The organism is Nocardiopsis sp. NPDC055879 (assembly GCF_053615935.1).
Window position 1 is genome coordinate 171781 of record NZ_JBSHCT010000009.1, and the last position, 56535, is coordinate 228315.

53 protein-coding genes, 6 tRNA genes and 1 pseudogene (1 of these 60 only partly in view) are annotated in these 56535 nt (G+C 69.8%); 35 read left to right on the top strand and 25 right to left on the bottom strand.

Annotated features, from left to right (window positions below):
- Positions 1 to 102: 102 nt before the first annotated feature.
- From ACWGKS_RS12900 to deoC, 4 genes are all read right to left on the bottom strand, one after another.
- Positions 103 to 738: a GNAT family N-acetyltransferase gene (locus ACWGKS_RS12900; RefSeq protein ID WP_452522659.1), complete on the bottom strand. Its 636-nt coding sequence runs from the start codon at positions 736 to 738 to the stop codon at positions 103 to 105.
- Positions 739 to 803: 65 nt separating this feature from the next.
- Positions 804 to 1742, bottom strand: coding sequence for an aldehyde dehydrogenase family protein (locus ACWGKS_RS12905; RefSeq protein WP_358515739.1), 939 nt, complete (start codon positions 1740 to 1742; stop codon positions 804 to 806).
- Positions 1735 to 3165, bottom strand: a complete 1431-nt coding sequence (locus ACWGKS_RS12910) for an aldehyde dehydrogenase family protein (RefSeq protein ID WP_358515736.1) — start codon at positions 3163 to 3165, stop codon at positions 1735 to 1737. The genes ACWGKS_RS12905 and ACWGKS_RS12910 overlap by 8 nt, the downstream gene beginning before the upstream one ends.
- A gap of 2 nt (positions 3166 to 3167) precedes the next feature.
- A complete protein-coding gene (gene deoC, locus ACWGKS_RS12915; RefSeq protein ID WP_358515733.1) occupies positions 3168 to 4115 on the bottom strand; it encodes a deoxyribose-phosphate aldolase in 948 nt (315 codons plus the stop codon).
- Positions 4116 to 4473: 358 nt separating this feature from the next.
- Between deoC and ACWGKS_RS12920 the strand changes: the two genes are divergently transcribed.
- A complete protein-coding gene (locus ACWGKS_RS12920; RefSeq protein ID WP_358515730.1) occupies positions 4474 to 5160 on the top strand; it encodes a hypothetical protein in 687 nt (228 codons plus the stop codon).
- 22 nt (positions 5161 to 5182) lie between these two features.
- Here ACWGKS_RS12920 and ACWGKS_RS12925 read toward each other — a convergent pair whose 3' ends face one another.
- The 5 genes from ACWGKS_RS12925 to ACWGKS_RS12945 all read right to left on the bottom strand — a co-directional run bounded on the left by ACWGKS_RS12925 (position 5183) and on the right by ACWGKS_RS12945 (position 10555).
- Positions 5183 to 6442, bottom strand: coding sequence for a heparan-alpha-glucosaminide N-acetyltransferase domain-containing protein (locus ACWGKS_RS12925; protein ID WP_358515727.1), 1260 nt, complete (start codon positions 6440 to 6442; stop codon positions 5183 to 5185).
- 174 nt (positions 6443 to 6616) lie between these two features.
- Positions 6617 to 8614, bottom strand: coding sequence for an acetoacetate--CoA ligase (locus ACWGKS_RS12930; RefSeq protein ID WP_358515725.1), 1998 nt, complete (start codon positions 8612 to 8614; stop codon positions 6617 to 6619).
- 199 nt (positions 8615 to 8813) lie between these two features.
- A complete protein-coding gene (locus ACWGKS_RS12935) occupies positions 8814 to 9491 on the bottom strand; it encodes an HAD family hydrolase (RefSeq protein WP_358515722.1) in 678 nt (225 codons plus the stop codon).
- A 53-nt stretch (positions 9492 to 9544) separates the two neighbouring features.
- Positions 9545 to 10189 (bottom strand): DUF4126 domain-containing protein, encoded by a 645-nt coding sequence (locus ACWGKS_RS12940; RefSeq protein ID WP_358515719.1) that lies wholly within the window; start codon positions 10187 to 10189, stop codon positions 9545 to 9547.
- Between the two features lie 120 nt (positions 10190 to 10309).
- Positions 10310 to 10555, bottom strand: a complete 246-nt coding sequence (locus ACWGKS_RS12945) for a DUF2630 family protein (RefSeq protein ID WP_358515716.1) — start codon at positions 10553 to 10555, stop codon at positions 10310 to 10312.
- Positions 10556 to 10836: 281 nt separating this feature from the next.
- On the opposite strand from ACWGKS_RS12945, the gene ACWGKS_RS12950 reads away from it, so the two are divergent.
- Together ACWGKS_RS12950 and ACWGKS_RS12955 are read left to right on the top strand one after the other, a co-directional pair.
- On the top strand, positions 10837 to 11127 hold the full coding sequence (locus ACWGKS_RS12950; RefSeq protein ID WP_358515713.1) for a metal-sensitive transcriptional regulator: 291 nt from the start codon (positions 10837 to 10839) through the stop codon (positions 11125 to 11127).
- A 77-nt stretch (positions 11128 to 11204) separates the two neighbouring features.
- Positions 11205 to 11882 (top strand): metal-sensitive transcriptional repressor family protein, encoded by a 678-nt coding sequence (locus ACWGKS_RS12955; RefSeq protein WP_358515710.1) that lies wholly within the window; start codon positions 11205 to 11207, stop codon positions 11880 to 11882.
- On the opposite strand, the pseudogene ACWGKS_RS12960 reads toward ACWGKS_RS12955, so the two are convergent.
- Positions 11870 to 13171: pseudogene (locus ACWGKS_RS12960) on the bottom strand (NAD(P)/FAD-dependent oxidoreductase); the annotation flags it as partial. The gene ACWGKS_RS12955 and the pseudogene ACWGKS_RS12960 overlap by 13 nt on opposite strands.
- Between ACWGKS_RS12960 and ACWGKS_RS12965 the strand changes: the two are divergent.
- Together ACWGKS_RS12965 and ACWGKS_RS12970 are read left to right on the top strand one after the other, a co-directional pair.
- A tRNA-OTHER gene (locus tag ACWGKS_RS12965) sits at positions 13127 to 13224 on the top strand. The pseudogene ACWGKS_RS12960 and the gene ACWGKS_RS12965 overlap by 45 nt on opposite strands.
- Before the next feature lie 333 nt (positions 13225 to 13557).
- On the top strand, positions 13558 to 14043 hold the full coding sequence (locus ACWGKS_RS12970; protein WP_358515708.1) for a hypothetical protein: 486 nt from the start codon (positions 13558 to 13560) through the stop codon (positions 14041 to 14043).
- Positions 14044 to 14108: 65 nt separating this feature from the next.
- Here the strand turns inward: ACWGKS_RS12970 and ACWGKS_RS12975 are convergent, their stop codons facing one another.
- A complete protein-coding gene (locus tag ACWGKS_RS12975; RefSeq protein WP_452522664.1) occupies positions 14109 to 14681 on the bottom strand; it encodes an SACE_7040 family transcriptional regulator in 573 nt (190 codons plus the stop codon).
- 131 nt (positions 14682 to 14812) lie between these two features.
- On the opposite strand from ACWGKS_RS12975, the gene ACWGKS_RS12980 reads away from it, so the two are divergent.
- The 8 genes from ACWGKS_RS12980 (at position 14813) to ACWGKS_RS13015 (ending at position 22625) form a co-directional block, all read left to right on the top strand.
- On the top strand, positions 14813 to 16423 hold the full coding sequence (locus ACWGKS_RS12980) for a carboxyl transferase domain-containing protein (RefSeq protein ID WP_452455700.1): 1611 nt from the start codon (positions 14813 to 14815) through the stop codon (positions 16421 to 16423).
- A 7-nt stretch (positions 16424 to 16430) separates the two neighbouring features.
- Positions 16431 to 18512 carry an acetyl/propionyl/methylcrotonyl-CoA carboxylase subunit alpha gene (locus tag ACWGKS_RS12985; protein WP_452522667.1) on the top strand — a complete coding sequence of 694 codons (2082 nt, stop codon included), beginning with the start codon at positions 16431 to 16433 and terminating at the stop codon, positions 18510 to 18512.
- On the top strand, positions 18509 to 19666 hold the full coding sequence (locus ACWGKS_RS12990; protein ID WP_358514590.1) for an acyl-CoA dehydrogenase family protein: 1158 nt from the start codon (positions 18509 to 18511) through the stop codon (positions 19664 to 19666). The genes ACWGKS_RS12985 and ACWGKS_RS12990 overlap by 4 nt, the downstream gene beginning before the upstream one ends.
- 105 nt (positions 19667 to 19771) lie before the next feature.
- The gene (locus ACWGKS_RS12995; RefSeq protein ID WP_358514592.1) at positions 19772 to 20035 is read left to right on the top strand and encodes a type II toxin-antitoxin system Phd/YefM family antitoxin; all 264 of its coding nucleotides are present in this window, start codon (positions 19772 to 19774) and stop codon (positions 20033 to 20035) included.
- Positions 20028 to 20435, top strand: coding sequence for a type II toxin-antitoxin system VapC family toxin (locus ACWGKS_RS13000; RefSeq protein ID WP_358514594.1), 408 nt, complete (start codon positions 20028 to 20030; stop codon positions 20433 to 20435). Before ACWGKS_RS12995 ends, ACWGKS_RS13000 begins: the two co-directional genes overlap by 8 nt.
- 74 nt (positions 20436 to 20509) lie before the next feature.
- Positions 20510 to 21403, top strand: a complete 894-nt coding sequence (locus ACWGKS_RS13005; protein ID WP_358514596.1) for a serine/threonine-protein kinase — start codon at positions 20510 to 20512, stop codon at positions 21401 to 21403.
- A gap of 294 nt (positions 21404 to 21697) precedes the next feature.
- Positions 21698 to 22372 carry a hypothetical protein gene (locus ACWGKS_RS13010; RefSeq protein WP_358514598.1) on the top strand — a complete coding sequence of 225 codons (675 nt, stop codon included), beginning with the start codon at positions 21698 to 21700 and terminating at the stop codon, positions 22370 to 22372.
- Positions 22373 to 22469: 97 nt separating this feature from the next.
- The gene (locus ACWGKS_RS13015) at positions 22470 to 22625 is read left to right on the top strand and encodes a hypothetical protein (RefSeq protein ID WP_358514600.1); all 156 of its coding nucleotides are present in this window, start codon (positions 22470 to 22472) and stop codon (positions 22623 to 22625) included.
- Positions 22626 to 22700: 75 nt separating this feature from the next.
- On the opposite strand, the gene thrS is transcribed toward ACWGKS_RS13015, so the two are convergent.
- Positions 22701 to 24674, bottom strand: a complete 1974-nt coding sequence (gene thrS / locus ACWGKS_RS13020; protein ID WP_358514602.1) for a threonine--tRNA ligase — start codon at positions 24672 to 24674, stop codon at positions 22701 to 22703.
- Between the two features lie 555 nt (positions 24675 to 25229).
- On the opposite strand from thrS, the gene ACWGKS_RS13025 reads away from it, so the two are divergent.
- The gene (locus ACWGKS_RS13025) at positions 25230 to 25523 is read left to right on the top strand and encodes a PGPGW domain-containing protein (RefSeq protein WP_358514604.1); all 294 of its coding nucleotides are present in this window, start codon (positions 25230 to 25232) and stop codon (positions 25521 to 25523) included.
- A gap of 175 nt (positions 25524 to 25698) precedes the next feature.
- On the opposite strand, the gene ACWGKS_RS13030 is transcribed toward ACWGKS_RS13025, so the two are convergent.
- Positions 25699 to 25772, bottom strand: a tRNA-Val gene (locus ACWGKS_RS13030).
- Between the two features lie 485 nt (positions 25773 to 26257).
- On the opposite strand from ACWGKS_RS13030, the gene ACWGKS_RS13035 reads away from it, so the two are divergent.
- Complete coding sequence (locus ACWGKS_RS13035; RefSeq protein WP_067605082.1) at positions 26258 to 26680, top strand: SsgA family sporulation/cell division regulator; 423 nt, start codon at positions 26258 to 26260, stop codon at positions 26678 to 26680.
- A 140-nt stretch (positions 26681 to 26820) separates the two neighbouring features.
- Here the strand turns inward: ACWGKS_RS13035 and ACWGKS_RS13040 are convergent, their stop codons facing one another.
- A complete protein-coding gene (locus tag ACWGKS_RS13040; protein ID WP_358514606.1) occupies positions 26821 to 27663 on the bottom strand; it encodes an aminotransferase class IV in 843 nt (280 codons plus the stop codon).
- Between the two features lie 365 nt (positions 27664 to 28028).
- On the opposite strand from ACWGKS_RS13040, the gene ACWGKS_RS13045 reads away from it, so the two are divergent.
- From ACWGKS_RS13045 to ACWGKS_RS13100, 12 genes are all read left to right on the top strand, one after another.
- Positions 28029 to 28460 (top strand): roadblock/LC7 domain-containing protein, encoded by a 432-nt coding sequence (locus ACWGKS_RS13045; RefSeq protein ID WP_358514608.1) that lies wholly within the window; start codon positions 28029 to 28031, stop codon positions 28458 to 28460.
- Between the two features lie 146 nt (positions 28461 to 28606).
- A tRNA-Gly gene (locus ACWGKS_RS13050) sits at positions 28607 to 28679 on the top strand.
- A gap of 73 nt (positions 28680 to 28752) precedes the next feature.
- Positions 28753 to 28825: transfer RNA gene (locus ACWGKS_RS13055), tRNA-Gly, on the top strand.
- Between the two features lie 50 nt (positions 28826 to 28875).
- Positions 28876 to 28950: transfer RNA gene (locus tag ACWGKS_RS13060), tRNA-Cys, on the top strand.
- 21 nt (positions 28951 to 28971) lie between these two features.
- Positions 28972 to 29045, top strand: a tRNA-Val gene (locus ACWGKS_RS13065).
- Positions 29046 to 29741: 696 nt separating this feature from the next.
- Positions 29742 to 30608, top strand: a complete 867-nt coding sequence (locus tag ACWGKS_RS13070; protein WP_358514632.1) for a metallophosphoesterase family protein — start codon at positions 29742 to 29744, stop codon at positions 30606 to 30608.
- Positions 30609 to 30627: 19 nt separating this feature from the next.
- Complete coding sequence (locus ACWGKS_RS13075) at positions 30628 to 30948, top strand: hypothetical protein (protein ID WP_452522672.1); 321 nt, start codon at positions 30628 to 30630, stop codon at positions 30946 to 30948.
- 441 nt (positions 30949 to 31389) lie between these two features.
- Positions 31390 to 32352, top strand: a complete 963-nt coding sequence (locus tag ACWGKS_RS13080; protein ID WP_452522674.1) for an MsnO8 family LLM class oxidoreductase — start codon at positions 31390 to 31392, stop codon at positions 32350 to 32352.
- A gap of 243 nt (positions 32353 to 32595) precedes the next feature.
- Positions 32596 to 33612, top strand: coding sequence for a LacI family DNA-binding transcriptional regulator (locus ACWGKS_RS13085; protein WP_358514616.1), 1017 nt, complete (start codon positions 32596 to 32598; stop codon positions 33610 to 33612).
- Positions 33605 to 35143, top strand: a complete 1539-nt coding sequence (locus tag ACWGKS_RS13090) for a sugar ABC transporter ATP-binding protein (protein WP_452522676.1) — start codon at positions 33605 to 33607, stop codon at positions 35141 to 35143. The genes ACWGKS_RS13085 and ACWGKS_RS13090 overlap by 8 nt, the downstream gene beginning before the upstream one ends.
- Positions 35133 to 37073: an ABC transporter permease/substrate-binding protein gene (locus ACWGKS_RS13095; protein WP_452522678.1), complete on the top strand. Its 1941-nt coding sequence runs from the start codon at positions 35133 to 35135 to the stop codon at positions 37071 to 37073. Before ACWGKS_RS13090 ends, ACWGKS_RS13095 begins: the two co-directional genes overlap by 11 nt.
- 119 nt (positions 37074 to 37192) lie before the next feature.
- Complete coding sequence (locus tag ACWGKS_RS13100) at positions 37193 to 38617, top strand: acyl-CoA synthetase (RefSeq protein ID WP_452522680.1); 1425 nt, start codon at positions 37193 to 37195, stop codon at positions 38615 to 38617.
- A gap of 9 nt (positions 38618 to 38626) precedes the next feature.
- Here the strand turns inward: ACWGKS_RS13100 and ACWGKS_RS13105 are convergent, their stop codons facing one another.
- A complete protein-coding gene (locus ACWGKS_RS13105) occupies positions 38627 to 39391 on the bottom strand; it encodes an enoyl-CoA hydratase/isomerase family protein (protein WP_452455608.1) in 765 nt (254 codons plus the stop codon).
- A 132-nt stretch (positions 39392 to 39523) separates the two neighbouring features.
- Here ACWGKS_RS13105 and ACWGKS_RS13110 point away from each other — a divergent pair, with 132 nt between their 5' ends.
- Positions 39524 to 39931 (top strand): nuclear transport factor 2 family protein, encoded by a 408-nt coding sequence (locus ACWGKS_RS13110; protein WP_358514626.1) that lies wholly within the window; start codon positions 39524 to 39526, stop codon positions 39929 to 39931.
- A gap of 171 nt (positions 39932 to 40102) precedes the next feature.
- Positions 40103 to 41344, top strand: coding sequence for a cytochrome P450 (locus ACWGKS_RS13115; RefSeq protein WP_452522683.1), 1242 nt, complete (start codon positions 40103 to 40105; stop codon positions 41342 to 41344).
- A 46-nt stretch (positions 41345 to 41390) separates the two neighbouring features.
- Here ACWGKS_RS13115 and ACWGKS_RS13120 read toward each other — a convergent pair whose 3' ends face one another.
- The 6 genes from ACWGKS_RS13120 to ACWGKS_RS13145 all read right to left on the bottom strand — a co-directional run bounded on the left by ACWGKS_RS13120 (position 41391) and on the right by ACWGKS_RS13145 (position 47280).
- Complete coding sequence (locus ACWGKS_RS13120; protein WP_358516246.1) at positions 41391 to 42587, bottom strand: cytochrome P450; 1197 nt, start codon at positions 42585 to 42587, stop codon at positions 41391 to 41393.
- Positions 42588 to 42664: 77 nt separating this feature from the next.
- Positions 42665 to 43291 carry a GTP-binding protein gene (locus tag ACWGKS_RS13125; protein WP_452455606.1) on the bottom strand — a complete coding sequence of 209 codons (627 nt, stop codon included), beginning with the start codon at positions 43289 to 43291 and terminating at the stop codon, positions 42665 to 42667.
- A complete protein-coding gene (locus ACWGKS_RS13130; RefSeq protein WP_358516237.1) occupies positions 43272 to 43634 on the bottom strand; it encodes a DUF742 domain-containing protein in 363 nt (120 codons plus the stop codon). The genes ACWGKS_RS13125 and ACWGKS_RS13130 overlap by 20 nt, the downstream gene beginning before the upstream one ends.
- Positions 43631 to 44050: a roadblock/LC7 domain-containing protein gene (locus tag ACWGKS_RS13135; protein ID WP_358516240.1), complete on the bottom strand. Its 420-nt coding sequence runs from the start codon at positions 44048 to 44050 to the stop codon at positions 43631 to 43633. The genes ACWGKS_RS13130 and ACWGKS_RS13135 overlap by 4 nt, the downstream gene beginning before the upstream one ends.
- A 101-nt stretch (positions 44051 to 44151) precedes the next feature.
- Positions 44152 to 45924: a sensor histidine kinase gene (locus tag ACWGKS_RS13140; protein WP_358516243.1), complete on the bottom strand. Its 1773-nt coding sequence runs from the start codon at positions 45922 to 45924 to the stop codon at positions 44152 to 44154.
- Between the two features lie 309 nt (positions 45925 to 46233).
- Entirely contained in the window at positions 46234 to 47280 is a 1047-nt protein-coding gene (locus tag ACWGKS_RS13145) for a LacI family DNA-binding transcriptional regulator (RefSeq protein WP_358511389.1), read from the bottom strand.
- 174 nt (positions 47281 to 47454) lie between these two features.
- On the opposite strand from ACWGKS_RS13145, the gene ACWGKS_RS13150 reads away from it, so the two are divergent.
- The 4 genes from ACWGKS_RS13150 (at position 47455) to ACWGKS_RS13165 (ending at position 52557) form a co-directional block, all read left to right on the top strand.
- A complete protein-coding gene (locus ACWGKS_RS13150) occupies positions 47455 to 49296 on the top strand; it encodes a glycoside hydrolase family 2 protein (protein WP_358511392.1) in 1842 nt (613 codons plus the stop codon).
- Between the two features lie 63 nt (positions 49297 to 49359).
- Complete coding sequence (locus tag ACWGKS_RS13155) at positions 49360 to 50703, top strand: extracellular solute-binding protein (RefSeq protein ID WP_452522687.1); 1344 nt, start codon at positions 49360 to 49362, stop codon at positions 50701 to 50703.
- Positions 50703 to 51650 carry a carbohydrate ABC transporter permease gene (locus ACWGKS_RS13160; protein WP_358511398.1) on the top strand — a complete coding sequence of 316 codons (948 nt, stop codon included), beginning with the start codon at positions 50703 to 50705 and terminating at the stop codon, positions 51648 to 51650. Before ACWGKS_RS13155 ends, ACWGKS_RS13160 begins: the two co-directional genes overlap by 1 nt.
- A gap of 1 nt (position 51651) precedes the next feature.
- On the top strand, positions 51652 to 52557 hold the full coding sequence (locus ACWGKS_RS13165; RefSeq protein ID WP_358511401.1) for a carbohydrate ABC transporter permease: 906 nt from the start codon (positions 51652 to 51654) through the stop codon (positions 52555 to 52557).
- A gap of 47 nt (positions 52558 to 52604) precedes the next feature.
- Here the strand turns inward: ACWGKS_RS13165 and ACWGKS_RS13170 are convergent, their stop codons facing one another.
- Positions 52605 to 53120, bottom strand: a complete 516-nt coding sequence (locus ACWGKS_RS13170) for an ArsR/SmtB family transcription factor (protein ID WP_358511404.1) — start codon at positions 53118 to 53120, stop codon at positions 52605 to 52607.
- Positions 53121 to 53343: 223 nt separating this feature from the next.
- On the opposite strand from ACWGKS_RS13170, the gene ACWGKS_RS13175 reads away from it, so the two are divergent.
- Together ACWGKS_RS13175 and ACWGKS_RS13180 are read left to right on the top strand one after the other, a co-directional pair.
- A complete protein-coding gene (locus ACWGKS_RS13175; protein ID WP_358511406.1) occupies positions 53344 to 53841 on the top strand; it encodes a DUF7144 family membrane protein in 498 nt (165 codons plus the stop codon).
- A 117-nt stretch (positions 53842 to 53958) separates the two neighbouring features.
- Positions 53959 to 55074, top strand: a complete 1116-nt coding sequence (locus ACWGKS_RS13180; protein ID WP_358511408.1) for a hypothetical protein — start codon at positions 53959 to 53961, stop codon at positions 55072 to 55074.
- Positions 55075 to 55107: 33 nt separating this feature from the next.
- Here ACWGKS_RS13180 and ACWGKS_RS13185 read toward each other — a convergent pair whose 3' ends face one another.
- The 3 genes from ACWGKS_RS13185 to ACWGKS_RS13195 all read right to left on the bottom strand — a co-directional run.
- On the bottom strand, positions 55108 to 55554 hold the full coding sequence (locus tag ACWGKS_RS13185; RefSeq protein ID WP_358511410.1) for a carboxymuconolactone decarboxylase family protein: 447 nt from the start codon (positions 55552 to 55554) through the stop codon (positions 55108 to 55110).
- A 123-nt stretch (positions 55555 to 55677) separates the two neighbouring features.
- Positions 55678 to 56367: a response regulator transcription factor gene (locus ACWGKS_RS13190; protein ID WP_358511412.1), complete on the bottom strand. Its 690-nt coding sequence runs from the start codon at positions 56365 to 56367 to the stop codon at positions 55678 to 55680.
- On the bottom strand, positions 56367 to 56535 hold the final stretch of the coding sequence (locus ACWGKS_RS13195; protein ID WP_358511414.1) for a sensor histidine kinase. Its footprint extends 1139 nt past the window's final position; only the last 169 of its 1308 coding nucleotides appear in the window; its start codon lies off the right edge, out of view; it ends in the stop codon at positions 56367 to 56369. Before ACWGKS_RS13195 ends, ACWGKS_RS13190 begins: the two co-directional genes overlap by 1 nt.

Genomic DNA, 56535 nt, shown 5'->3' on the forward strand with positions numbered 1-56535 from the left:
GGGGTTGCGGTTCGGGGGGGTGTGTGGTGTTGTGGGTGGGGGGGGGGGGCCGGCGGGGGCGGCGGCGCCGGGCCCCACGCCGGGCCGTTCATGGGGCCACGGTCAACGCGGCTCCGGGAGTCGTGGCACCGGGTGCGATCCGGTCTGTAGTGGCCGGGCGAACACGCGCTGGGGCCCGTGTTCGCCGGCGTCGTAGTGGCGACCGGTCGGTGCGAACCCGGCGGCGAGGTAGGTGCGTTCGCCGTCCTCGTTGCCCTCGTTGAGGCACAGGACGATCTGTTCGGCGCGGGGGGCGACCTGGACGACGAGCAGGTCGAGCAGCGGGGCCGAGCACGCGGTGCGGCCGATCCCCTTGCCCTGGTGTTCGGGTGCGACGTAGAAGGCGCGCAACAGCACCGCCTCGTCGGGTTCGTCGACGATCTCGCGCAGGACCCCGCGGCGGTCGATGATGCCGAACCCGACGCAGGCCCTCAAGGCGCCGGCGTGGTCGGACAGGTCGCCCTCGGTGAGGACGATGGCGTACGGGAAGCGTTCGGGGTCGTCGTCGGCACGGGGCAGGGTGTGCACCGCCTCGTCGACGAACCTGCGCTGCCCGGGGGCGACCCGTTGACGGGCCACCACCTCACGCAGCAGTTCGACCTCGGGGTTGTTGCGGTCCAGACGGACCAGGCGCAGTCCGGGGACCGTGCGGTGTTCGGGGACGGGGGGCTGAACCTCTTCGGGGGTGTTCACCGGCACCTTCATCCTCCACTCGCTGTCGGAGCGGACCCGCCTCGTTCGCGAAGCGGGCCCGACCGTCAGTCTTACACTCCGACCGGATGCCAAACCGTCTTGGTCTCCAGGAACGGCGTCAGGCGAGAGGTGCCGGGGTCGGTGTCGAGCCAGGCCTCCTCGCCACCGTCGGCCTCCGGTCCGGGGCGCAGTACCCGGGTGAGGGTGGTGGCGGCGGCCTTCTCGAACTCCACGGCCCGGTCGCCCGCACCCGCCAGGTCCAGGGCGTCGACGTCGGCGTGCGCGGTCAGGTGCGGGCCGAGCTCACCCACGTTCCCGGTGAGGATGTTGACGACCCCGCCGGGAACGTCGGAGGTGGCGAGCACCTCGGCGAGCTCGATCGACGGCAGCGGAGCGGTCTGGGAGGAGACCACCACCGCGGTGTTGCCGGTGGCGATGACCGGGGCCAGCACCGAGGTCAGGCCCAGCAGCGGCGCGCCCTGGGGCGCGAACACCACGACCACACCGGTCGGTTCGGGCGCCGAGTGGTTGTAGTACGGCCCGGCGACGGGGTTGGCGCCCCCGATGACCTGGGCGAACTTGTCGGTCCAGCCGGCGTAGTACACCCAGCGGTCCACGGCGGCCCGCACGTAACGGTCGGCCTTGGCCCGGGTGATCCCCTGGGCGGCGACCAGTTGCTCGGCGAACTGGGCGTGCCGTCCCTCCATGACCTCGGCGATCCGGTAGAGGATCTGGCCGCGGTTGTAGGCGGTGCGTCCGGACCAGCCGCCGAAGGCCTTGCGGGCCGTGGCGACGGAGTCACGGGCGTCCTTGCGGGAGGCCAGTGAGGCGTTGGCCAGATGGGTACCGTCCGCTGAGGTCACGGGGTAGCTCCTGCCCGACTCCGAACGGGGGAAGGCCCCGCCCAGGTAGAGCTTGTAGGTCTTCTTCACCGCCAGGCGGGCCGGGACCTCGGCGTCGACCTCGGCCGGGGCCCCGCCCTTCTTCTTGTTCTCGCGCCGCTCAGCCAAGGTAGGCCTCCAAACCGTGTCGCCCGCCCTCGCGGCCGTATCCCGACTCCTTGTAGCCACCGAAGGGGCTGGTCGGGTCGAACTTGTTGAACGTGTTGGACCAGATGACGCCGGCGCGCAGACGCTCGGCGGTCCAGAGCATGCGCGAGCCCTTCTCGGTCCACACCCCGGCGGAAAGCCCGTAGGGGGTGTTGTTCGCCTTGGTCACGGCCTCTTCGGGCGTGCGGAAGGTCAGCACCGAGAGCACGGGGCCGAAGATCTCCTCGCGGGCCACCCGGTGGGCCTGGCTGACGCCGGTCAGCACGGTGGGCGCGAACCAGTAGCCGGACTCGGGCAGGTCGCAGGCCGGCGACCAGCGCTCCACGCCCTCCTCGTCGGCGGTGGCGGTGAGCTCGCGGATCCGCTCCAACTGGGCGGCGGAGTTGATCGCGCCGATGTCGGTGTTCTTGTCCAGCGGGTCGCCCAGGCGCAGCTTGGCGATGCGCGCCTTGAGCCGGGGCAGGAACTCCTCGGCGATGGACTCCTGGATCAGCAGACGCGAACCGGCGCAGCACACGTGGCCCTGGTTGAAGAAGATCCCGGTGACCACGCCCTCCACCGCCTGGTCGATGGCCGCGTCGTCGTAGACGATGTTGGCGCCCTTGCCGCCCAGTTCCAGGGTGAGGCGCTTGTCGGTGCCGGCCACGGATCGCGCGATCTGTCGGCCCACCTCGGTGGAGCCGGTGAAGGCGACCTTGTCGGTGCCCGGGTGCTCGACCAGGGCCCGGCCGGTCTCACCCGCACCGGTGAGGATGTTGACCACGCCCGGGGGCAGGTCGGCCTCCTGGCAGATCTGGGCGAAGACCAGCGCGGTGAGCGGGGTGGTCTCGGCCGGTTTGAGCACCACGGTGTTGCCGGTGGCCAGCGCCGGGGCGATCTTCCACGCCAGCATCAGGAGCGGGAAGTTCCACGGGATGACCTGGGCGGCCACGCCCAGCGGTCTCGGGTTCGGGCCGAATCCGGCGTGGGCGAGCTTGTCGGCCCAACCTGCGTAGTAGAAGAAGTGCGCGGCGACCAGCGGAACGTCGACGTCGCGGGTCTCCTTGATGGGCTTGCCGTTGTCCAGCGTCTCCAGGACGGCCAGCTCGCGCGAACGCTCCTGGATGATCCGGGCGATGCGGAACAGGTACTTGCCGCGTTCGGCGCCGCTCATGCGGCCCCACACGGTCTCCTGGGCGCGGCGGGCGGCGGCGACGGCGCGGTCGACGTCGGCCGCCCCGGCCACCGCCACATGGGCGAGTTCCTCCTCGTCGGCCGGGTTGAGGTCGGTGACGTACTCACCGCCCTGGGCCGGGGTGAACTCGCCGTCGACGAACAGGTCGTAGGTCTCGCGCAGGCTGACGACGGAGCGGGACTCCGGTGCGGGCGCGTACTCGAAGATCACGGCTAGTCCTGCGTGTAGTAGTCGGGGCCCGGGTAGGTGCCGGTGGACAGCCTGGTGCGCTGCATGAGCAGGTCGTTGAGCAGGCTGGAGGCACCGATCCGGAACAGGTCCGGGGTGAGCCACTCGGGCCCGGCGGTCTCGTTGACCAGCACCAGGTTGCGGATGGCGTCCTTGGTGTTGCGAATGCCGCCGGCGGGCTTGACGCCGACGCGACGACCGGTCGCGGCGTGGTGGTCGCGCACGGCCTCCAGCATGATGAGCGTGACCGGGAGCGTGGCGGCCGGGGCCACCTTGCCGGTGGAGGTCTTGATGAAGTCGCCACCGGCGCGCATGGCCAGGTGGGAGGCGCGGCGCACGTTGTCGTAGGTGTTCAGCTCACCGGTCTCCAGGATGACCTTCAGGTGGGCGTCCCCGCAGGCCTCCTTGACCGCGACGATCTCCTCGTGCACCTTCAGGTAGTCGCCGGACAGGAACGCGCCGCGGTCGATGACCATGTCGATCTCGCTCGCGCCGTCGGCCACGGCCCGTCGGGTGTCGGCGAGCTTGACGTCCAGGGGCGCGCGCCCGGCGGGGAAGGCGGTGGCGACCGAGGCCACCCCGATGCCGGTGCCGCGCAGCGCCTCCACGGCGGTGGCGACCATGTCCGGGTAGACGCACACGGCGCCCACCTTGGGCACGGTGCGGTCGGCCGGGTCGGGCAGGGCCGCCTTGGCGCACAGGGATCGGACCTTGCCCGGGGTGTCGGCGCCTTCGAGGGTGGTCAGGTCCACCATGGAGATCGCCAGGTCGATGGCGACCGCCTTGGCGGTGGTCTTGATGGACCGGGTGGACAGGTCCTGGGCCCGGGCCCGGGCGCCGACCTCGTCGACACCGGGCAGGCCGTACAGATAGGCCCGAAGCGCGTGGTTCGTGGTCGCCTCGGGCGCGGTCGCGGTGTGTGACACGGGCACCTACAGCTTCGTCGGTTCACTGTGACCGTCCGCCACCGGTTGGGCGGGGACGGCGGGTCCCGGGTCGTCCGCGGGGGCTCCGCGTCCCGGCCGGGGCCGTCAGGCAGTCACCATAACCCCGGGCCCCGTCGGTGGCATCGCCTCGTGTGTTCGGGGTCATCAAGGTTGGAGAAATCTCTAAGGCTCATGCCATGTGATCGTTGTCCCTTCCTCCCAACAGGCGCTCGAAAAGCCCCAGAACGGCCCTTTCACCGGCCTGGTCCCCCGCCCTCGCCCCAGGCGCGGTCTAGACCGGACCACTCCCCTGAGCGACTCGGAGCGAGCGCGAACGTCGCGCCTCGCGGCTACGCTGGGCGCCATGGCGGAATTCCGGATCAGCAGCGACGACACCCAGGTCGACCTGCGCAAGATGGCGCTCGCCCTGGCCGAGTCCCAGGGGTGGGCGCGCGACGACGTGAGCGTCTGGGACAACCGGCGGGGTGAGGTGATCGTGACCGTCGACGACGCCCTGCTGCGCAAACCCGTCGCGGACCCCGAGCACCGACCACGGCACACCCCGCACGCCGTGCACGAGGCCTGTGAGCTGATCCGCCGGGAGGACCCGTCACTGCGGGGGGTGGACTTCGCCTTCCTCAAGGCCGAGTCGGCCCGCTTCTTCTCCGCCGGGTGGACCCTGGCCGACCTGCGGCACGCCCTCCTCGAACGCCCCGACGGGTCGGTCTGGGACCGGGGCGAGGAGTTCCGAGGCGGGCGTTGGTTCGTCCATCGTCTGGCCGCCTGGAAGACCCCCGACGGCGACATCCGCCCCTCCCTTTCCCAGGAGGCCTCCCAGCTGAGGGTGATCGGCAGGGCCGGGCTGCCCATGGACATCGGGCTGCCCGAGGACGCCGAACTCGCGCAGCGGCCGGTGGCCCGCCCGGAGGTGGCGCGCTCGGCCGCCGACGACGCCCGCCGACTGATCCGGCAGAACACCCGGACCACCACCGACTCGCTCGCCCACCGGGACCGCACCTCGGCCAACATCCGACGGCCCGAGGGCCGCTGAGCGCCTCGCTCGGTCGTCTCCCTCAGCCGCGCCGGTCCCGGCCGCCGGCCTCGTCCATCAGCACCACCGCGCCCTCGGCGACCTTGCCCAGACCGAGTTCGAGCGGTCCGCGCCCCAGCAACGGGCGCCACAAGGTCGCGAACACGAACGAGCCGAGGATGAACCACTCCAGGTAGAACGGTCCGCCCGCGGCGTTCTCCGGGTGGAGGGCGACGATGACCGCCAGGACGAGGATGTGCCCGGTGTAGACGGTCAGCGGCATCCGGCCCACCGAGGTGAGCGGGTACATCACGCGCGGCAGCCGCTCGGCCAGCAGCACGCAGATCACCAACACCAGCAACGCCTGGCCGACGGCCTCGAAGATCTCGAAGGTGGTCCCGGTGTGGGGGGTGCCCACCGCCAGCCACCACCAACTGTCCGTGTGCACCTGCCCGCTGATGCTGTGCATGGCGTCGATGGTGTTCCAGCGCAGTTCCTCGGCGGTCCCGGCGTCCACCGAGCTCAGCGGCGAACCGTTGAGGAAGGTGCTGTGGGCCTCGGTGAGCCGGTCCAGGCCGCCCATCGGGTAGAGCAGCACCCACGGCCCCAGGTAGCCGATGGCGGTCATGATCGCGCCGCCCACGGCCATGCGCACGCGCACCACCGTCGCGGTCAGGTCCGTGCGGCCCACCGCCATACCCGCGAACATGAACGCCATGAAGGTGATGGCCGGGTAGTAGCCGGTGAGGAAGAACTCCGAGAAGGAGGTGACGGCGCCGGTACGCGGCTGCGCGGGGAACAGGTCCTGGCGCAACAGGAAGGACACGATCGGACCGAACACGGCCAGGGTCGCGGCGGCGACCCACAACACGACCGCCCGAGCGCGGATCAACGGCAGCGCCAGGACGAAGAACCCGGCGTAGTAGGTGAGGATGATGGCCACCGGAACCGCGAGCGAGTCCAGGAACAGACCGAGCAGACCGATGGCCAGCGACCGGGCCACGATCTTGACCATCACCCGATGCAGTGGCCGGCCCGAGACCGGTTCGGCGCGTCCGCTCATCAGGGCCAGGGACACTCCCGCGAGGAAGGCGAAGAGCGCCGAGGAGTTACCCCGGACCAGTCCGTGCAGCTCCCAGCCCTGTTCCTCGGGCAGCAGCCCGAAGGAGACCACCCCGAGGTGGACCGCGAACATGCCGAAAACCGCGAGCGCCCGAGCGGCGTCGATGCCGTCGACACGATTCTTGGCGGGGGGACGGTCGTCGGGAAGGGTGCCGGTGTCGTCAGACTGGTTCTGTGCCACGTTTGTCAGGCTATGCCGACCGCGCGTGGGTCTCCAACGCCCTGACGTTCTCCTAACGGCCACACTCGGCCGGCCGAAAGGCCCGCCCACCGGGCGAACCTCGGGGCGTGGACCGCGTCCCCCGCCGAGCACCGGGTCCGGTGTTGGGCGGGGGACGACCGTTCGTGGGCCGGATCAGCCTCCGTCGACGATCTCGCTGAAGTGGTCCAACGCCTCGGGGTTGGCCAACGAGTCGCGACTGGCCACCTTCTCCGGGCTCTCACCCATGAGGATCCGCTTGACCGGAACCTCCAGCACCTTGCCGGACAGGGTCCGTGGCACGGCGGCGATGGCGCGGACCCGGTCCGGGACGTGTCGGGGCGAACAGTCGGTGCGGATTCTGCGGGCGATCTCCTTGGGCACGTCGCCCTCCAGGTCGGCGCCCTCGCGCAGCACCACGAACAGTTCGATCCGCGAGGAGCCGTCCTGCTGCGGGACGTCCACCACCAGGGCGTCCAGGACGTCGTCCAGGGCCAGGACCGCCCGGTAGATCTCACTGGTGCCCATGCGCACGCCACCGCGATTGATGGTGGAGTCCGAGCGGCCGTAGATGATCGCGGTGCCGCGGTCGGTGATCTCGATCCAGTCGCCGTGCCGCCAGATCCCCGGGTAGACGGCGAAGTAGCTGTCGCGCAGGCGTGAACCGTCGGCGTCGCCCCACAGGAACACCGGCATGGACGGCGCGGGTTCGGTGACCACGAGCTCGCCGACCTCCCCGACGAGCTCCTTGCCGTCGGGATCCCAGGAGGCCACCGCCATGCCCAACCCGCGAGACTGGATCTCGCCCTCGTACACGGGGAGGGTGGGGGTGCCGCCGACCAGGCAGCTGCAGATGTCGGTGCCACCACTGGTGGAGAAGAGCCACAGGTCGGGGCCGAGTTCCTCGTACACCCAGGAGAACGCCTCGGGGCTGAGCGGGGAACCGGTGGAACCGATCGCCTTGAGCGCGGACAGGTCGCGCCCCTCGCGCGGGACCACGCCCTCCTTCATGCAGGAGGACAGGTACCCGGCGCTGGTGCCGAACACGGTCACCCCGGCCTCGGCCGCCAGGTCCCACAACGCGTCCATGTTCGGGGCGGCGGGGCTGCCGTCGTACAGGACGATGGAGGCCTTGGTCAGCAACACGCTGACCAGGAAGTTCCACATCATCCACCCGGTGGTGGTGAACCAGAGGACGCGGTCGTGCTCCTGGGCGTCCAGGTGCAGGTTCAGGTTCTTGAGTTGTTCGAGGAGGATGCCGCCGTGGCCCTGGACGATGGCCTTGGGCAGACCGGTGGTGCCCGAGGAGTAGAGCACCCACAGGGGGTGGTCGAAGGGAACGGGGGTGAAGGTCAGTTCGGCGCCCGCGCCGGAGGCCACCAGGTCGGCCCAGGGAAGGACTCCCGCCGACTCGGCCTTGGGGGTCAGGTGGTCGAGCAGGACCGTGCGTTCCACGGTGGGCAGGGCTCCGCGCAGTTCCTCCACCACGGAACGACGGTCGAAGTCCTTGCCGCCGTACCGGTAGCCGTCCACGGCCAACAGCACCTTCGGTTCGATCTGGGCGAACCTGTCGATGACGCTGCGCACGCCGAAGTCGGGTGAGCAGGAGGACCAGATGGCGCCGAGGGAGGCCACGGCGTAGAACGCGGCGGCCGTCTCGGGCAGGTTCGGCAGGTAGGCGGCGACCCGGTCGCCCTCGCCCACGCCGAGTTCGCGCAGCCCGGCCGCGATGGCGGCGGTGCGCTCGCGCAGCTCGCCCCAGGTCCACTCGCCGAGTCCGCGCAGTTCGGTGGCGTGCCGGATCGCGACGGCGTCGTCGTCACGGCCCTCGAAGATGTGCCGGGCGTAGTTGAGGGTCGCGCCGGGGAACCACCGCGCCCCGGGCATGCTCCGGTCGGCCAGGACCGTCTCGTAGGGGGTGTCGGCCCGGACCCCGTAGTAGTCCCAGATGGAGGCCCAGAACCCGTCGACGTCGGTGACCGACCAGCGCCACAGGGCGTCGTAGTCGAAGTCCCGTGCCTCGGTGGAGTCGCCGCCGAAGGCATCGACGCCCTTCTCCCGTGCGGCCCATCGTGCGAACGCCACGATGTTGGCGGAGTCGATCCGCCGCTCGTCGGGTTCCCAGAGCACACGGGGCACGCTGCTCTCCGTCATTGGCCCGCCTTCCGATCGCGTGGCTTTGCGTTGCTTCGAGACCCATCTAACAGCACGCCGTGCTCGCGATCACGGGCCGGCCCGACCTAGTGGATTCCATGGAGTTCGCAGGTCACCACGGTCGTGGAAGTACGTGGGAACCCCACTTCCGAAGTCCTGGAAAGAGTGGGGTTCCTACGTTGACCCATGGCCGATCGACTCAGTTCAGGGACTTCACCATGGCGACGGCTTCGGCGGGCGAGTCGACGACCACGGCGCCGGTGGCCTCCAGACGCTCGCGGGACATCAGTCCGCCGGCGACCAGGATCGGCTGCGCGCCGGCCTCGCGGGCGGCGCGGGCGTCGTCGTCGATGTCGCCGATGAGGACGACCCGGGTCGGGTCCAGTTCCTGGTGGCGCAGGTGGTGGATCAGGTGCTCGGCCTTGGAGTCCTGCTCGGTCTCGAACCTGCGTCCGTCCACCCGGGTGAAGTACGAGGTGAGCCCGCGTTCACCGATCAGCGGGACCAGGTGGTCGTGGGAGGCCATGGACAGCAGCGACTGGGTGCCGCCCGTGCCGGTCCAGTCGTGCAGGACGTCGGGGACACCGGGTGCGAGGTCGCATGTGGGCAGGTACTTCACGTAGTTGGTGTCGTACAGTTCCTCGGCCCGGTCCCACTCCCCTTCGGCGAAGGAACGTCCGAGGAGTTCCTCGTAGCAGGAGACGAGCGGGCGGCGGAAGATCGAACGCCAGTACTCCAACTCCACGGGTTCGCGGCCGAACCCCGCGCAGACGGCGTTGACCGCGGCGAGGTTGGCGTGGTTGTCGTCCAGGAGGGTTCCGTTCCAGTCCCAGACGATGTGGCGGGGGTCGCTGTTCTCGAAAGTCATCTCAGGCATCGGATGCACTTTACGGCCACGGGCCGATTTCCGGTATGCGGTTTCGGCCACCCTCAGGCGGGGTCTCCCAGGTCACGGCCTTCCCGATCGACCGACCGACGTTCCGCGCGGATCCGTCGGCGTCGGCGCACGACCCACACCGCGAACAGCACCATCAGCGGGAACACGATGAGGATGAGCACCGGTAGCAGGATCGCCATCACCGAGGTCAGGAAGCTGACGACGTCCTCCAGGAAGGAGACCACCGGGGCGGCCACGCCGAAGCTCATCGCGTTCATCACCGGCCGGGCCAGCGCCTTGACCACGTGGAAGGCCAGCGCGATGAGGGCGCCGGCGATGACCGCGCCCCACGCCACCCCGCCGGAGCCGGCCGCCGCCCCGGAGGCCTCACCCGTGATCTCGGCCAGTTCCACCGTCGAGGCGCCCGCCCCGAACGTGATGCCACCGGCGGACGGCCGGACCACGGTCTGAACGGCGTCGTTGAGGCTGTCCAACGCGGGGATCTTGTCCGCCGCGAACTCCACCACCAACAGAACGGTGAGGCTGATCAGGGTGATCGGGTGTTCCAACCAGGTCCAGGAGGGGCCGAGCGGGACCAGCTCGGTGAATCGGGCGATCAACCCCACCAGAAGCAGGGGGACGTAGGCGTTGAGCCCGGACGCGGAGGCCAGGCCCAACCCGGTGAGGGTGGCGAACATGCGGTTCCTTCGTGCACGACGGACAGGAATCGGCGCCGGCTCCTCGAAGCCGGCGGTCATCCATGTTGACGCTCCGGAAGGGCCTCTGGTTGTGGATTGCGCGTAACGGCCGGCGCCGAGTCACTGTCGGTAGTTCTCGACCTCGGAGACCGGCCGGACCTCGGCGTCGTCGGGGTCCCGCCCGAACTCGTCCTTGGCCCGTCGCTGACGCAGCAGGTCCCAGCACTGGTCGAGCGCCTCCTCGACCTCCTTCATCCGACCGCGTTCGGCCGGTTCCAGTCCACCGGGTGTGGAGCGGAGCGCGTGCTCCTCGTCCATCAACCCGCGGATGGTCGTCATGATGTCCTGTTCGGCGCTGTCGCTCATAACGCCATGGTCCGCGCGCTCCGGAGACCGGGGCAAGGGCCGGGCACCCCGGGTTGTCCGGTTCGGACCGAACATTTACGCGAGGCCGGGAACGGCGTCGGACCCGTGACCCGGGGCCGAAGGTCCCGGCGGTCTGGGAAACTCCTACTACGGCCGCGTTGGTGGTGTTTCGTTCCGGGTCGGCGGCCGGCCGGGCGGAATAGACCACGAGGCCCCGCCCTTGAATACCTTTAGGGGGTATTGTTATGGCAGTTGAGCAGGCACAAGAGGGAAACGGCGGCATGACGGCGAACCACGGTTACAGCCACGACAAGCAGAGCCACGTCAACCGGCTCCGCCGCATCGAGGGCCAGATCCGTGGCCTGCAGCGCATGGTCGAGGACGACCAGTACTGCATCGACATCCTCACCCAGACCTCCGCGGTCAACAAGGCGTTGCGTTCCTTCGCCCTGTCCATGCTCGACGAACACCTCAAGCACTGCGTCGCGCACGCTGTGGCCAGCGGCGGCGAGGAGGCCGAGGAGAAGGTCCGCGAGGCCTCCGAGGCCATCGCCCGCCTGGTCCGTTCCTGACGACCGTCCCGCCTCCCACTCGGCCGGTCCCGGCCACGGGTCGCCGGCACCATCCCTGATCAGGCTACGTTCTCGCCATGGCCCCCGAACAGAACACCCTCTCCACCACGCTCGAACGCCACCTGGCGATCCCCGTCCTGCTGAGCGCCGCCCTCTCCGTTCCGGCGGTCTTCCTCTCCCTGTGGGGCGAGGGGATCTGGTCCGAGATCGGGGCGCGGGTCAACTGGTTGGCGGGGCTGGTCCTGTGGGCGGAGTGGATCCTGCTCATCGCGCTGGCCGAGAACAAGCTCGACTGGCTGCGCACCCACCGGTGGAGCACCTTCGTCGCGGTGTTGACGGTGCCGGCGATCGTCTTCACGCTCGGCCCCGCCCAGCTCCTACGGTTGGTCAGGATCGCCGCAACGCTGCGGTTGGCCCGGGTGACCCGCATCATCGAGGCGGGCGGGGTACTGCGGCGACGTATGGGGTTGCGGGGGCTCTGGGGGAAAGTGGCCCTGGTCGTCACCATCGCGCTGTCCGCGGTGTTCGTCGCGACGATCCTCGCCGATCCCGACTCCCCGGCCCGTCGTTTCCTGGCCGACCCGCCCGGCCTCTTCGACCCGTGGAAACTCCTCTTGGCGCCGACCCTGATCGCGGTCGCGGTCATCCTCATCATCGTCATCCGTCGGCGCGGCGCCCGGAACGCGAAGGGCCCCGGAACCACGTCCTCCGACGTTCCCGGAGCCCTCGACAAGGGTTCGGCTCAGTCTCCGTAGCGATCCTGTTCGTTCTCCCGCAGGCGGGCGCCCGTCTTGCGAGCGCTCTCCGCGTCCAGGTAGTCCACCTTCTCGTTGGCCACGAACGACGACGGGCGCCCCTCGTCGGCGAACCCCATCCGGGCGACCTCTCCCCCGGTGACGGCGCGGATCCCCCAGTTGGCGATGATCCGCGCCCGTGCCGTGGCCGAGGGCACCGCCATCACGTGGTAGCCGCGGGTGACGCCCAGCGCCGGCAGACCGCTCAGGTCGAACCTCATGATGCGGGCGAGCGCGTCACTGCCGCTCAGGTCCACCACCAGCCCCATGTCCTTGTGCCGGAACTCGCTCAGCGGCCGTCCCAGGATCGAGTTGACCACGTTCTGCGCCACGGTGGCCGCCTGCCTGCTGGCGTACTGGGCCGTGGGCGGGCAATAGGCGCTCTCGGCGCTCGACAGGTCGGGCACGGCGGCCGCGTCACCGATCGCGAACACGTCCGGCTCTCCGGGAACGGACAGGTCCGCGCCGACCTCCAGTCGACCGCGCATCGTCGGCTTGCCGAGTGTCTCCATGAGCGGGCTGGGAGAGACCCCCGCGGTCCAGATCAGGGTTCGGCACGGCAGGGCGCGCCCGTCGGTCAGCACGACCTTGTCGGCGGTGACCTCACGGACGGTCACCTTGAGCTTGACCTCGACGCCCAGGTTCCGCAGCAGGTTCAGGGCCTTGCGGCCGAGTCGGTCACCGAGTTCGGGCAGGACCTTGGGCGCGATGTCGATCAGGTGCCAGCGGATCACCGAGCGCAGTTCCGGGTAGAGGCGGGCGGCCTCCTCGCACAGGCGCTTGAGCGAGGCCGCGGTCTCCACGCCGGTGTAGCCGCCACCGACCACCACGAAGCGGCAGCGTTCCTCCCGTTCGAGCGGATCCTTGGAGTCGTTGGCCAGTTCCAGCTGGCCCAGCACGTGGTCACGGAGCAGGACCGCTTCGGCGAGGGTCTTGGCTCCGTAGGCGTACTCGGTCAGGCCGGGGATGTCGAACTCCCGGGTCAGGCCACCGGGCGCCAGGACGAGCCGGTCGTAGGGCACGGGCGCGAGTTCGCCGGTGGGGCGTCGCACCACCACGGTGTGGTCCTGGGTGTCCACACCCACCGCGTGCCCAGGCACGAACCGGGTCTTCTTCATGAGCCGGTGTACCGACATGGCCACCGACTGCGGGGTGAGGAGCCCCGAGGCCACCTGGGGCAGCAACGGGCTGTAGAGCATGTAGTCGTTCGGTGCGACCAGGGCGATGTCGGCCGCACCGTTGGGAATGCGGCGTTCGAGGTGGCGCACGGTGTGAAGTCCACCGAATCCCGCACCGACCACCACGATCCGAGGCCGAGACATGTGTTCACCGCTCCTTCTTCGTATCGGGGGCGGGACGTCCTTCGCGTCTGCGGGCCGTCGGACGCAGGAGTACCCACTTCACCGCCGTCGAATGTACGAGCACGCGTCCCGTTTTCCCCAGAACCCACACGGAACGTTCCCGGGACTTTGTGCCGCATTGGACCTTCCGCGTGACGGCATACGGGAACTTCGCTGGGACGAAACCTCCCCTTTGTTGCCGGAGCGGCCATCCGACATACATGGTTGGTCACTGTGTGTAGTCATGCACGTATGGAACGTGTTGACCCGTGACAGGAGAGGGGCAAGGAACTCGTATGCGATCGTTCACCAGGATCGCCGCCACCACCGTGCTGGCCGGAGGGCTGACCGTGTTCGGAGTCGGGGCGGCCTTCGCCGACCCGCCGGACGAGGTGACCGAGCCGAGCGAGGAGGTCACCGACACCACCGACGAGGTCGCCGAACCGGGCCAGGAGCTGTCGCCCGAGGCCGCGGCGCTCCTAGAGGACCCGCAGGTCCAGGAGCTCCTCGCGGATGAGGACGCCGTCGAGCTGCTCAGCGACCCCGAGGCGCTGGAGATGTTCGGGGCCCTCCTGGAAGCGAAGGGCCCGGCGGAAGCCCTGGAGGAGCTCGACCTTCCGGCGTTCGGCGACGACGCTCCGGAGAACGAGGCCCCGGACGAGACCGAAGAGGCTCCGGAGGCCGAAGAAGCCGGGGAAGCCGACGAGGTGACCGGCGACGCTCCGAACGAGAACGTCACCCAGCCGGTGGAGAACGTCACCGAGGACACGGAAACCTCCTAGGTTCCCGACCCGCGTGAAGGGGGAGGGCGGCACTCGGGCCGCCCTCCCCCTTCACGCGGGTCCGGTCAGGTGTCGTCGGCGAGCAGGGCCGCCGCACCCATCCGCAGGAGCAGGTCGGCCATGGCCTCGCGGGAGAGCGACCCGCGGCTGTGGGGGGTGGAGTTGAGCAGGCCGAACGCGGCGTGCACCGAGGCGCGCAGGGTGGACGCCGGGGTGTCGGGACGCAACCTGGCCAGGACGCCGACCCATTCCTCCACGTAGCCGCGCTGGAGCCGACGGACCCTGCGCCGGTCTTCGGCGGTGAGGTTGCCCAGTTCACGGTCGTGCACCGTGATGAGGTCGGGTTCGTCGAGCGCGAAGGCGATGTGCCCGCGCAGCAGTGCCGTGAGGGCCTCGCCTGGATCATCGGACCCGGATACGAGGTCGCGACCGCGTTCGGCGAGACGTTCGCTGATGTCCACCAGGACGGCGCCCAGCAGGGCCTCCTTCCCTGGGAAGTGTCGGTAGAGCGCGGGACCGGTGGTGCCCACCGCCCGCCCGAGGTCGTCGATGGTCACCCTCCTGTAGCCGTGAGCGGCGAAGAGCCGGGCCGCCGCGCCCAGGATCGCCACCCGTCGCCCAGCCGTTCTGGGTCCCACAGCCCTCGCCGCCATCCGCCCGCCTTCCGAGTCGCGCCAACCCTGGACAGCCATGTTAGTAGTTACTAACATCACCGTTGTTAGTGAGCATTAACATCCCTCCACGAGAGGACAACATGAGCAGGGCACCTGTGCTCGGTTCGGCGGTGGACACCGCCGGACCCGCGTTCGCCGCCAACGAGGCCGCGAACCGCGCCCTCGCGTCGGAGCTGCGGGAGCGGATCGCCACCGCGGCCCTCGGCGGCCCGAAGAAGACCCGCGCGCGTCACGTCGAACGCGGCAAGCTCCTCCCCCGCGAGCGCGTCGACCTACTCCTGGACCCCGGATCCCCGTTCCTGGAGATCGCCCCGCTGGCCGCCTACGGTCTCTACGGCGAGGACGGTCAGGACGCGCCCGGCGCCGGAATGATCGCCGGGATCGGACGCGTGGCCGGCCGCCCCGTGGTGGTGGTCGCCAACGACGCCACCGTCAAGGGTGGCAGCTACTACCCGATGACGGTCAAGAAGCACCTGCGCGCTCAAGAGGTCGCGCTGCACAACCGGCTTCCGTGCGTCTACCTGGCCGACTCCGGCGGCGCCTTCCTGCCCATGCAGGACGACGTCTTCCCCGACCGGGAGCACTTCGGCCGCATCTTCTACAACCAGGCCACCATGTCCAGGCAGGGCATCCCGCAGATCGCCGCGGTCCTGGGCTCGTGCACCGCCGGCGGCGCGTACGTGCCCGCCATGAGCGACGAGGCCGTCATCGTCCGCGAACAGGGCACCATCTTCCTCGGCGGCCCTCCCCTGGTGAAGGCCGCCACCGGCGAGGTCGTCACCGCCGAGGAACTGGGCGGCGGCGACCTGCACTCGCGGGTCTCCGGCGTGACCGACCACCTCGCCGACGACGACGCCGACGCCCTGGGCAAGGTGCGTCGGATCGCCGACACCCTCGGCCCGCTCGACCCACCCGCCTGGGAGACCCGCGCCCCGCGTCCACCGAAGCTGGCCCCCGAGGAGCTGTACGGGGTGGTGCCCGCCGACACCCGCACCCCCTACGACGTGCGCGAGGTCATCGGCCGTGTCGTCGACGGCAGCGAGTTCACCGAGTTCAAGTCCGAGTACGGCACCACCCTGGTCACCGGATTCGCGCACATCAACGGACACCCGGTGGGCATCGTCGCCAACAACGGCATCCTGTTCGCCGAGTCCGCGCTCAAGGGCGCCCACTTCATCGAACTGTGCGACCGCCGCTCCATCCCGCTGGTGTTCCTGCAGAACATCTCCGGGTTCATGGTCGGCCGCGACTACGAGGCCGGCGGCATCGCCAAGCACGGCGCGAAGATGGTCACCGCCGTGGCCTGCGCCCGCGTGCCCAAGTTCACCGTGGTGATCGGCGGCTCGTTCGGCGCCGGCAACTACTCGATGTGCGGCCGCGCCTACTCCCCCAGGTTCCTGTGGATGTGGCCCAACGCCCGCATCTCCGTCATGGGCGGCGAACAGGCCGCCTCCGTGCTGTCCACGGTGCGCCGCGACCAGAAGGAGGGGCGTGGCGAGGAGTGGTCGGCCGAGGACGAGGAGGCCTTCAAGGCCCCCATCCGCGACCAGTACGAGGAGCAGGGCAGCCCCTACTACTCCACCGCACGGTTGTGGGACGACGGCGTGATCGATCCCGCCGACACCCGCGACGTGCTCGCCATGGCCCTGTCCGCCGCCCGCCACACGCCCCTGGAACCGGTGGGCTACGGCGTCTTCCGGATGTGAGGAACCCTTGAGCACGACACCACGAACCAGCCCGGGGACCCGCGTGCCCTCGCGCGTGCTGGTCGCCAACCGGGGCGAGATCGCACTGCGCGTCATGCGCACCCTGCGCCGAATGGGCGTCGGCACCGCCGCCGTGTACACCGACGCCGACGCGAACGCCCCGCACACCCTCGCCGCCGACGTGGCGCTGCGGGTGGAGCACTACCTGGACGCCGACGGGATCGTCGCCCTGGCCCTGGACTGCGGGGCCACCGGCGTGCACCCCGGCTACGGTTTCCTGTCGGAGAACGCCGACTTCGCCCGCGCCTGTACCGACGCGGGGCTGGTCTTCATCGGCCCGCCGGCCTCCGCCATCGAGGCCATGGGCGACAAGATCCGCGCCAAGGACACCGTGGCCGCCGCCAGCGTGCCCGTACTGGGCGGGTTCACCGAAAAACCCGGACGACCCTTGAGCGACGAGGAGCTGTTGCGCGCCGCCGAGGAGACCGGCTACCCACTGCTGATCAAGCCTTCGGCCGGGGGCGGGGGTAAAGGCATGCGGGCCGTGCGAGCGGCCGACACGCTGATCGCCGACGCCGCGTCCGCCCGCCGCGAGGCCCTGGCCTCCTTCGGCGACGCGACCCTGCTGGTGGAGCAGCTGGTCCAGCGCCCCCGCCACATCGAGGTCCAGGTTCTGGCCGACACCCACGGCAACGTCCTGCACCTGGGCGAACGTGAGTGCAGCCTGCAACGCCGACACCAGAAGGTGGTGGAGGAGGCTCCCTCTCCCCTGCTCACCGACGCCCAACGCCAGGTCATGGGCGAGGCCGCCGTGGCCGCCGCCCGCTCCTGCGGGTACGTGGGCGCCGGCACCGTGGAGTTCATCGCCGAGACCGGTCCGGACGGGGAGCTGTCGTTCTCCTTCCTGGAGATGAACACCCGGCTTCAGGTGGAACACCCCGTCACCGAAGAGGTCGTCGCGGTACGGGACGAGCGCGGCGTGGACCTGGTGGAACTCCAGGTGGACGTGGCCTACGGGGAGGCACTGCCCTTCACCCAGAAGGAGGTGTCCTGGATCGGACACGCGGTGGAGTCCAGGATCTACGCCGAGGACGCCGATCGAGGATTCCTCCCCTCGGGCGGACCGATCCTGCTCCTGGACGAACCCGACGGCCCGCACGTGCGCGTGGATTCGGGTATCGCCGAGGGCGGGGCGGTCACCTCCGACTTCGACCCCATGCTGGCCAAGGTCATCACCTGGGGCGCGGACCGGTCCGAGGCGCTGAACCGGATGGACGCGGCGCTGGCCTCCTACACCCTGCTGGGCTGCGTGACCAACACCGCATACCTACGCCGGTTGCTGCGCCATCCGCGCGTGTTCGAGGGCGATCTGAGCACCGACCTCATCGCCTCCGACCCGCCCGAGCCGGCGCCCGACCGTCTGCCCGAGGTGTACGTCGCCGCGGCCCTGGACCACCAGCTCGACCTGGAGAACGGCCCGACCGCCGACCGGTTCGCGGTTCCGGACGGCTGGCGGATGGGCGGACCCGCATGGACCCCGTGGCGGCTGCGGGTTCCCGGACATGACGCCGTCATCGTCCGGGTTCGGCGCGACGGCGGCCCGGGCCTCTATCAGGTGAGCACGCAAGACCGGGAGCCCGTCTCCCTGCGTGCCCGCCGTTCCACGGACGGCACCCGGCTCACCGTCACGACCCCCGAACACACCCGCACCTACCTGCGCGCCGACGACCCCGATACCGATCACCGGTGGCTGGGCTCGGCCGGCGCCGCCTGGAGCGTGCACGAGGAACCCGTCACCGCGGCCTCGCGTGAGGACGACGCGACCGCCGACGGCACCGTGCGCAGCCCCATGCCCGGCACCGTCCTGGACGTTCCCGTCCAAGTGGGCCAACGGGTCACCGCCGGCACCACCCTGGCGGTGGTCGAGGCGATGAAGATGGAGCACTCCGTGCCCGCACCGATCGACGGCACCGTCGCCACCGTGGCGGTCCGTCCCGGTTCCTCCGTGCCCATGGACGCCGTCCTGGTCACCGTCGAGGCCGATGCCCCGGCCGACACCCCTTCCACCTCCATCGAGGAGCAGCGATGAAGCGCCACGAACTGTCCACCGAGCACGACGACCTGCGGTCCGCCGTGGAGACCTTCGCCCAGACCGAGGTCAAGCCGGTGATCGGCGACTTCTACGAGCGGAACGCCTTCCCCTACGATCTCGTCGCCAAGATGGGGACGATGGGGCTGTTCGGGCTGCCGTTCCCCGAGGAGCACGGCGGGATGGGCGGCGACTACTTCGCCCTGTGTCTGGCCCTGGAGGAGCTGGCCCGAGTCGACTCCTCCGTGGCGATCACCCTGGAGGCCGGGGTTTCGCTGGGCGCGATGCCGATCTTCCGGTTCGGCACCGAGGAGCAGAAGAAGGCCTACCTGCCCAAACTGACCTCCGGTGAGGCGCTCGGCGCGTTCGGTCTGACCGAACCCGACGGTGGTTCGGACGCCGGGGCGACCAAGACCACCGCGCGGTTGGAGAACGGTGAGTGGGTGATCAACGGGACCAAGTCGTTCATCACCAACTCCGGGACCGACATCACCGCGCTGGTCACCGTGACCGCCGTGACCGGGCGCCGCGAGGACGGGCGTCCGGAGATCTCCGCCATCCTCGTACCCAAGGGCACCCCGGGCTTCTCGGTGGGACAGAAGTACTCCAAGGTCGGGTGGAACGCCTCGGACACCAATGAGCTGGTGTTCGAGGACTGCCGGGTCCCCGAGGCCAACCTCGTGGGCGAGCGCGGTCGCGGGTACGCCCAGTTCCTGCGGATCCTCGACGAGGGACGCATCGCCATCGCGGCGCTCTCCGTGGGGCTGGCCCAGGGCTGCGTGGACGAGAGCGTGCGCTACGCCCACGAGCGCCAGGCCTTCGGCAACAGCATCGCGGCCTACCAGGCGATCCAGTTCAAGATCGCCGAGATGGAGGCCCGCGCGTACACGGCACGCCTGGCCTACTACGACGCGGCTTCCCGGATGCTGGCCGGCGAGCCCTTCAAGAAGGAGGCGGCGATCGCCAAGCTCATCGCCTCCAACGCCGCGATGGACAACGCCCGCGACGCCACCCAGGTGTTCGGTGGATACGGGTTCATGAACGACTACGCGGTGGGCCGGTTCTACCGTGACGCCAAGATCCTGGAGATCGGGGAAGGGACGAGCGAGGTGCAGAAGATGCTCATCGCCCGCGAACTCGGATTGCCCGCCTAGCCACAAGGCCACGCGGCGCCGGGGCGCCATCGAAACCCGACGGCGCCCCGGCGCCGCTTCTTGCACCCTGTAGCACGATGAGACACACGGGGCTACACTTGGAGTATGAAGACCATCACCCAGAGGGAGTTCCGGAACAAGGCCGCCTCTGTCATGGACGCGGTGGAGGCCGGAGAAACCTTTCATGTCACCCGAAACGGAGTCGAAGTAGCCGAGGTTCGACCGGTCCCCCGTCGGCGTAGGCTCAGCGCGCGAGAGCTCGTCGAACGTCACCGGCATCTACCCAGGATCGACCACTCCGCGATGAGAGCCGAAGCCGACGAGCTGTTCGGGGACGAGGACCGGGTCGACGAAGGCGAAGATGACTGAGCCACAGCACACGTCAGGGGTACTCGACACCTGCGCTTTCATCGACCTTCCAGATCTCGACCCCGCAGCCTTGCCCGATTATCCCGAGATCACTTCCATCACCATGGCCGAACTTCATCAAGGAGTGGCCATGGCGAAGGATCCGGTGACCAGAGCCGCACGTACCGAACGGCTCCAGATCGCAGCCGTGGATTTCGTCCCCCTCCCATTCAGCGGAGAAGCCGCCGCTCGATACGGCACCCTCGTAGCGCTGACCATGGCCGCGAACCGAAGCCCGAAGCCACGCAGGATGGACCTGATGATCGCCGCTATCGCCGCCGTCCACGGGCTTGCCCTGTACACAAGGAACGTGGACGACTTCAAGGGGCTCGAAAGCGCGCTGGACATCGTCGAGGTCTGAACCCGAGGAAGGCCGTATGGGTGAGGAAGGGGCCCCTCACCGGCCGGCGGGACGCGCGCGCTGAGAGTATGGGCGTGCTCGATGTACCCGCCCTCTCCCCCCGAGGACTCGGCACCGTGCCCACGCCTCTCTTCTCGACGTCGCACGACCCCAACGGCGCGGCCCCGCTCGGGGCGCACGATCCCGCGCGCCTGGGCCCCTACCGCTTGCTCGGCAGGCTCGGGTCCGGCGGTATGGGGACCGCCTATCTCGCGCGGTCACGCTTCGGACGGTTGGTGGCGGTCAAGGCGGTCCACCCCGAACTGGTCGACGACCCCGAGTTCAGGGAACGCTTCACCCGGGAGGTCGCCGCCCTTCGTAGGGTGCGCAGCCGCTTCGTTCCACGGTTCGCGGGGGCCGCGCCCGGAGCGGTCATCCCCTGGTTGGCCATCGGGCACGTTCCCGGCCCCACCTTGAGCGAACAGGTGCGCGACGTGCGTCCGCTGCGGGACCGCGCGCTGGCCCGGGTGGTCACCGGAGTCGCCGCGGCGCTGGCCGACATCCACCGGGCCGGAATCGTGCACCGCGACCTCAAACCCGGCAACGTCATCCTCTCCCCGCGCGGCCCCCGCGTGCTGGACTTCGGGGTGGCCGCCCGGCGCGCCGAACAGACCCCGCACGGCCCCGTCTGGGGCACCCCCGGGTGGATCGCGCCGGAACGCCTGCGCGGAGCTCCCGCCTCGGCCGCCTCGGACGTGTTCGGCTGGGGTCAACTGACCGTCTACGCCGCCACCGGACGCAACCCGTTCGGGTCCGCCCCGGAGGCGATCACCCGGAGGATCCTGCGCGCGGAGGCCGACCTGATCGGCCTGCCCGGTGAATACCTCTCCACGGTGCGCGCGGCGCTGGCGAACACCCCCGAACTCCGTCCGTCCCCCGAGCGGATCCTGCTGTCCCTGGCCCGAAACGGCGTCATGCGCCCCTACTGATCGTGGCCACATCCGGACAGAGTTCACACTGCGATGGTGGCGGGTCGCCCACTGTGAAGGTCGTGCGTGGCCGGTCATGGCGCAGGTGGGGTGGATGTGCACAGTGCGACGAAAGTGTGTGTGGTGACGTCAGGGAACACTCCCGAGGGGTGACAACCAGCGACAAACGGCACAGAATGGGCGTACATGGCCGGCGCGGGCCCCCTGCTCTTCCGGGCGCGCGTCCGATCCGGACAGCGGCGCCCCCGCCCCGGATCCCAGGGCTCTCCCACAGTCCTCATGAGGAGACACCGGATGGAAGGCGCCCTGCCGATGATCGCCCTGGCCACCGTCGTGGTGTCCGCCGGCGCGATCATCGTCGCCGCGCACTTTCGCAAGGAACGCGTCACCGAGCTGAACGCCTGGGCCCGTGAACACGGCTGGGAGTACGTCGAACAACGGTCTTCGCCCCTGGAGGGCGCCACCCTGCCCGACGCGCTGCGCGGTCACGACCCCCGCGCGCACCACGTTCTGATCGGCCACCGCGACCGCCACCAGGTCACCGCCTTCGAACTCACCCACGCCCCCGACCGACGTGGCGGCGAGGGCACGACGCACCGCGTCGTGGCCGTGCGCACCCCCGGACATGGGGCGGACCTGGAGATCCACCGCCGCGACCTGGCCAGGGCCGTCTCCTTCGACGGGCGGGGTGAACCCGCACAGGTCGAAGTCTCCTTCTCCGGCGCCTTCCGCACCGTCGGCGCCGACGAACACTTCACCCGGGCCGTGCTCGACCACGCGACCGCCGCGTGGCTGTTGTCGGACTGTCGATCACGGTCGCTTCCGATCCGGTTCACCGGGGACCACATCCTCACCTGGGCGCCGATGCGCCTGGACCCCGACCGCGCGCTGACCGCGGCGGACTACCTGATCGACCTGGTGAACCGGATCCCGGCCCATGCCTGGCAACCCCATACCGCCGACCCCTGATCCCGCCGCGACCGTACGTGCGCGAATCCGGACGTTCGGCCACACTGTGAGCTGCGGATAAAATCCGGGTTGCCCCGAACCTCCAAGGAGTGGACCCATGAGCGACCCCGATTCCACGCACCGCATCTCACGCGCCGACCTCTTCAAGGACGACGAGGAAGAGGCCGCCCCCGACCCCAACGCCACCGCGCAGATCTCTCGCGATGACCTCTTCAAGGACGACGAACCCCGTCGCCCGCGTGAGCGATCCTGACCGGCCCCTCCGCGGCACACGAAAGAGCGCCCGACCCCGCAAGGGACGGGCGCTCCGTGCTTTCGTGGAACCGGATCAGCGGCGTTCGCGGACGGCCTCGACGATCTCGGCGACCGCCTCGTCGACCGGTACGCCGTTGTTCTGCGAACCGTCCCGGTAGCGGAAGGACACCGCGCCCTTGGCGATGTCGTCGTCACCGGCCAGCAGCATGAAGGGGATCTTCTGCTTCTGGGCGTTACGGATCTTCTTCTGCATCCGGTCGTCGCTCGCGTCCACCTCAACGCGAATACCCTCGGCGCGCAGCTTGGCCTCGACCTCTTGGAGGTAGGGCACGTGCTCGTCGGCGATCGGAATGCCCACGACCTGGACCGGGGCCAGCCACGCCGGGAACGCGCCCGCGTAGTGCTCCAGCAGCACCGCGAAGAACCGCTCGATGGAACCGAACAGGGCACGGTGGATCATCACCGGGCGCTGACGGGAGCCGTCGGCCGCGGTGTACTCCAGGTCGAACAGCTCGGGCAGGTTGAAGTCCAGCTGGATCGTGGACATCTGCCAGGTCCGGCCGATGGCGTCCTTGGCCTGGACGGAGATCTTCGGTCCGTAGAAGGCGGCGCCGCCCGGGTCCATGACCAGGTCCAGCCCCTGCTTCTCGGCGGCCCCGCGCAGGATCGAGGTGGCCTCATCCCAGACGTCGTCCTCACCGACGTACTTCTCCGGGTCCTTGGTGGACAGCTCCAGGTAGAAGTCGTCGAGGCCGTAGTCGCGCAGCAGGTCCAGCACGAAGGTGAGCAGCGAGTCGAGCTCGCCGGCCATCTGCTCCTTGGTGCAGTAGATGTGCGCGTCGTCCTGGGTGAAGCCGCGCGCGCGGGTCAGCCCGTGCACCACGCCGGACTTCTCGTACCGGTACACGGTGCCGAACTCGAACATGCGCAGCGGCAGCTCACGGTAGGAACGCCCGCGCGCGTCGAAGATCAGGTTGTGCATCGGGCAGTTCATCGGCTTCAGGTAGTAGTCCTGACCGCCGTCGAGCTGCATCGGGGGGTACATGCCGTCCGCGTACCAGCTCAGGTGCTGGGACTTCTCGAACAGGGTGCTCTTGGTGGCGTGCGGGGTGTAGACGAACTCGTAGCCGCTCTCCTCGTGGCGCTTGCGCGAGTAGTCCTCCATGACCCGGCGAATGATGCCGCCCTTGGGGTGGAAGACCGCCAGGCCGGAACCGATCTCGTCCGGGATGGAGAACAGGTCGAGTTCGGAGCCGAGCTTGCGGTGGTCGCGCTTCTCGGCCTCCTCCAGGAAGGTCAGGTACGCCTTGAGCGACTCCTTGTCCTCCCAGGCGGTGCCGTAGACGCGTTGCAGCTGCGGGTTGGTCTCCTTGCCGCGCCAGTAGGCGGCGGCGGTGCGCATCAGCTTGAACGCGGGGACGACCTTGGTGGTCGGGATGTGCGGCCCACGGCACAGGTCCTTCCAGCACAGCTCGCCGGTGCGCGGGTGGACGTTGTCGTAGATGGTGAGCTCACCGGCGCCGACCTCCGCGGAGGCGCCATCGGCGGCCTCGGCCGCGCCGCCCTTGAGGTCGATCAGCTCCAGCTTGTAGGGCTCGGTCGCCAGCTCGGCGCGGGCGGCGTCGTCGGAGACCACCCGGCGGTCGAAGCGCTGTCCCTGCTTGACGATCTGCTGCATCTTCTTCTCGATGCTCTTGAGATCGGCGGGGGTGAAGGGCTCGGCGACGTCGAAGTCGTAGTAGAAACCGTTCTCGACGGGCGGGCCGATGCCCAGCTTGGCCTCGGGGAAGAGTTCCTGGACGGCCTGGGCGAGGATGTGCGCGGTGGAGTGGCGCAGGATCGCCCGCCCCTCCTCGGAGTCGATCGTGATCGGCTCGACGGTGTCGCCATCGGCCAGTTCCCGGAAGAGGTCGCGGGGCTCGCCGTTGACCAGGGCGGCGATCACGGTCCTGCCGTCCGCTTCCAGGGCCTGCCCCGCGGTGGTCGTGGCCGCCACCGCACGCGGGGTTCCGGCGAGGGTGATGTGCAGCTCAGGCGCGGCGGACACGGTGACTCCTAGGGATACGTCTCGGTTGATGGGTGCGTCTCGGTTCGACACCGGCCACCGGTGCGGCGGCCTGGTGTTCCGTCTTCGATGCTAGCGGCTTCGAGAGGAGGTCGACGCGTTGTCCACAGGGTCGAGCGACCGGAGGAATGGGGCTCTTGTGTTCGGGAAGGACGATGGGTGCGGGGGTGAGGGCCGGCCGTCCTGATTCGGTCGGTGGATTCGGCCATCGGCCGACCGGGTCCGTCGAAGTTCTCCGGAGAATCCGGCCTGGTCACACACAGACGTATATGCCCTGGAAGGTCGGCTTCCTCCTGATTCTTCTCGGGTTCGGCGCCGGCCCATTGATCACTCACCCGAGATCAGTGAGAATCGGCAGACCACCGACCCGCCCCGAGTATGACCCGAATGCCGAGCCGAGCTTCGACCGAATACTGTGAGCGCATGTCAGCGAGTCCATCCGACGGACCTCCGACACAGGAGACATCCCCTGGTCACCGAGCCCACGTACGCCGGTGGCGTCGCCTTCGAGCACGACTGCGCCTGTTCCGGAGGTACATGCACACCCACCCGGTCCTGCACATGCCCTGGCGCCTGCTGGTCGGCACCGTGGGAGCGGTGGTCATCCTCGCCGGGATCGTCATGTTGGTGGTCCCCGGACCGGGCATCGCCTCGATGCTGCTCGGGCTGCTCATCCTCAGCACCGAGTTCCGCTGGGCCCGGCGGCTGCTGCACCCGGCGAAGGTCTGGACGATGCGCGGCGAACGGTGGGCCACACGGCTCAAGGACGACTACCTGCGAAGGTTCCGCGAACATCGCGCCCGACGCAAGGCCCTCCGCCGCTCACGCTAGTGCCACGAAGCAGGGCCCGGGCCTCCCCGGAAAATGGGCGCGGACGTTTTCCGGGACGGTCGGCGCCGAAACCGACACCCCGACGCAAAGGCGCACGTTGCCCGGGGTTGGGGCGACCAAAACCAGAAAAAGAAGGACCGGATCCGCGTGATACGGATCCGGTCCTTCTTGGTTGTGGGCGATACTGGACTCGAACCAGTGACCTCATCGGTGTGAACGATGCGCTCTAGCCAACTGAGCTAATCGCCCCTGTCGGGCTTGTGCCCCCGTCCGGCCTCGTCGGCCTGACAAGAAAAACTTTAGCGCATGTTCTGGAGTGCTCGGCACACCACGGACCGCCCGGCGGATTCACTGGAGCGTGACGGAGGTCACATAACGTCGTTCGGGTTCCCCCACAAGGGGACGCCCACGGCCGCGATCCCCGCAATGAGTAGGAGTTCCCGGTTTCGTGGACCCGCCCGAGACAAGCGCGAGTCGACCTTCGCGTGACACGGGACACTCGACATGGGGAAATCTTTGGTTTCTCCTGGTCATTACAGTGACGAAGGATCGTGGTGCCGCCCCGCGGCGCGCTGGACCCGCTGGGCGGGCAGCGAGACCTCCGGTCCCATCGACCAGAAAAAAGTCTCCGTACTCACGTCATGATCCGCGGCCAGCCGCGTCGAACCAAGTGAGACGGCAACCGGCCGGCGCCCCAGGAACGCCTGGGCCGGACGAGAAAAGGTTTGGCGAACATGAACAGTAGCGACACGACTGCCACCGCCGAGCTGGGCCTGCGACTCGTGGTCCCGGAGCGCACCGCGGTTCCACTGGTCGCGCGACTCGACTACAGCTCCGACGACCCGTACGCGATTCGCGTGGCCTTCCACACCGGCGAGGACACCCCCGTCGAGTGGATCTTCGCGCGAGAACTCCTCACCGTGGGCATCGTGCGTCCCGTCGGTGAGGGCGACGTGCGCGTGTGGCCCTCCAAGGACGAGGAGGGCGAGCGTTCGGTGAGCATCGCTCTCTCCTCCCCCTTCGGTCAGGCCGAGTTCGACACCCAGGTGTCCCCACTCGCCGAGTTCCTGCACCGCACCTACGAGATCGTCCCCGCCGGCCAGGAGGGAACCTTCGTCGACCTCGACGAGGAGATCCAGCAGCACCTCCACTCCTGAGTGACCGGTCGGTGTGCGGCATCCTCCGCGGGGCGGCGCGATCTTCGGACACCACCGACACCACGGGGAACAGGGTGAACGAGTAGAGGAGGGGACGGCGCCTGGGCGCCGTCCCCTCCTCTCGCCGTCTCAAGCGGGGATCACGGGTCCAGGTCCGCGGCGGAACGCTCGGCGAACACCGCCATCGCCTTGAGCGTGATCGGCCCGGGTTCGGCCGACACCCGCCGGTCGTCGATGTGGAGCACCGGCTGCACGTCACGTCCGGTCGAGGTCAAGAACGCCTCGGTGATCTCGGGCAGACGCTCCATCGGCACGTCCTCCTCTTCTCCACCGTGCCACTCCAGGACGAGCTCACGGGTGATCCCGGCCAGCGGGCCGGCCGACAGCGGCGGCGTGACGAGTCGCCCGTCCAGCACGACGAAGATGTTGCTCCCGGTGCCCTCGCACAGGTTCCCCGAGACGTTGCGGAAGATCGCCTCGGTGGCGCCGCGCTCTCGGGCGTAGGCCAAGGCTCGCACGTTGTCGGCGTAGGAGGTGGTCTTCAGCCCGGCGAGGGCGCCGAACTCGTTGCGCGGCCACGGGGCCAGGGCCACGTTCGTGTGCGCGGGGATGCCGGGGAAGGGACCCAGGGCCACGATGATGGTCTGTTCGCCCTGGCCCCGGTCCGAACCCAGCGGCCCGATCCCGTCGGTGACGGTGACGCGCACCCGCGCGTCGGTCATCTCGGGGTTGGCCGCCACCGCTCGGGCCACGCCGTCCGCGATCAGTTCGAGGTCGGGTTCGTCCATACCCAGACCCGCGGCGGAGCGGGCCAGGCGCCTCAGGTGCCGCGTCAACGCGAACGGTCGACCGTTCTGGGCTCGCACCGTCTCGAACACTCCGTCGCCGACGGTGATGCCGTGGTCTACCACGGGGATCCGGGCGTCCTTCTCCTCCAGCACGGCGCCGCGGCCGTAGCCGGCTCCGGCGATCCACACCCTCATCTCAACCCCCAACTCTCAAGGGCCCTGGTCGGGCCGGTGTTTCCCCTGAATCCTCCCACCATCGGGCCCGCCGCTACCTTCCGGCGGTACACCTTGGCAAGTGCGTTGACCGGCACCGGCCGTCGAGCGACGCCTCCGGGACTTTTTCCGCGCCGTCCTCACTGGTCAGGGCGGCATGTGGGGTGGCCGGCCCACCTGGTCCACGGGACGATGACCGGACAGATAAGTTACGAATGACTATCATCTGGGCAACGCTTATGCGGGACCGGAGGACAACGCCCCCGACACCCTTCCGCCCCGCACCGCGCGCCCCCGCAGAGCGCGTGCTCCACGCACGACCGACGACCGACACAGCGAAGAGAGACATGACCCCACCGAGCACCGCCCGCGGCGAACTCAGCTGGCTGCTGGACGACCTCCTGACTCGCGCCTCGGGCACACAGCACGCCATCGTCCTGTCCACCGACGGGCTCCTCATGGCCACCTCCAGTGGCCTCGACCGTCCCGCCGCCGAACACCTCTCGGCGATCGCCTCCGGACTGCACAGCCTCGCGGGAGGGGCCAGTAAGCAGTTCTCGGCCGGCGACATCCGACAGAGCATCATCGAGATGGACCGCGCCTTCCTCTTCGTCGCCGCGGCCGGCGACGGGGCCTGCATGGCCCTGATGGCGGACGCCGACAGTGACGTGGGCCTGATCGCCTACGAGATGAACAAGGTGATCGAACGGGTCGGCCAGTACCTGTCCGCGCCTCCGCGCCCCGACATTCCTTCCACACCCGCGCATGTGGAGAAGTAGCCCCTGCCGCCGCGGCGGGCCACGTCGGCCTGCCTCGGCAGGGCGCACAACCCCTTTGAGAAGCCGATTTCGTACTTGCCCGAACATCCGCTAGAGTTCTTAACGCAGCGAGGGACACGGTCAAGGCCGTGGCAAGCACTCGCCGCGCGGACGTGGCTCAGCTGGTAGAGCATCACCTTGCCAAGGTGAGGGTCGCGGGTTCGAATCCCGTCGTCCGCTCGGATGATCCGAAGCACTCACCCATCGGTGATAATCTCGGATCGGGCCTGGAACCTCGCGTTCCAGACCACACGCGGACGTGGCTCAGCTGGTAGAGCATCACCTTGCCAAGGTGAGGGTCGCGGGTTCGAATCCCGTCGTCCGCTCGGAGAAAGGCACATACGGGTGCCGTTCGGCGACCTCGTGCTTCGACCAAGCCGGCGTGGCCGAGTGGCTTAGGCAAGGGACTGCAAATCCCTGCACACGGGTTCGATTCCCGTCGCCGGCTCCAGATGTACCTCATCTCGCATGAGGGCGATTAGCTCAGTTGGCTAGAGCACTACCTCGACACGGTAGGGGTCACAGGTTCGAGTCCTGTATCGCCCACAGATAACGGAAGCGGGTTCCTTCGGGAGCCCGCTTTCGCTGTTTCCACGGTAGTGCTCTTCGAGCATCGGCGCCATACCGGACAACCGCTCCCGTTCCTTGTGGGTAAGAGCCGCCACGTTCCCTCACCACCGGGCTTCGAGCCTGAGTACACGCCGCCGCATCTGCGGCGTGACGTGCTCATAGACCCGACCCATCCCCGGCACACTGTGTCCCTGCCCGGTCCGGTGAGAGTGCCGTCCCGCCTCGTTGAACGTGATCCCTGGCAGCAGCGCTGATGTCCTGACAGAGGAAACCGGCCGTGATCACGTCGACCGGCTCGACCCGATTCCATCTCACGGCGGCGAGGTCGCCGAGGTTGGGCACGTCGGGGAAGTGAGGTCTGAGCAAAGAGCTGACGTGGGGGTCGTGGTCGGCGACCCATGCCAGTCGCGCCGATCCACCCAGTGCCACGGCCGCGCCCATGTAGACCGGTATGGCCGGTGCACAGCGAACAGCCCGGTGTTGCAACGACTGGTTGGACTCGCCCGACAGTGGGCGGCGGATCGGGCGTTGCGACCGCCTATGCACTAACCAGGATTTTCCGGAGAATGGTCGCGCCGGGGGTGATGATGGTCCTGGCCGAGGAGCACCGCGCCGCCCTCGTACAGTCACGCCGGCCAACGAAGAGAAAGTGAAACCTTTCCCGTGTCTTTTCTGCCAGCCCTTCCACCCCGGTCTTCCGACAGAGCTCGGCTATTCGCCGTCAGCGACCTTCACGTGTCTCATCCCGAGAACCGGGACATCGTCGATCAGCTGACCCCGTCGACCGAGGGTGACTGGCTGATCGTGGCCGGAGACGTCGGTGAGGTCTTCGCCGACATCGAACGGGTCCTCGGTACACTCGCCGCCCGCTTCGCCCGCGTGATCTGGGTACCGGGTAACCACGAGCTGTGGACCCACCCGTCCGATCCGATCCGGCTCCGGGGCGAGGCGAGGTACCGCGCCCTGGTCGACATGTGCCGCCACCTAGGGGTCCTCACCCCAGAGGACCCCTACCCCGTCTGGACCGGTGACGGAGGCCCAGCCCAGGTGGTGCCCCTCTTCCTGCTCTACGACTACTCGTTCCTCGCGCCGGGCACCGACTCCAAGGAGAGCTCGTTGGCCCTGGCGAAGGAGAAGGGCGTGGTGTGCACGGACGAATTCCTACTGCATCCCGATCCGTACCCGACCAGGGAGGCGTGGTGCGCGGCCCGGGTCCGCGAGTCCGAGCGCAGACTCGCCCTGTGCGACATCGACACTCCCAAGATCCTCGTCAACCACTACCCCTTGGTCGAGGACCCGACCCGTGTCCTGCGCTACTCGGAGTTCGCCCAATGGTGCGGTACCGTACGGACCGCCGAGTGGCACCTGCGTCCCGACGTGACCGCGGTCGTCTACGGCCACCTGCACATACCCCGGAAGACGGTCCACGACGGGGTTCCCTTCCGAGAGGTGTCGCTGGGTTACCCGAGGGAGTGGCGCCATTTCGGCGATCGGCGAAGGTGGCCGGTCCAGATCCTCCCTGTGTCGGCTCTGGACTGACCACGACCCGGCTCCGTCCATGATTCGCGCACTCGAGGAGAGCGGCCTCATTCTCCACGACGACTACTACGAGGAGGGCTGGAATGCCGAGGACGAGCCCCTACCGGGGGTCGCCCCGGGTTCCCTGGCCAGTGAAGTCGGCGGCACGGCGCAGCCCTCGGGCCCGCGCCGTGCCGCCGTGGCGTGGGGCCGTCGCCAGGAGCCGCCCCCTGGCGGACGCGGTGCTGGACACGGACAGTTCCGCCATCCGGGCCAGGGCGGTGAACCAGAGGCGTTGCCGCTCGGGAGATCCCCCGTCTCGCGCCGGCGTTCCAGCGCCCATCGCCAAGCCCGATCCTGAAACGGAGACAAAGCAGGCATTCCATTGGGCTCCTCATTCGGATCGTGCACGATCTACAGATCGGTCTCAGTGCCCCTCCGCCCCCGATCATCGCCAGCAGCAGAACGGCCGTGATGGTGACCCATCGTGACCAACGGGAGGGCTCCATCCCGATCACCCTTTCCTGGTGACCGAGGGACCCCACGGGGAAGGAATCTCCCAGTCCGGTGTGAAGATCCCTCAACGGAACACTCTGACGTGCACGGATGCAGGTTTACGCAGGTCGTCCCGAGGCTGTGACCACCTCGACACGGTAGGGGTCACAGGTTCGAGTCCTGTATCGCCCACAGATAACGGAAGCGGGTTCCTTCGGGAGCCCGCTTTCGCTGTTCCCAGGGTCGGCGCGAAACCGCGTAGCATCCAGCGGACCACCCACGGCCGCGAACGAGGGGAATCAAGGCCATGCGCGTCTCTCTGCTCGACCGTTCACGGACCCGCGCGGGAGAATCCGACGCGGAGACGATCGCGACGACCGTCGAGAGGGCGGTGCGCGCTGAGGAGCTGGGTTTCCACCGGTTCTGGACCGCCGAGCACCACGCGGTCCCGGGCATCGCCGGCTCGGCCCCCGCGGTGTTGCTCGCCGCGATCGGAGCCCGGACGAACCGGATCCGGCTGGGCACGGGCGGGATCATGGTCCCCAACCACAGCCCGATGGTGATCGCCGAGCAGGCCCTGCTCTTGGCGGCGCTCTTCCCCGGCCGGTTCGACCTGGGGCTCGGCGGCTCGCTCGGTTTCACCACGCGGATCCGCAGGGCGCTGGGGCGGACCGCCCTGCGGGAGGGCGAGTACCCGGCCGAGGTCGAGGAGGTCCTCGAATATCTGAACGGGACGGCCGACATCACCGTCAGGCCGCGCGTCGAACCTCCCCCGGTGTTCATGCTCGCCATCAAGGGCGGGATGACCCTGGCCGCCGACCTGGGGCTGCCCGTGGTGGCCGGAGGGCCGCTGCTACGCGACCCGGATCGCCTGACCGGCTACTTCCAGGACTTCCGACCGGGTCCGACCGCGCCTGAGCCCTACCTGGTCGTGAACGTGGACATCGCCGTCGCGGAGACCGCCGAGCGGGCCCGCGACCTGCTGCTTCCCGAGGCCTGGGCCTACGCGGACTCGCGGGAGGTGGGCGAGTTCCGGGCGCTGAGGCCCGTGGAGGAGGTCCGTCGACTGCTCGCTGGTACGACCAGCGCGATGAAGCTCAGGGCGGTGGACGACTGGCTGTCCGGTGCGATCGCCGGTACCCCGGACCAGGTGGTGGACTCGCTCACCGACCTCGTCGAGCGAACCGGCGCCGCCGAACTCCTCGCCAATGTCAGCACCTACGATCGCGCCGAGGTCGAGGGCATCGACGAGTTCCTGGCGTCACTCTGAACCTTTCAGCGCTTGCTCGTGCGACGTGGTGGCGCTACTACCGGTGACACCGGCGAAGCGAACCCTGTGACCGGCATCACATTTTCCTCCGTGAAGCATGCCGGAAAACCACACATACCGGGAAATTCGTGTGTTCCAGATCTCTGCGGCCCCAGTGTGTGAACTTTTGTGTCCTTCTCGTCTGGCATCATCGCTTTCGACCATGTAATCGTTTCCACGAGATGAGAGAGGGGTGTGGACGCCATGGTGAGCATCAAGGACGTCGCCGAGTCGGCCGGCCTGTCCGTGGCCACGGTCTCCCGGGCGCTCAACGGACACCCCTCGGTCAGCGACGACGCCCGCGAACGGGTCCTGGCCGCCGCCGGCACGCTCGGCTACCGCCCCAACGTCGTGGCCCGTTCGCTGCGCACCCACCGGACCGGAACCATCGGCCTGGTCATCAGCGACGTCCTCAACCCGTACTTCACCGAACTGGCCCGCGCCGTGGAGGAGGAGGCCCGCGAACTCGGCTACAGCGTCATCATCGGCAACGCCGACGAACGCGCCGACCTGGAGGACCACCACGTACGCGGCCTGTTGGACCGGCGCATCGACGGCCTCCTCGTCTCCCCCGCCGACGGCCGCTCCCCCATGACCCTGGAGGCCGCGGCCGGGGACACCCCGGTGGTGTTCGTCGACCGCTGGATCACCGGCGTCGACGTGCCCGTGGTCCGATCCGACGGCCGCACGGCCATCGCCGACCTCGTCGACCACCTGCACGCGCTCGGCCACCGGCGTCTGGCCATCATCACCGGGCCCGCGGCCACCACCACCGGCCGCGAGCGCGTGGACGCCTTCCGCGCGGCCCTGGCCGTCCACGGCCTCGCGCTGCCCGATGAGTACGTGGGCCGCGGCGACTTCCAGGCCGAGAGCGGACGCGTCTGCACCGAACGTTTCCTGAACCTGGCGGAGCCCCCCGACGTCGTCTTCGCCACCGACAACCTCATGGCGCTGGGCGCCCTGGACGAGATCGGTGCGCGCGGTCTGCGGGTCCCCGACGACATCGCCCTGGCCGCCTTCGACGACATCCCGTGGTTCTCGCACACCGACCCGCCGATCACCACGATCGCCCAACCCACGGCGGAGCTGGGCCGGGTCGCGGTGCGGGCCCTGACCGACCTCATCGCGGGGGCGCCCGCCTCATCCACCGTCCTGCCCGCCCACCTCGTCGTGCGCCGCTCCTGCGGCGAGCCGGAAACCAAGGGAGCCACACGTGAGTAGTACGGACGAACTCCTGCGCATCGAGGGGGTGCGTAAGGCCTTCCCCGGGGTGGTCGCCCTCGACGACGTCGACTTCGACCTGCGTCGGGGCGAGGTCCACGCCCTCCTCGGTGAGAACGGGGCCGGCAAGAGCACCCTCATCAAGGTGCTCTCCGGTGCCCGCCGCCCCGACCGCGGCCGGATCCTCGTCGAGGATTCCGAAACCCTCATCCGGGACGCCCAGGACGCCGCACGGCTGGGCATCGCCACCATCTACCAGGAGTTCAACCTGGTCCCCGACGTCACGGTGGCGGAGAACATCTTCCTGGGCCGCCAACCCCGCCGGTTCGGGTTCATCGACCACCGACGCATGGAGGCCGAGGCCGCCGCGCTGCTCGAACGCGTGGGCGTGGACGTGTCCCCGCGCGCCAAGGTGCGCGGACTGGGCATCGCCCGTCTACAGATGGTGGAGATCGCCAAGGCGCTCAGTCTGAACGCCAAGGTCCTCATCATGGACGAGCCCACCGCCGTGCTCACCACGGAAGAGGTCGAGCGGCTCTTCACCATCGCGCGCCGCCTGCGTGAGGAGGGTGTGGGCATCGTCTTCATCACCCACCACCTGGAGGAGATCGGGGCGCTCGCCGACCGGGTGACCGTGCTGCGGGACGGCCGTTCGGTCGCGCACGTGGGCGCCGACACCCCCGAGGACGAACTGGTGCGCCTGATGGTGGGGCGCAGCATCGACGAACAGTACCCGCGCGAACGCCCCGGGACGGGCGAGTCGCTGCTGCGGGTGCGGGGGCTGACCCGGGTCGGTCACTTCGAGGACGTCGACCTGGAGGTCCACGCGGGCGAGGTCGTGGGGCTGGCCGGGCTGGTGGGTGCCGGACGCACCGAGGTCGCCCGCTCCGTCTTCGGCGCGGACCCCTACGATTCCGGAACGGTCGAGGTCCTGGACCGTCCATTGCCCGGCGGTGACGTCAACGCGGCCATGACCGCCGGTCTGGGGCTGGTCCCCGAGGACCGCAAGGGTCAGGGCCTGGTCTTGGACGCCTCCGTGGAGGAGAACCTGGGGCTGGTCACGCTGGGCCCCACCAGCAGGGCCGGGTTCGTGAACCTGGCGGGGCAGCGCGCCTCCGCCCTGCGGATCGCCGGCGACCTGGGCGTGCGCATGTCGAGCATCTCCCAGCACGTGCGCACCCTGTCGGGCGGCAACCAGCAGAAGGTCGTCATCGGCAAGTGGCTGCTGGCCGACTCTCGGGTGCTGATCCTGGACGAGCCGACCCGCGGCGTCGACGCCGGCGCCAAGGTCGAGATCTACCGGCTCGTCAACGAACTCACCGCCTCCGGTCACGCGGTGCTGATGATCTCCAGCGACCTCCCCGAGGTGCTGGGGATGAGTGACCGGATCCTCGTCATGGCCCAGGGCCGCATCACCGGGGAGCTCTCCGCGGAGGACGCCACACAGGACGCCGTGATGTCCCTCGCGGTCGCCGCCGGCCCCCGGTCGAGCACTGAAGAGCACGGAGTGGAGGGCCACGATGGCCACTGATACGGACAAGAGCGGCGGCACCTGGTCCGCCCTACGAAGATTCCTGCTGGAGAACGGTGCGCTGACCGCCCTGGCCATCCTGGTCGTGGTCATGTCGTTGCTCTCCGACGACTTCCTGACGGCGCAGAACCTCCTCAACGTGGGTGTGCAGGCCGCCGTCATCGCGATCCTGGCCTTCGGTGTCACCTTCGTCATCATCGCCGGCGGGATCGACCTGTCGGTGGGTTCGGTGGCGGCGTTGTCGGCGACGGTGCTGGGCTTCCTGGCCACGGTGCAGGGCGTCCCGATCTGGTTGGCGCTTCCCCTCGCCGCCGCCACCGGTGTCGCGTGCGGTCTGGTCAACGGTGTGCTGGTCGCCTACGGCAGGCTGCCCTCGTTCATCGCCACCCTGGCGATGTTGTCGATCGGACGCGGCCTGTCCCTGGTGCTGTCCGAGGGCAGCCCGATCTCACTGCCGGACTCCGTAGCCGTCCTGGGCCGTTCGCTGGGCGGGTGGCTGCCCGTCCCGGTGATCATCATGCTGGTGATGGTGCTGGTCACCGCGGTGATCCTGCGCCGGACCTTCGCCGGACGCGCGATGTACGCGATCGGTGGCAACGAGGAGGCCGCGCGTCTGTCCGGCATCCGCGTCAAGCGGCACCAGCTCGGTATCTACGCGCTGTCGGGTCTGTTCGCGGCCGTGGCCGGCATCATCCTGGCCTCCCGTCTGGCCTCGGCCCAGCCACAGGCCGCCCAGGGCTACGAGCTGGACGCGATCGCCGCGGTCGTCATCGGTGGCGCCAGCCTCGCCGGTGGCGTGGGCTCGGCGTTCGGCACCCTGGTCGGTGCGCTGATCCTGGCGGTGCTGCGCAACGGACTGAACCTGCTGTCGGTGTCGGCGTTCTGGCAGCAGGTCGTCATCGGTGTGGTCATCGCGATCGCCGTCCTGTTCGACACGCTGCGCCGCCGCTCCGGTGGCGCGGGCGCGGGTTCCGGTGCCGGTTCCGGCGCGAACGGAGGCCGTGGCAAACGGGGGATCCAGCTCGCGGTCGCGGCGGCCGTGACCGCCCTCGTGGTCGGCGCCCTGTCGTTCCTGACCCCGAACTCCGGGACCGAAACGACCCGGATCGGGATGTCGCTGTCCACCCTCAACAACCCGTTCTTCTTGCAGATGCGGGACGGGGCACAGGCGGAGGCGGACGAGGCCGGTGTGGAACTGGTCGTCACCGACGCCCAGGACGACGCGTCGCAGCAGGCCGACCAGATCCAGAACTTCGTCAGCACCGGCGTGGCCGCCATGGTGATCAACCCGGTGGACTCCGACGCCGCGGGTCCTCCGGTGGGCGGTGCCAACAACGCCGACATCCCCGTGGTCGCGGCCGACCGCGGCGTCAACGAGGCCGACGTGGAGACCCTGGTGGCCTCCGACAACGTCGAGGGCGGCCGGTTGGCGGCCCAGGAGTTGGCCGAGGCGATCGGCGAGGAGGGCCGGGTCGTGGTGCTGCAGGGCACCCCGGGCACCTCCGCCAGCCGTGAGCGCGGTTCCGGCTTCGAGGAGGGCATCGCCGAGTTCCCCGACATCGAGGTGGTGGCCCGACAGCCCGCCGACTTCGACCGGTCCAAGGGGTTGGACGTGATGACGAACATGCTCCAGGGCAACGGCGACATCGACGCCGTGTTCGCGGAGAACGACGAGATGGCGCTCGGCGCCGCCGCGGCGTTGTCCTCCCGTGGCGAGGAGGCCGTCGTGATCGGCTTCGACGGCACCCCCGAGGGTCTCGAAGCGGTCGCCGAGGGCACCTTGTACGCGTCCGTGGCCCAGCAACCCGCCGAACTGGGTCGGGTCGCGCTGCGCAACGCGATCGCCGCCGTGGAGGGCGAGAGCCTGGAGGAGACCGTGATGGTCCCGGTGGAGGTCGTCACCGAGGAGAACGTCGACGAGTTCGAGTGAGCGATCGTTCCCTCCGAGGAACGAACCCATCGGCGCGGTGTCCGGCTCCCAGGGGTCGGGCACCGCGCGATGGTATAGGGATGGTTCCGGCACACCGTCCACCACGAAGGGACCAGCCCGTGTTCCCCCTCGTCACAGCTCCCGTCGACCGACCCGCCCTCCGGTTCGGCGACCACCGTCTCACCTACCGGGAACTGGCCGGGGCCGCTTCCCGACTCGCGGCCGACCTGCCCGACGGCCGGGTCGCGGTGTGGGCGACCCCGTCACCGCACACCTGCGTGGCCGTGACCGCGGCGGTCCTGGCCGGGGTCCCGGTCGTCCCGCTCAACCCTCGATCCGGGGAACGGGAGCTGCGGCACGTGATCGACGACAGCCGACCCGAACTCCTGCTCGCTCCGCCCGGCGTCGCGCTCCCCCAGGCCTTGGCCGATCTCCCCGTGCGCGAGGTCGACGCCTCCGCCGACCCGGTCACTCCCCCGCTCGTACGCGAGGTGGACCCCGAGTCCATCGCGTTGGTCGTCTACACCTCCGGTACCACCGGCCCGCCCAAGGGGGCGCTGATCTCCCGCCGCGCGATCCTGGCCGGCCTCGACGCGCTCGCCGACGCCTGGGCGTGGACGGAACGGGACGTGCTCGTGCACGGTCTGCCGCTCTTCCACGTGCACGGCCTCGTCCTGGGCGTGTTCGGGCCCCTGTACCTGGGTGGTTCCCTGCACCACCTGGGTCGATTCGAACCCGAAGCGGTCCGTCGAGGTCTGGAGGGCGAGGGCACGCTCCTGTTCGGGGTGCCGACCATGTACCACCGCCTGGCCGAGGCGGTGCGGGACGATCCGTCCCTGGCTCGGGCGTTGGCCGGGGCCCGCCTGCTGGTGTCGGGTTCGGCCGCGCTCCCGTTGCCCGACCACGAACGCCTCACCGCCGCCACCGGACATCGGGTCGTCGAGCGCTACGGGATGACCGAGACCCTGATGAACACCAGTGTCCGCCTCGACCACCCGCCGTGCCCGGGCGCGGTCGGTACCCCGTTGGACGGGGTGGAACTGCGTCTGGTCGGCGACGACGGGGCCGCGCTCCCCGCGGGCGAGGAGGTCGGTGAGGTGCAGGTGCGCGGCGCCAACCTGTTCAGTGGGTACCTGAACCGTCCCGAGGCCACCGCCGAGGCGATGACCGACGACGGTTGGTTCCGAACCGGGGACATGGCCACCGTCGACTCCCGGGGTCTGGTCCGGTTGGTGGGACGCAAGAGCACCGATCTGATCAAGAGCGGTGGCTACAAGATCGGCGCCGGGGAGATCGAGAACGTGCTGCTGGCGCACCCCGGGGTGGCCGAGGCCGCCGTCACCGGCGAGCCCGACCCCGACCTGGGCGAGCGGGTCGTGGCGTGGATCGTTCCCAGGGGTGCGCAGGCGCCCACCCTGGCGGAGCTGGCCGACCTGGTGGCCGCGCAACTGGCCCCGCACAAGCGCCCGCGACGCCTCCACGTGCTGGAAGCGCTGCCCCGCAACGACATGGGCAAGATCCTCAAACGCGCCCTGGGTTCCTGAACCGTCGGCTCACTCCCCCGTGAAGACGGGGTCGGTGCGGTCCAGGGACGCGGTGACACCCGCCTCGTTGTCCTTCGTGGACATCAGACGGGCCTGTTCGACGATCTCGCGCTCCAGCGCGGAGGGCAGGGCCGCCAGCAGGTTCGCGCGCATGGTGGCCTTCATGGAGCGCACCGCCAACGGCGCCGACGCGGCGATCCGGTGCGCGTGCTCCAGGGCCCCGGCGCGGACCGCCCCGTCCTCGACCAGGTGGTCGGCCAGGCCGATGGCGTGCGCTTCCTCCCCCGGGATCCGACGGGCGGTGTAGAACATGTCGGCGGCCTTCTGGGCGCCCACGATGCGCGGCAGCGACACGGTCAGCCCGAAACCCTGGTGCAGTCCCAGCCGACCGAAGTTGGCGTGGAAGCGGGTGCCGGGCGAGGCCACCCGGAAGTCCGCCGAGCAGGCCAGCCCGAGCCCACCGCCGACCGCGGCGCCCTGGACGGCGGCGATCACCGGGACCGGCAGCGAGTACAGACGCAGGCCCTGCCCGTAGATGGCGCTGAGGGTGTCCACGGGGTTGTTTCCGACACCGCCCGCAGCGAAGTCCACCCCCGCGCAGAAGTTCCTGCCCTCGGAGCACAACACCAACGCCCGACATCCGTCCGCCGCCAGTTCCTCGGCGGTGTCGGCAAGCTCGGTGAGCACGTCCAGGGAGAAGTGGTTGTGCGGTGGTCGGTGGATCTCCAGTACCCCGACGTGGTCGTCGACGCGCGCGGACAACTCCTCGCTCATGGGAGTGCCTTTCTCTTGGACGGGGCCGGTCGAGGGCGAACGGCGACGAGGTTACCGGGCGGTCGCGACCGGGCCGCCCGCGGCCCGGTTGATAACCTCCCACGCACATGTTCGTTCGACCATCGGAGCACCGTGCATCCCTTCAGGAAGGCCGTCGAGGCCGGCGACCACGAAGCCATCCGCGCCCTGCTCGCCGAGGACGTGGTCTTCACCAGTCCCGTCGCCTTCAAGCCCTATCCCGGGCGCTCCATCACCGCCGCGATCCTGCGCGGGGTCGACCGTGTCTTCAGCGACTTCCGCTACGTCCGGGAGATCGCCGACGCCGACGGCCGTGACCACGCCCTGGTGTTCGAGGCCAAGGTCGGAGACCGGTGGATCAACGGCTGCGACTTCCTGCACGTGAACGAGGAGGGCCTCATCGACGACCTCGTCGTCATGGTCCGCCCACTGTCCGCGGCCACCGCCCTGGCCGAGGCCATGGGAGCCCAGTTCGAAAGGATCGCCCAGGAGGCCGCCGAGGAGGCGACCGGGCAGGCATGACCCCACGCGTCACGCTCTCGGCCGACCGAATCCCGCGCGTCCACCCGCATTCCGGACATTCCAAAGGCGGACGTATCACGCATTTCGCCTGGATATAACGCTGGGCTCTGGTCTACCGCGACGCTCCTACCTACTGTGGTCGCTCGGCCCACCTCCAGGAGCGTGATCGTTGTGACCACAACCCGCAAGGTCCCGGACCTGCTCTCCCCCGAGTTCGCCGCCGACCCCTACGCGGCCTATCGGATGATGCGTGAGGACGCCCCGTTGCTGTGGCACGAGGCCACCGGGAGCTACGTCGTCTCCCGGTACGAGGACGTGCGTCGGGCGTTCAAGAACGACGTCTTCTCCACCGAGAACTACGCCTGGCAACTGGAACCCGTGCACGGGCGCACCATCTTGCAACTGGACGGCCGTGAACACGCCGTGCGGCGGGCCCTGGTGGCCCCCGCCTTCCGCGGCAAGGACCTGCGCGAACGCTTCCTTCCGGTGATCGAGCACAACAGCCGAAGGCTGATCGACCGGTTCCGCCACCGCGGCCGGGTGGACCTGGTGTCGGAGTACGCGACCCGGTTCCCGATCAACGTCATCGTGGACATGCTCGGCCTGGACCAGGACGACCACGACCGCTTCCACGACTGGTACACCGCGATCATCGCCTTCCTCGGCAACCTGAGCCAGGACCCGGAGGTGACCGCGGCGGGGCTGCGCACACACGACGAACTCGCCGACCACCTCATCCCGATCATCCAACGCAGACGCGAGGAACCCGGCGACGACCTGCTGTCGCGGCTGTGCCAGGCCGAGGTGGACGGCACCCGGATGACCGACGAGGAGATCAAGGCGTTCTGCAGCCTGCTGCTGGCCGCGGGCGGCGAGACCACCGACAAGGCACTGGCGAGCCTCTTCGCGAACCTGCTGGACCACCCCGAACAGCTCGCCGCGGTGCGCGATGACCGGTCGTTGATCCCGAGGGCCTTCGCCGAGTCCCTGCGCTACACCCCGCCGGTGCAGATGATCATGCGCCAACCCGCCGAGGACGTGGAGATCGGCGGCGCCACCGTGCCCGCCGGGTCCACGATCACCTGCCTGATCGGTGCGGCCAACCGCGACCCGGACCGGTTCGCCGACCCCGACACCTTCGACGTGTTCCGCGCCGAGCTCGCCGACACCACGTCCTTCTCGGCGGCGGCCGAACACCTGTCCTTCGCCCTGGGCCGACACTTCTGCGTCGGGGCGCTGTTGGCCGAGGCAGAGGTGCGGGTCGGGGTGAACGACCTGCTGGACGCGATGCCCGACGTTCGCCTGGCCCCGGGCGCCGAACCGGCGGAAGAAGGGCTGTTCACCCGCGGCCTGCGAGACCTGCCACTGGAGTTCACCCCCTCCGGGGTGCCCTCGCCACGTCGGGGCGGCTGAACGCGTACCCGGGGCGGGGGACGCTCCCCGCCCCGGGTCGGCCGGGTCAGCGGCCGGAACCGATGATGGGACTGAATCGGGCCGGTAGGTCGTACAGGCCGCGCATCCACACCGAGGGCCGCCACCGCAGCTGTTCGGGCGGCACCGCCATGCGCACGTCCGGCAGCCGGTCCAGGAGGGCCTCCACCGCGGTGCGGGCGATGACCTCCGCGACCCTGGGCGCGGGGAACGGACAACCATGTTCGCCGTGCCCGAACGACATCTGGGCCCGGTTGGAGACGTGGATGCTCAGGTCCCCGGTGTTGAGCCGGGGGTCGGCGTTGGCTGCGGCCATCCCCATCACCAACAGATCACCCCGCTGGATCCGACGTCCACCCAGGTCACAGGCCTGTACCGCCCAACGGCCGATGAAGTTCTGCGTCGGGGTGTTCTTCCACAGCACCTCGTTGAGCGCCTCGTCGGCACTGCTGCGCCCGCCCTGCAGGGTCAGGGAGAAGTCGTCGTCCAGGAGCATCAGCCGCAGCGTGTTGCCGATCCAGTTGCCGGTGGGCGCCTGCGCGGCCGACATGATCACGAGCAGGTCCATGAGGACCTCGTCGTCGGTGAGCCCCGCCGGATGGGTCAGCAACCGGGACGGGACGTCCTTGCGCGGGTGCGCGCGCCGTTGGGCGACGACCCGCCGCATCCGCTCCTGGAGCCGCTGGTGTGCTCCGGCCGCCTCCGCGGTGACGTCCAGGGAGAGCAGGTTGTCCCGCACCATCTCGGGGACCTCCTGCGCGGGGATGCCGTACAGGCGGGCGATCACCCCGGCCGGAATCTGGTGGGCGTACTGGCTGACCAGGTCGGCCTCGCCGTCCCCGGCGAAGCGGTCGATGAGCCCGTCGGCGACCTGGTTGCACACGGCGTGCAGGTCGGCCCGGTCCACGGCGTCCAACGCGTCGCCGATGGCCCCCGCCCGCCGCCGGTGATCGGCGCCCTCGGCGAACATCACCGACGGGGTCCACATCACGTAGGGCAGCAACGGCCAATCGCCGCCGACGCGGTCCCACTGGTTCCAACGACGACAGTCTCGGGCGAACCACTCGGGGTGGCCGGTCACATGGTGCAGTTCCCGGTAACCCAGGACGAACCACGCGGGCACGTCCCCGTCCAGCAGGATGGGCGCGACGGGGCCGAAGCGACGCCGCATCTCCTCGTAGAGCGAGAGCGGGTCACGGGCGATGTCGGGCCCGTAGAAGCGCATGGCGTGGGCGTGGTCGGGCGAATGGGGCACGGAACCCGTCGTCGTGGTGACGTTGGTCCGAAACCCCGCGCTGTCGTTCACGGCGTCTCCTTCAGGGCGGACCGGGCCCGCTCCATCGAGGCCAGGTGGTGGACGAGGGTGATCAGGACGTCGCGGCCGGACTCACGGCGGCGGGCGTCGCACTCCAGCAAGGGCACGTCGTCGGACAGGTCCAGGGCGCCGCGCACCCGTTCCAGGTCGGGGCCGGGGCCGAAACGGTTGACCGCGACGATGAACGGCGTGCCGTGGTGTTCGAGCCGGTCGATCGCGTACCAGGAGTCCTCCACCCGCGTGGTGTCGACGAGGACGACCGCGCCGAGGCTGCCGATGAACAACTGTTCCCACAGGAACCAGAAGCGCTTCTGGCCGGGCGCGCCGAACAGGTAGAGGACCCGGGTGGCGTCGACGGTGATGCGGCCGAAGTCGAAGGCGGCGGTCGTGGTGCGTTTGTCGCGGACCCCGCGCAGGTCGTCGACCTCGGCGCCGGCCTGTGTCATGACCTCCTCGGTGCTCAGCGGACGCATCTCGCTGACCGCTCCGACCATGGTCGTTTTGCCCACGCCGAAGCCCCCGACGATCACGATCTTGAGGGCGTTGCCGATCGTGGCGGCCAGGGGGGTTCGGCCCGGTGCGGGCGTGATCCGCTCAGAGGCGTTGGAGGGCAAGGAGCACCTGCTTCAGCGTGTCGGGGTCGTGCCGGGGCCCTTCCTGAGAGGTGGAGGGTACGTGGTGCCGAACGGTCACGGCCCCCGTGTCGAGCAGGTCGACCAGGAGGACCCGGACGACGCTGACGGGGAGCCCGAGCTCGGCGGACAGCTCCACCACCGCGATCGGACGCGGGCACAACCGCAGGATGTCGGCGTGTTCGGACTGCATGTCGGCGGCGGGTTCGGACTCGGCGACGATGAGCGCGACGGAGTCGAGGGAGGATTCGTCGGTGCCGCCACGGCCACCCGTGACCGTGTACAGCCGGTCCGGCGCCTCCTTGCCGGCGGGTTCGGGACTCATCGCTTCAGGTCCCTCTCGTAGGGCCTCCGTCGGGGAGGCACTGCGACGTGGTGGCCGATCTGGTCGACGAGTTCGTTCATCCGGCGGGCGACCACGCCGACGTCGGCCTCGGTTCCGGTGACCACGGCCAGGTGGGCGCCCTCACCGGCCCCGACGATCAGCAGGAGTCCACCGCCGTATTCGAGCATGGCCTGTCCGGCGCCGGTGGCGTCGCCGAACTCGGCGGAGGCGCTCAGGGACAGGCTCTGGATGCCCGCGGATATCGCGGCGAGTTGGTCGGCCCGGTCCACGTCGAGTTCTCGGGTGTGGCACATCTTGAGTCCGTCCCGGGAGAGCACCAGGACGTGGTGGACACCGGTGGTCCCGCTGCGCAGGTTCTCCAGCATCCAGTCGAGACTGGAGTCGGTCGTGGTCATCGGGTTGTCGGGGCGGCCCCGGAACGACGTGCGTCCCGGTGCCCCTCCCTCCGTTCCTGTTCGGTCGCTTGTCTGCCGGTGGTGTGCGGTGGGAGCCGTGGTCAGGCGCCGCCATCGGGGTGGTGTTCGTCGTCGGTTCCGGCGTCCCGGAAGGCGGAGAAGCGGGTGGGCAGGCCCCCGCGTGAGAGGTTCCCGCCCCGGTTCCGGTCGGGGTAGAGCTGTTCGGGGTTCTCCCTGACCGCTTCGGCCAGGGTGAGTCCACGGTGCCGTTGGGGCAGTTCGAAGTGCTGCTCTTCGGTCTTCTCGGTCTTCTCGGTGTTCGAGGCGTCCTTGCCCTCGTGGCCGGGTCGTTCCCCGGTCGGAGCCTGGGAGCCGCGGGCGCCGTCGCGTCGGGGCAGGGGCGGTCGGGGGTCCCGGGGTGTGGACCGGACAGGCGGCGGTTCCGTGCCGGGCTGGGGTCCGGCCGCGGAGTGGGCCGGAGCCGGACGGGTGGGGGCGGGCACCGAGACCTGGGACCCGGTCTCGCTCAGGCGCGGTACGGGCCGAGAGCGCCGCGACTCGGTCAGCAGGTTCGGCGGGATGAGGACGACGACGCCGATACCACCGCGGGCGGAGGGTCGCAGACTGACCCGCAGCCCGTACCGGTCGGCCAGGCGTCCGACGACGGCCAGCCCCACGCGCCCCGAGGGCACGGTGGACAGGTCGCGGGGTTCGGTCAGCAGGCTCTCGGCCACCGCCCTCTCACGGTGACGCAGACCCATGCCGCTGTCCTCGACCGTGATGGTGACGCCGTTGTCGCCCTCCTCCGCGTAGACGTGCACCTCGGTGCCCAGGGCGGAGAAGTTCGCGGCGTTGTCCATGAGCTCGGCCAACGCCTGCATCACGCCCTCGGCCGCGTAGCCGACCACGGCGACGCTGCTGCTGGTGTAGTGCAGGCGGACCCGGCGGTAGGCGGTGATGCGGCCCATGGCCCCGCGCAGGATGCTCTCCATGACGATGGGGCGGGTCCAGCGGCGGCCGGATCGGCCCTTGGCGAGGGTGACCACCCGGTCGGCCAGGCGTCCGGTTCGGGAGACGTTGTGGTCGACCTCCAGCAGGTCCGCGAAGATGTCGCCGCGATCCCCATAGCGTTCCTGGAGTTCTCGCAGCTGGGCGAGCAGCGTGGTCAGGTGCGCCTGGATGCGCGCCCCGCACTCGGAGGTCGTGATCATCGCACGCTCGGCGCGCCGGTCACCGGCCAACATCCGTTGGAGGACGCGTCCGCGCAGGTGGGCGACGGGCGGGTGGACCGGCGGCAGCTCCTGCTGGAGGACCTCCTCCGCGGTGGGCAGGTCCTCATCGATGCGCAGCCGCATGAGGGGGATGCCGACGTCGGCCAGGGCGGCGATCTGCTCCTCGATCTCGGCGCGGGCCATGCGCTCCTGGGTCGACCGGCTCTCGGCCGAGGCGATCCGCGCGGTGACGGCGTGCGTGAGCCGATCGACGGCGGGGTGGGAGGGCCTGGGATGTTCGGACAACACGTCCTGGGGTGAGCGGTCCTCGCGGACGGCGTGGGCGAGCGCGGGCAGGAGCACGTCCACCACCCACCCGGTCTCCTCCTCCAGCGTGCGAGCGCCGGCGCCGATCCGGCCGGCGTGGGCACGGGTGTTGCGCGCGACCGCCGCCTGATGGGCGGCCGTGGCCACCGCGGCGCACAGGAGGAACGCGGCCAGGCCCCCGGCGAGCCCGACGGTGGTCCGGATCTCCACCGGGCTCTCGATCACCGCCCACGACCAGGTCGGTGCGGTGATCGCGGCGGCGATCAGGAGTGCGACGAGAGCCTGTTGGCCGGGGCGCGGGTGATTGCGTTTCCGGTCGGACAGGTGTGCTGCCATGAATGGGTTCCTCGCGGCGTGGGTCCGGGGTGGAGGAGTCGTGGCCCTCACCCGAAAGAGGGCACGGGACACATCCCTGCGACCCGGAAAGGGAATTCTCCGGGCCGGTTCGATTTCACGGTAGACCACCCGGGGATGGTGCGTGGAGTTTCTCGCAACACCACCCGACGACCTGCGCTTACGGTGTCATTCCAGACCGGATTCAATCCATGAAAAGGACAGAAAGCCCCCTTTTCCGGCATTCCAGAAAAGAGGGCACGCGAAGGTTTCTCTCCCCTGATTCCTCAAGGAACGAGGGTTCGTCGGCGGTCAGCCGGCGGCGGAGCTGCTTTCCCGGATGAGGAGCGTGTGCTCGACGACGACCCTCTCCGGTCGCCGGGGCTCTCCGGGGTCGTCGGTGGAAGCGCCGCGACGGGCCGTCACCGCCGCCACCAACAGACGCACCGCCTCGCCGGCCAGGGTCGACTTGTCCGGGGCGATGGTGGTCAGGCTGGGCACGGCGTACCGCCCGGGGGCGATGTCGTCGAACCCGACCACCGCCACGTCCTCGGGGACCCGGACCCCGGCGTCGTGCAGGGCCCGCATCGCGCCCAGCGCGAGCAGGTCGTTCATGCACAGGAGCGCGTCGGGCGGCCGGGGGCCGGCGATGAGCTCGGCGGCGAGTTCGGCCCCGTCCGACCAGTGGAAGGCCTCGGCCGGTCGCACCAGCGCGGGGTCGAGGGACATACCGCGGGCCTCCAGCGCCTCCCGGTGGCCCCGGGTTCGCAGCTCCGCGGTTCCGGCCGGGCCCGGTGGGCGCCCGCCCACCACCGCGATCCGGGTCCGTCCACCGTCGAGGAGGTGTTCGGTCGCCTCCCGGGCGGCGGCCACGTTGTCGATGGCGACGTGGTCGTGCCGGACCGCGTGCGGCACCTCGCCCAGGAGCACCACCGGCAGGCGGGATCCGTGGGCCTGGAGCGCGGCGTCGTCCATCGCGAGCGGGCTGAGGATCACCCCGTCGACGAAGTCGGCCCCGAACCCGTCGAGGGCGGACTCCTCCCTCTCGCGCCGGGCCTCGCTCTGGTGGACCAGGACGGTGCGCGAGCGGCGTTCGGCCTCACGGATGACCAGGTCGGCGAGCTCGGCGAAGTAGCCGAGGTCGAGTTCGGGCACGGCCAGCGCGATCACACCCGTCTCGCCGCGACGCAGGTGACGCCCGGCCAGGTTGACCCGGTACCCCAGTTCCTCGATGGCCGCCTCCACCGCGGCGCGCGTGGCGGGCCTGACGTGGGGATGGTCGTTGATGACGTTGGAAACCGTCTTCTCCGAGACCCCCGCTCGACGCGCGACGTCCTTGATGCGTGGCCTCGTACCCACGTCCACCTCCGTTCGACAGCACCCTGGACCGTACCGAACCCGCGTCCCACCCCGGTACGAAACCGGGATCGGCAGCCCTCTCGACCTCCGTTTCCGGGTATTTACATCGATGTAAAAGTATGCTCCCATATCCGTGACGCCAGTCACAGAGCCACCGCGCAGCAAGGAGAACCCGTGCCGACGCAGATCCAGCCGCCGCACGAGGAGGGGCCCACGGCCCCGCCCCGCCCCGAGTACCCCCGCCCGCAGTTCACCCGCCCCGACTGGCTGTGCCTGAACGGCGCCTGGGACTTCGAGGTCGACCGCGGGGACAGCGGTCTGGAACGCGGACTACGGGAGGCCGAACTCTCCGGCACCATCACCGTGCCCTTCTGCCCGGAGTCCGAGCTGTCCGGAGTGGGCGACACCGACTTCCTGGAGGCGGTCTGGTACCGGCGCACCGTCCGCGTCCCCGAGGCCTGGGCCGGCAAGCGCGCCCTGTTGCACTTCCAGGCCGTGGACCACGACACCACCGTGTGGGTCAACGGAGTGGAGGTGGCCCGCCACCGCGGCGGTTTCACCCCCTTCACCGCGGACCTGGCCGGGATCGCCGCTCCGGGCGAGGACGCCGTGATCGTCGTGCGCGCCCGCGACAGCAGGCACGGCCACCAGGCCCGCGGCAAGCAGGCCACCTGGTACGAGAACTCCGGCTGCCACTACACGCGCACCACCGGGATCTGGCAGACCGTGTGGATGGAACCGGTCCCCGACGCGCACCTGAGGCGCCCGCACATCACCCCCGACCTGGCCAACGGGGCCTTCCACGTGCGCCTGCCGTTGTCCCGGACCGGCCGTGGACTGCGGGTCCGCGCCACCCTCGAAGACGGGGACGGGGAGGTCGCCGTGGCCGAGGTCCGCGCCGACCTCGACGTCGCGCCCCGGGTGACGTTGACGGTCCCGGAGGAGCGACGACGCATCTGGGCTCCGCAGGACCCCCACCTGTACACCCTGCGTCTGGAGCTGCTCGACGCCGACGGCGAGGTCGTGGACCGGGCCGGATCGTACGCGGGCCTGCGCTCGGTCTCCATCGAGGGCAAGGCGATCCTGATCAACGGCCGCCGCGTCTTCCAACGGCTGGTTCTGGACCAGGGCTACTACCCCGACGGGCTGATGACCGCCCCCGACGACGCGGCGTTGGTGCGCGACATCGAACTGGGGCTGCGGGCCGGGTTCAACGGAGCCCGCCTGCACCAGAAGGTCTTCGAGGAGAGGTTCCTCTACCACGCGGACCGGCTCGGCTACCTCGTGTGGGGCGAGTTCGGCGACTGGGGGTGCGCGACCGAAGGCCCGGCCGCCCTCGACAACCAACGCCCGGACGCCTCCTACGTCACCCAGTGGCTGGAGGCCGTGGAGCGCGACCACTCCCACCCGAGCATCGTGGGCTGGTGCCCCCTCAACGAGACCTTCCAGCGGCTGCACGACCGCTTCACCGCGCTGGACGACGTCACCCGCGCGATGTTCCTCGCCACCAAGGCCATCGACCCCTCGCGTCCGGTGGTGGACGCCTCCGGCTACTCCCACCGCGTCCCCGAGACCGACGTCTACGACTCCCACAGCTACGAGCAGGACCCCGAGGCGTTCCGCGAACAGATGAGCGGGTCGGCCAAGGACGACCCCTACGTCAACCGTGGTGAGGACGGGCGCGAGTGGTCCGTGCCTTACCGCGGGCAGCCCTACTTCTGCAGCGAGTTCGGCGGGATCCGCTGGGATCCTGACACCGACGACGGCGGCGGGTCCTGGGGATACGGGGCCGGACCTCGCACCGTCGAGGAGTTCCACACCCGCTTCGAGGGGTTGACCGGCGTGCTGCTGGAGAACCCCGAGATGTTCGGTTACTGCTACACCCAGCTCACCGACGTGTTCCAGGAACGCAACGGCGTCTACCGGTTCGACCGGAGCGAGAAGCTCGACGTCGACCGGATCGCGACCGCGCAGCGTCGACCGGCCGCGTTCGAAAGCGACCCGCGAGACGACTGACCGTCCCCCGCTCCCCCTCTCCTCACCCTCTTCGACCCCCAGGACATCTCAAGGAGGCCGACGATGTCCCTCACCCCCCACAGACCGCCACCTCCGGCCGGTTCGGCTCCCCCACCCTCACGTCGCGGTGTGCTCCTGGGCGCGGGCGCCCTCGCCCTCGGCTCGGCCCTGGGAGCGACCGGCTGCTCCCCCGGTCCCGACGACGCCCGGGTGCGTTTCTGGAGCCTGTTCCAGGGCGGGGACGGCGCACGCGTGGAGACCATGTTGGAGGCGGTGCGCGAACAGGCGCCGCACCTGCGGGTCACCTCCAGCACCCTGGCGTGGGGGCCGCCGTACTACACCAAGCTTGCGGTGGCCTCGGTGGGCGGGCGCGCCCCCGAGACCGCCATCCTGCACATGTCCCGGTTGCCCGGGTACGCGCCCGGCGGCCTGCTGCAACCCTTCGACCTGGACCTCTTGGCCGAGTTCGGGGTCACCGCCGAGGACTTCGTACCCGACCTGTGGGATCGCTGCGTCCACGACGGCGCCACGTACGCGATCCCGATGGACACCCACCCGGTCGTCCTGTTCTACGACACCGAGATCGCCGAACGGGCCGGGGCGCTCGACGGCGACGGACACCTGATCGGGATGGACTCGCCGGAGGGTTTCGTGGAGGCCGCGCGGGCGCTGGCCGAGGCCGGCGGCGGCGATGGGGTCTCCTTCGGGCACGTCAACGACGACTCCCAGGGGTGGCGGCTGTTCTGGATGCTCTACAACCAGACCGGGGCCTCCCTGGAACTACCCGAGGGCGGGCCCGCCGGGCTCGACCACGAGGCGGCGCTGCGCGTGTTCGAGTTCCTCGCCGAGGCGTTCGACGGGCGGACCTCCGAACCCGGCCAGGACTATCCCACCGCCCTCGCGGCGTTCGCGTCCGGGCGTTCGGGGATGCTGATCTCCGGTGAGTGGGAGCTGCCCTACCTCATGGAGCACGTGGAGAACCTGGGGGCCGCGCCCTTCCCCACGGTGTTCGAGCAGCCGGGTTCCTACGCCGACTCGCACGCGTTCGTACTACCCCGCCAGAGTGACACGGACCCCGAGCGGACACGCGCCACCCACGAGTTCGTGGCGTTGATGGTGCGCAACAGCCTGACCTGGGGCGAGGCCGGGCACATCCCCGCCTACTCCCCGGTGGCCGAGTCCCCGGAGTACCAGGGGTTGTCGCCGCAGTCGGACTACGCGGTGGCCGGTGAGACCCCGGTGCTGGACCCCGAGGTGTGGTTCGCGGGCGCCGGTTCGCAGTTCCACACGGACGTGAGCCAGACCCTGCGCACCGCGCTCACCGGAAGTGGTCCCGAGGCGGCGGTGGAGGAACTCGGTCGCACGCTGGACTCCTGGGCCTCCCGTACCGACCCCGGAGGTGCCTGATGAGCGCCCTCACCGACTCCCCCGTCCGTTCCGAAACCGGCGCCGGGCCACCGCCGCCCCCGCCCGGTGCCCTGGCCCGCGCCCGGCGACGCTTCGCCGATTCGCCCCTGGTCTTCCTGGCGCCGTTCCTGCTGGTGTACGCGGTGTTCCTGGTCTGGCCGTTGCTGAGCGGCCTGTGGATGAGCTTCACCGACATCGCCCTCAACGGGGCGGGCGGCGCGTTCGTCGGCCTGGACAACTACGCCGAGGTCTTGGGCGACCCACTGGTGTGGCGGACCCTGGGCAACACCGTCCTGTTCACCCTCATCACCACGGTCCCCCTCGTGGTGGTCGCGTTGACCATGGCGGTCCTGGTGCACACGGGGCTGCCCGGGCAGTGGCTGTGGCGGCTGTCGTTCTTCCTGCCGTTCCTGCTGCCGGTGGCCACCGTGGGGCTGGTGTGGAAGTTCCTGTACGTGGAGGACTTCGGGCTGTTCAACAGCGTGCTGGGCCTGTTCGGGATGGAAGGGCTGGGCTGGCTGACCGACGAGGGCGTGGCGATGTGGTCGGTGGCCCTGACCACGGTGTGGTGGACGGTCGGGTTCAACTTCCTGCTGTACCTGGCCGCCCTGCAGTCGGTCCCCGACCACCTGTACGAGGCGGCGGCCCTGGACGGCGCGGGGGCGTGGGCCCGACTGTGGTTCGTCACCCTTCCCCGGTTGCGAGGCACCACGTTGGTCGTACTGCTGTTGCAGATGCTGGCCTCGCTGAAGGTCTTCGACCAGATCTACCTGCTGACCGGGGGCGGCCCGGGCGACTCGACACGCTCACTGCTGCTCTACATCTACGACGTGGGGTTCACCGGCTACCGGTTCGGATACGGCGCCGCCGTCTCCTACCTGTTCCTGGTGCTGGTCCTGGGCGTCGCCGCGTTCCAACTGTGGATCAGCGCGCGGAGGAGGGGCTGACATGGACATGCGGAGTGTTCGTTCGACGCGGCGGGCCGAGAGGGTCCGCGATCGGGCCCGACAGCGCGACCTGATCCTGGGTGGTGGACGCGGGCCGCGGGTCGTGGCCATGGCGGTGCTGGTGGTCCTCGCGGTGCTGTGGCTCCTCCCCATGGTGTGGTCGCTGATCACCTCGTTCAAGACCGAGGGCGACGCGGTGGCGTTGCCGCCGACCCTGGTCCCCGAGGGAGGGTTCACCTTCGAGCAGTACGCAAACCTGTTCGCGGCGGGCAACATCCAGATGTGGTTGTTCAACAGCCTGGTCATCGCCGTGCTGGTCACGCTGTTCACGATCGTGGTGGCGGCGCCGGCGGCGTTCGCGATGTCGCGGATGGACTTTCGGGGGCGCTGGGCGTTGATGGCCTTCACGATCGTGGCGATCGTGGTGCCGCCGCAGTTGCTGATCGTGCCACTGTTCCAGCAGATGGTGTCGTTGGACCTGGTCGACACCTACGCGGCGGTCATCCTGCCGCAGTTGGTGGCGCCGATCATCGTGTTCGTGTTGAAGCGGTTCTTCGACGCGGTACCACGCGAGCTGGACGAGGCGGCCCGCATGGACGGGGCGTCGTATTGGAGGCTGTTCACCTCGGTGATCCTGCCGCTGTCCCGGCCGATCCTCGCGGCGGTGTCGATCTTCGTGTTCATCACCGCCTGGAACAACTACCTGTGGCCCTTCATCGTCACGACCGACCCGGCCCTGATGACGCTGCCGGTGGGCATTCCGAACATCCTGGACTCCTACGGGACGTTCTACGCCTCCCAGTTGGCGGCCTCGATGGTCGCGGCGGCGCCGATGGTGGTCGTGTTCATGCTGTTCCAGCGACAGATCGTCAACAGCGTGGCCACGACGGGCATGGGCGGCCAGTAGCCGGTATAGGGAGCGCACCGGTCACCGAGCCTGGGCCGCCGTCGGGTTCAAAGGACACCCTTGGTGGCGACGAGGATCACCAGGAGCGGCACCAGACGATCGCCGGGAACGACGTAGTGGCCGCGGCGGCGGGTGGTGAGCCAACCGGCCGAGGCCAACTGGTTGACGTGGTGGTAGATCTGGCCGGTGGTGCCGAAGCCCTCTTGTTCCTTGAGTTCGGCGACGGTGGAGATCCCCGACCACACGGCCCGCAGGATGTTGAGCCGGACGGGGTTGCCCAAGGCGTCCAAGCCGGCGGCGAGGGAGGCCCAGTCGAGTTCGGCGAGCTTGTCGACGCCGAGGCCGTACTGCCATTCGACGGGTCCCTCCTCGGTTTCGAGGTGGCCCGCGTAGAACACCGATCCGCCTCGGGGCCCGTGCTCCTTGAGGGTCTCCAGAACCCGGAGGGTCTCGGTCGCGGAGGGCTCGCCCCTCGGTCCGGTGGCGGCCTCGGGACGCCGTTCCAGCTCGGCGACCCGTGCTTCCAGGTCGGCGAGGCGTTGCTCGGTGGATCTCTGGCTCACGCGCCCAGCCTACCGAAGGCTACGGGATTACGTAAGAACGAACTATGGGCTCGGACAGACCCGCCCGACTTTGCCCGATCCAGAGCAACCGGTTCCGTCCCCGTGACGGCGCGTATCCCATGATGAAGGGGCGGTCCAGGCAGCCGCTCGCCCCTTGTCCACCCGAGGTTTCGTCCCCAGCGGCCCGCCCACGGCCCGTCGAACGACCGGTAAGGAGCATCACATGCGCGCAGCCAACGGTTGGCGGTACTTCGTCTGCATCCTGCTCGTGGTCATCGGTGCCGTCAACCTCGTCCAAGGGCTCACCGCCTTCCTCACCCCCTCCTTCTTCCTGGCCCCCGAGTCACGGCTGCTGCTGTTGGAGTACGAGGGTTGGGGCCTGCTGTTCGGCGCCTGGGGCGTGCTGATGATCGCCGCCGGCGCGGCGGTGCTGACCGGCCACACCTGGGCGCGGGCCCTCGGCGCCTTCCTGGCCTCGGTGAACGCGCTCGCCCAACTGGTCTTCCTCATCGCCATGCCGCTGTGGTCGGCGATCGTGATCGCCATCGACATCCTGATCGTCTTCGGCCTCACGGCGGCGTGGCCGACCGCCGTCCGCGAGAGCGGCGCCACAGCCGTCTACCGGGCCGGGTACCGGGCGGCTCAGGAGAAACCCGCCACCACGCCCCGGCCCACCGCCTCCCCGGAACAGGACGGACCACGCCGCCGGTCCACGAACTGACCACACCCGACCTCCGCCCCGTTCCGCCTGTTCCGGAACGGGGCGGAGACCCCACCGACGAGGGGAACAACCTGTGGACGACCCTCCGGAGCGGGTCGGGAGAACTAGAATGGGGGCATGGCCTCCCCCCTCGACGGCGCTTGGGCGCCTCCTCCCTCCGTGTCCGCCGTGGTGATGACCCACCCCGACCGCGCCGAACGGGCCTCGCTGCTCGCCGAGCGGACCGGGCTGCCAAGGGCCGGGGTGGCGACCGACCCGGAACCGGACGGGCCGCCCACCGCCTTGCGCGCCGCCCGGGTGGCGTTCGGGGCCGCCGCGCTCCACCGCACCGATCACCACCTGGTGTTGCAGGACGACGCCCGTCTCGCCGACGGGTTCGCGGGCACCCTGGGGACCATCCTGGCCGCTCACCCCGGGTCACCGGTGTCGCTGTTCGTCGAGTGGGGCTCGCGCACCGCCGTCCTGGCCCGCTGGGCGGTGTTCACCGGGGCCGGCGCGGTCCCGGTGGTCAACCCCTACGCGCCCATCGTGGCGTTGGTCCTGCCACGGGGGCTCTCCGTGGAGCTGGCGCGCTTTTTGGAGGACACCGAGCTCTCCGGTGTGCCCGGGGATCGCGCGGTTCTACGCTTCATGCGCGAGCGCGGCCTCGCCCCGTTGGTCGCGGTGCCCAACCCGGTGGAACACGAGGACCATCCGAGCCTGGTCGGCAACGACACGCAGGGGCCTCGGAGGTCGGTCTGCTTCGCCCCCGGGCCGGTGCGCCACCGTGGTGGCGTCCTGGAACCCCCCAGGGCCCTGCCGTTCCTGCGCTGGAACCTCGGCACGCCGGTGTTGGTCGACCTGGACCACGACGTCCCCGAGGCGCACCGACCACTGGCCGCGGTCCTGGCCGGTTGGGGTACCTCGGAAGAGGACCTGGCCACGGCGTTGAAGGCACACCACGGTGGCCTGTCCGGGGTGATCCCGGAGCCGTACCTGACCTCGGTCTGGCACACCGCGGTGGCCGACGGCGCGATCCTTGAGGCCCGATGGCCCGGCACGGTGGCCGGGCTGCGCACCCGGCTGACCGAACCCCTGGTGGAGGGCGCCCTGGCCACCCTGGTCCCGGGCGCCCTGCGCACCTTCGTCGACGTCGACCGACTCGCCGAGCACCGGGCCCGGGTGGTGGAGATGACCCTGTCCGCCCTGGAGTACGGGGCAGGGCACTGCCGGGTCCCCGGCGAGGAACTCTGACCGCGAACCCCGACCGTCCCCACCCCCTGCCCATCAGCGCCTCTTGACGTGCAGCCGTCCGGTCACGGCCAGTCGGTTGTAGAGGTTGATCATCGCGATGGCGGACATCAGGGCGGCGAGTTCGGTCTCGTCGAAGTGCCCGGCCGCGGCGTCGTAGGTGGCGTCGGACACCCCGTGTTCGCCCATCTCGGTCATCTCGTCGGTGAGGGCGAAGGCGGCCCGCTCGCGGGGGGTGAAGATGTCACCCGCCTCGTACCAGGTGGGCACCAGGAAGAGGCGCTGCTGCGACTCGCCCTCCTTCAGTGCCCGCCGGGTGTGCAGGTCCACGCAGTAGGCGCAGCCGTTGAGCACCGAGGAACGCAGTTTGATCAGTTCGAGCACGGTGGTGTCGAGGTGTTCGGCCAGGAGCTGGTCGACCTCGTCGAGCTTCTTGTAGACCTGCGGGACCTTCTTCCCCCAGACCACACGGTTCTCGGCCACGGGCACTACCTCCTCGGTCGAACGTCTCGTCGAAGGCGATGCTATGTCCGGGGGCGCCCCCCGAACCGTGCACCCCACGCGGAATCGCCTCGACACACGGCGACACGGGGTGGTTCCTCCGGCTCAGTCGGGGCTCTGGGCGTCGTGGGTGAGCAACGCCAACTGGATCCTTCCGCTCAGGTCCAGCTTGGTCAGGGCGCTGGACACGTGCGCCTTGACCGTTCCCATCGACATGTACAGCCGATCGGCGATCTCGGCGTTGGACAACCCCGCCGTCACCGCCTCGGCGACCTCCCGTTCCCGGACGCTGAGCAGCTCCAGGCGCGCTCGGGCCCGTTCCCCGCGACGGGGCGCCTGGGCGCCTTCGGCCGGATCCTCCCCGGCCACCCGGTCCATCAGGGTGCGCGCGACACCGGGCGAGAGCACCGGTTCACCGGCGGCGGCCCTGCGCACCGCCTCCACGATCCGTTCCGGTTCGGTGTGTTTGAGCAGGTAGCCGGCGGCCCCGGCGCGCAGCGCCCGTACCACGGTGGCGTCGGCGTCGAAGGTGGTGAGGACGAGTACCTGCGGTCCGGTACCGTCGCCCGAACGCAGTTCCTCGGTGGCCGCGATCCCGTCCACCCCCGGCATGCGCACGTCCATCAGGACCACGTCGGGACGGTGTCCGGCGACCGCGGCGTGCACCTCGGCCCCGTCCGCGGCCTCGCCCACCACCGTGATGTCACCGTCTCCGGACAGCATCATGCGCAGTCCGGAGCGGACCAGGGGGTCGTCGTCCACGAGCAGGACGCGGATCGGGGAATCGGTCGCCACTAGGTCACCTTCCGAGGTTCGTTCTCCATGCCGTCACCGGGCCGCGCGGCCTCGGCCTCCTCCGTATGGGGCCCTGAGCCCTCGCCGGCCCCCGCCGCGGGCCAGGGCAGGGCCGCGACCAGGTGGAACCACCCGTTCTCCGGGCCGTGCTCCAGACGTCCGCCGTCC

Excerpts from the sequence above, each read along its gene's own strand:
- ACWGKS_RS12920 (WP_358515730.1), top strand. The coding sequence starts at position 4,474 with ATGGCGGAATTCCGGATCAGCAGCGACGACACCCAGGTCGACCTGCGC.
- ACWGKS_RS12930 (WP_358515725.1), bottom strand. The coding sequence starts at position 8,614 with ATGACGGAGAGCAGCGTGCCCCGTGTGCTCTGGGAACCCGACGAGCGG.
- ACWGKS_RS12935 (WP_358515722.1), bottom strand. The coding sequence starts at position 9,491 with ATGCCTGAGATGACTTTCGAGAACAGCGACCCCCGCCACATCGTCTGG.
- ACWGKS_RS12940 (WP_358515719.1), bottom strand. The coding sequence starts at position 10,189 with ATGTTCGCCACCCTCACCGGGTTGGGCCTGGCCTCCGCGTCCGGGCTC.
- ACWGKS_RS12945 (WP_358515716.1), bottom strand. The coding sequence starts at position 10,555 with ATGAGCGACAGCGCCGAACAGGACATCATGACGACCATCCGCGGGTTG.
- ACWGKS_RS12950 (WP_358515713.1), top strand. The coding sequence starts at position 10,837 with ATGACGGCGAACCACGGTTACAGCCACGACAAGCAGAGCCACGTCAAC.
- ACWGKS_RS12955 (WP_358515710.1), top strand. The coding sequence starts at position 11,205 with ATGGCCCCCGAACAGAACACCCTCTCCACCACGCTCGAACGCCACCTG.
- ACWGKS_RS12970 (WP_358515708.1), top strand. The coding sequence starts at position 13,558 with ATGCGATCGTTCACCAGGATCGCCGCCACCACCGTGCTGGCCGGAGGG.
- ACWGKS_RS12990 (WP_358514590.1), top strand. The coding sequence starts at position 18,509 with ATGAAGCGCCACGAACTGTCCACCGAGCACGACGACCTGCGGTCCGCC.
- ACWGKS_RS12995 (WP_358514592.1), top strand. The coding sequence starts at position 19,772 with ATGAAGACCATCACCCAGAGGGAGTTCCGGAACAAGGCCGCCTCTGTC.
- ACWGKS_RS13000 (WP_358514594.1), top strand. The coding sequence starts at position 20,028 with ATGACTGAGCCACAGCACACGTCAGGGGTACTCGACACCTGCGCTTTC.
- ACWGKS_RS13010 (WP_358514598.1), top strand. The coding sequence starts at position 21,698 with ATGGAAGGCGCCCTGCCGATGATCGCCCTGGCCACCGTCGTGGTGTCC.
- ACWGKS_RS13015 (WP_358514600.1), top strand. The coding sequence starts at position 22,470 with ATGAGCGACCCCGATTCCACGCACCGCATCTCACGCGCCGACCTCTTC.
- ACWGKS_RS13025 (WP_358514604.1), top strand. The coding sequence starts at position 25,230 with ATGCACACCCACCCGGTCCTGCACATGCCCTGGCGCCTGCTGGTCGGC.
- ACWGKS_RS13035 (WP_067605082.1), top strand. The coding sequence starts at position 26,258 with ATGAACAGTAGCGACACGACTGCCACCGCCGAGCTGGGCCTGCGACTC.
- ACWGKS_RS13040 (WP_358514606.1), bottom strand. The coding sequence starts at position 27,663 with ATGAGGGTGTGGATCGCCGGAGCCGGCTACGGCCGCGGCGCCGTGCTG.
- ACWGKS_RS13045 (WP_358514608.1), top strand. The coding sequence starts at position 28,029 with ATGACCCCACCGAGCACCGCCCGCGGCGAACTCAGCTGGCTGCTGGAC.
- ACWGKS_RS13075 (WP_452522672.1), top strand. The coding sequence starts at position 30,628 with ATGATTCGCGCACTCGAGGAGAGCGGCCTCATTCTCCACGACGACTAC.
- ACWGKS_RS13080 (WP_452522674.1), top strand. The coding sequence starts at position 31,390 with ATGCGCGTCTCTCTGCTCGACCGTTCACGGACCCGCGCGGGAGAATCC.
- ACWGKS_RS13085 (WP_358514616.1), top strand. The coding sequence starts at position 32,596 with ATGGTGAGCATCAAGGACGTCGCCGAGTCGGCCGGCCTGTCCGTGGCC.
- ACWGKS_RS13095 (WP_452522678.1), top strand. The coding sequence starts at position 35,133 with ATGGCCACTGATACGGACAAGAGCGGCGGCACCTGGTCCGCCCTACGA.
- ACWGKS_RS13105 (WP_452455608.1), bottom strand. The coding sequence starts at position 39,391 with ATGAGCGAGGAGTTGTCCGCGCGCGTCGACGACCACGTCGGGGTACTG.
- ACWGKS_RS13120 (WP_358516246.1), bottom strand. The coding sequence starts at position 42,587 with ATGCGCTTCTACGGGCCCGACATCGCCCGTGACCCGCTCTCGCTCTAC.
- ACWGKS_RS13130 (WP_358516237.1), bottom strand. The coding sequence starts at position 43,634 with ATGAGTCCCGAACCCGCCGGCAAGGAGGCGCCGGACCGGCTGTACACG.
- ACWGKS_RS13135 (WP_358516240.1), bottom strand. The coding sequence starts at position 44,050 with ATGACCACGACCGACTCCAGTCTCGACTGGATGCTGGAGAACCTGCGC.
- ACWGKS_RS13140 (WP_358516243.1), bottom strand. The coding sequence starts at position 45,924 with ATGGCAGCACACCTGTCCGACCGGAAACGCAATCACCCGCGCCCCGGC.
- ACWGKS_RS13155 (WP_452522687.1), top strand. The coding sequence starts at position 49,360 with ATGTCCCTCACCCCCCACAGACCGCCACCTCCGGCCGGTTCGGCTCCC.
- ACWGKS_RS13160 (WP_358511398.1), top strand. The coding sequence starts at position 50,703 with ATGAGCGCCCTCACCGACTCCCCCGTCCGTTCCGAAACCGGCGCCGGG.
- ACWGKS_RS13165 (WP_358511401.1), top strand. The coding sequence starts at position 51,652 with ATGGACATGCGGAGTGTTCGTTCGACGCGGCGGGCCGAGAGGGTCCGC.
- ACWGKS_RS13175 (WP_358511406.1), top strand. The coding sequence starts at position 53,344 with ATGCGCGCAGCCAACGGTTGGCGGTACTTCGTCTGCATCCTGCTCGTG.
- ACWGKS_RS13180 (WP_358511408.1), top strand. The coding sequence starts at position 53,959 with ATGGCCTCCCCCCTCGACGGCGCTTGGGCGCCTCCTCCCTCCGTGTCC.